A 57,184-nucleotide genomic window follows, 5' to 3' on the forward strand; every position below is an offset into this window, starting at 1 on the left:
CGCCGGAACTGGCTCAAGAGTGGAGAGCGCTGCGACTCGCATGCCTTCAAGCCCGGACGCCCGCTGACCTTGCCGCGCCTTCAGGCGCGCCTGCTCCTCGTGGCTCAATGCGTGCCAGTTTGCCTGGATGAAACAACTGAGCGGCGTGCCGGAGGACTCGGTGATGCCGTATACGTGCTCGACCTCGAATCCCAACTCGCTTATAGACTTCAACACGGTTGCTGGGGGCGGAGAGCCCGCCGTGCGTACGCGAACGGTTCGAGGCAACGCACTACGCGCGCTGGCAGGCGCGTCAGCCAACGCGGCCAGGACAATTGGCGCCGCACAAAAATGGTCGACGCCGTACTCGCGGATGGCGTTGAATATTCCTGCGGCATTGACTTTGCGCAGACAGACATGGGTGCCACCCGCCGCTGTGATTGCCCAGGCGAAGCACCAACCGTTGGCGTGAAACATCGGGAGGGTCCAAAGGTACACAGGCCCGCGTGGCACGCCCCAGTCAGTCAACTGGAGCATACTCATCAGGTGAGCCCCCCGGTGACTGGCCACGACACCTTTCGGATCGGAGGTCGTGCCGGACGTATAGTTCAAAGCAATCGCGTCCCATTCGTCCGCGGGCCATATGCCCTCGAAGTCTGCCTCTCCCTCGCTGAGCAATTGCTCATAGTCGAGCTCACCTATCGATGCCCCCTGCGGCGCCTCTGGATCGGCAATGTCAATCACGAGCGGCCCATCTGGAATGTCCTTGAGTGCATCCGCAGCAAGGGCGGAAAATTCGCGATCCACCAGGAGGATCTTGCATTCCCCGTGCAGCAGAATGAACCGGACTCCGTCGGCATCCAACCTGCAATTGATCGTATTGAGCACCGCTCCGCTTAGCGGTATCCCGAAATGAGCCTCCACCATCGCAGGCGTATTCGGCGCAATGATCGATACAGTGTCGCCCCGCTTGACACCACGCCGGACAAGCGCACTGGCCAGCCGGCGGCAACGGTTACGCGTCTCCCCCCAAGTCTGGCGCATCGCGCCATGCACGATAGCAATCCGCTCCGGAAACAATTCGGCGCATCGATCCAGTGAGTGAAGCGGTGTCAGCGGCACATAGTTGGCTTCGGCTCGGTGGAGTCCGTGTTCGTAGATTGAAGCGGTCATGGCATGTCTCCTCGCTTGAATATGAAAGGGTAGCTGGCACAAGCAGTTCGTAGGTGCAATATCTGCATGGGATCGCTCGCACCTTGCGACGTATTATTGAATATAAACGTCCGGCTGGACCGGGTCTGTCTCGAACATGACACTTGTTCGGTTTCTGCAAGACGATTGGTTATTGGATGTCGATTGTCATGTTCGAGACAGCACGGCCTGTCCCGTCCAGTTAATCTTGCACGCAAAGGCAATGCTGCCGTGCACGCGAGCCGCTCGGTTTCGCCGACCCTGGAGACAGATGGAGTGACAAATGCAGAGAAATGACACACCGCCGCTAACGGATGCAGATGAACTGCGCAAGACCATCGAATGGGCCATCCTGTCGCGTCGCAGCGTCAGGGCGTTTCTGCCTACGCCGGTTCCTCGAGAAACGCTGGAATCGATATTGGACGTAGCGCGCTTCGCCGCCACGGGCGTCAACATTCAGCCCTGGCGCGTACACGTCGTCACGGGGCCCGCCAAAGACCGTATCTGTGCCGCGATCCAGCGGGCTATCGACGATACGGCATTTGATCAGACATTCGCGGACGAGTGGGACTACTACCCGCGCGAGTGGATATCGCCATACCTTGAAAGAAGACGAACGGTGGGTTGGAATCTATATGGGTTGCTTGGAATCGAAAAAGGCGACAAGGAGCGGATGAAGGCCCAACACAGCAGAAACTACAAATTCTTCGACGCGCCCGTCGGCCTGTTCTTCACGATCGACCGTGTCATGCAAAAGGGTAGCCTGATCGACTACGGCATGTTCCTGCAGAACATCATGATCGCCGCCCGTGCCCATGGCTTGAGCACCTGCCCTCAAGCGGCATTTATGAAGTATCACAAGATCATTGCCAATCAACTTCAATTGCACCCTAGTGAGATGTTCCTCGTCGGTATGAGTCTTGGTTTCGCGGATCCTTCGTCCATCGAGAACAGCCTCGTGACGGAAAGAGCCGAGGTTAGCGCGTTCAGCACATTTCATTCGGAATAGCGGGCGCACAGATAGCGAATCCAGACGCCAGTCTGAAGCCTGCCTATCGAATGTACCAGCGAGGCGTCGCCGGGACGCTGTTTGACCGCCTGTCAGACCGTAGCGCGCAACGCGGACGAGATCCCAGGCCGATCGGCATACACGGCGCCCGCTCGATCGGCGGCTATTCAGGCGGCTCGCTGGATGAGCCGGGGCGGGTGGGTTCCCGGACCAACCCCAACCTCAAGATACATTGCTGCAAGTCAGCCTTGAGGTCACACAAATACCCGTCGAAGATCAGACGAAATGTGTTCGCGGAACCCATCCATCACCAACTAGTTCTACGGCCGTGCTGTATAAACTGTGCGCGGCCTGCCGATCACGAGCGCTCTGAGATCCTAACCGGGACGAATCCACCTTTCGGGCTGTACTTACGCCGATTTTCCGAAGAGACGCCAATATTTGATGTACAACCGCGTCGGGCTGGTCCTGCCCCTCGCATGACGTAGTAGGTCGGGAGCTTAGCCAATTCGACCGCAGTGAAAGATGCAAGGGGATAGGACTTATTCTTCGGCCAGTCCTGCACCACTGGTCTCTCACCGTGGCGAAGAGAAGCGGAGATGATGAGCGCATGCCTGCAAGCAACCTCCGCCGGGCGCGGCATCACAATCTGCACGGCTCGGTGGCAGCGTCCGAGGAAGAAGTGCGAGTGCGGCGGATTGCGCTGCAGCCGACAATGGAATGTCTGCGCAGCGCAACTCTTCCTAGCTCCGGCGAGTCGCCAGCGAGTCGCCAATACCTCGGGAACTCTTCAGCGAAACGCCGGCATGCAGCGTCAAACGGCTTCGATCGCGATGGCGGTTGCTTCACCGCCGCCAAGACACAGACTGGCGATGCCACGTTTGAGCCCGCGAGCACGCAATGCATGGAGCAGCGTAACAATGATCCGGGCTCCAGATGCGCCGATCGGATGCCCGAGCGCGCAGGCGCCGCCATTCACGTTGACCTTGTCGTGCGGCAGATCGAGATCACGCATCGCCGCCATCACGGCTACCGCGAACGCTTCGTTGAACTCGAACAGATCGACCTCCCGAAGATTCCAGCCAGTCTTCTCCGACAGCTTGCGCACCGCACCAATCGGGGCCGTGGCAAAGAGGCTGGGCTTGTCAGAAAATGTAGCGTGCCCGACGATCACGGCCTTCGGCGTCAAGCCGCGCCGGATGGCCTCTGAGCGGCGCATCAGTACCAGCGCTGCCGCACCGTCCGAAATCGACGACGAGTTCGCCGCCGTCACGGTGCCATTGTCCCGGAATGCCGGCTTGAGCATCGGAATCTTGTCGAGCTTCGCTTTGCCCGGCTGTTCGTCGATCGTGACAACCGTATCCGTCTTGCCCGCACGCACAGTTACCGGTGCAATCTCCTCCTTGAAGCTGCCGTCGGCGATCGCACGTTGCGCACGCGTGAGCGAGGCGATCGCGTACGCGTCCTGGGCCTCGCGCGTGAACTGGAAAACCTCCGCGCAATCCTCGGCGAACGCACCCATCAGACGGCCCTTCTCGTACGCGTCCTCAAGCCCGTCGAGGAACATGTGATCGAGCACCTGCCCATGGCCCATACGGTAGCCGCCGCGCGCTTTGGGCAGTAGATACGGGGCCTGCGTCATGCTCTCCATGCCGCCGGCGACCATCACGTTCGCAGAGCCCGCCAGCAGCAGATCGTGCGCCAGCATCACGGCCTTCATGCCCGAACCGCACATTTTGTTGACAGTCGTTGCGCCCGCCGACAACGGCAAGCCCGCCTTCAGCGCCGCCTGCCGCGCCGGTGCCTGGCCCTGGCCCGCCGGCAGCACGCAGCCGAAGATGATTTCGTCGACCTGCTCCGCCGGCACGCCAGCGCGCTCGACCGCGGCGCGAATCGATACCCCGCCGAGTTCGCTTGCGCTCACGGCCGCCAGGTCACCCTGAAACCCGCCCATCGGCGTGCGTGCCGCTCCAACGATAACAATCGGATCGTTTGTCGTCATAATTCCATTACCTCCAGTAAGTCAACGCGGAGCCATGCGCAACGCGCCATCGAGACGAATCACTTCGCCGTTTAACATCGGGTTCTCGGCGATGTGGCGTACCAGCGCCGCAAATTCCTCCGGCCGCCCGAGACGCGACGGGAACGGCACGCCCTTGCCGAGCGAATCCTGTACGTCCTGAGGCATCGCCGACATCATCGGTGTCGCGAAGATCCCCGGCGCGATAGTCACCACGCGGATACCGAAACGTGCCAGCTCACGCGCCACCGGCAGCGTCAGTCCAACCACGCCGCTTTTAGAAGCGGCATACGCGGCCTGCCCTATCTGTCCATCGAACGCCGCGATCGATGCGGTGTTGACGATCACGCCGCGTCCACCGTCCTCATCTACTGGCTGCTTCGACATGGCCTCGGCAGCGAGCCGGATCATGTTGAACGTGCCGACTAGATTGATCGAGACCGCACGTGCGAAGCTGGCAAGACCGTGCGGTCCCTCGCGGCCGACTACCTTTTCGCCCGGCGCAACGCCCGCGCAGTTGATAAGACCATCAATGCGGCCGAACGCCTCCAGCGCGGCGGCGACTGCGGCCTGACCATCGGTTTCGCTAGTTACATCTGCCGTCTGGAAGCGCGCACCAGCGCCAAGTTCACGCGCCAGCGCCCCAACCGATTCGGCGTTGACGTCAAGCAGCATCACTTTGCCGCGCTGTTCCACAACCATGCGTGCCACGGCAGCACCCAGGCCCGAACCCGCTCCAGTGACAAGAAATACCCGATTGGTGATGTTCATTCGCTCCGCCTTCTTAAGTGTTTGATTCTCTGTCGGTTTTCATCTTTCGCAGCAGGGTGCCGACGATTGCCGCCGGGGTCGTCGGCAAAAGGTCGACTAATTCGTGCGCTCGCGGATAGGCCCGCACCGAAAGCGTTCGTGTCCGCGTAGAGCTGAAGCTGCGATACTCGACCGATTTGTTGCCAATGATCGGCAGTTCGAACATTGCAATCAATGACAAATAGAACCTAGAATTTTGATTGAATTTGCCATATGAGGAGTCCAGCCAGGTGGAGCCGCAGATGATCTCGCCAGGGTTTGTCGATGACGCTCTCGCGTGTCTGCGTCGCCAAGGGTTTGCCGTGGAGGCGGTACTACGGGCAGCAGGCCTGCCGCCCACGGTGTATGAATCCGTCACGACGCAGGAGTATGGTCGGCTCTGGCTTGCGATCGCAGACGCATCCGATGATGAATTTTTCGGCTTGTCCGCGCGGCCGATGCGGCGCGGCAGCTTCACGCTGCTGGCCCAAGTGGTGCTTCACGCGGAAACGCTCCGCACAGCGTTACGCCGCGCGCTTCAATTCTTGCGCGTTGTGCTCGACGACCCACGTGGTGAACTCATTGTCACGGACGGTCAGGTACAGATCGTTCTAGCCGGAGAACGCACCCCGTACCCGGCCTTCGCCTATCGGACGTTCTGGCTGATTCTGCTGGGTCTGGCCTGCTGGCTGATTGGCCGGCGCATCCCGCTGCAACGCATCGACTTCGCGTGCCCGAGCCCCGCCCACCGTCCCGATTACCAGCAGTTCTTTGGTGTGCCCGTGCATTTTGATCAACCGCACAGCTGTCTTGCGTTCGACGCCGCCTATCTCGACCTGCCAACGATACGCTCCGAGCAGGCGCTGAAGACCTTTCTGCGCAGCGCCCCCGGCAATCTGCTCGTACGCTATAACCACGACACCAAGTGGGTGACGAAAATGCGCTCACACCTGAAGACCGTGCCTCCGGCGGAGTGGCCGGACTTCGACACATTGGCTGGACAATTGCATATGACGCCCGCCACGTTGCGTCGACGTCTGCGCAGCGAAGGCCAGAGCTTTGCCTCCATCAAGGAAGAGATGCGAAGCACGCTGGCGCAATCACTACTCCGGGAAAGCGGGCTCAGCGTGGCCGACATTGCGAGCGAAGTTGGCTTCACAGAACCGAGTGCGTTTCATCGGGCCTTTCGCAAATGGACGGGGAGCAGCCCGGGCGCATTTCGCCGCGACTTGTCCGACTCCAGGCCGGCGCGCCGCATCAAACAGAGCTGATCACCCGCCCAGACGCGGTAATCCAGCGCATGGATACTGCTCGACCAGGCAACCTGCAATGAGCACGATGGGGAGTCAGCCTGTTCAACTTCGTATCGCACACGCGCTGGGCGAGATTGATGCCAGCGGCGCAAGTGCTTGCCACCGTTCGCAGCACGCTGCAACGCAAGTAATACCGGCAGCGCGCCGTGACCGGCCCCTCCACGCGACAAGTCCCTAATTAATGGTCCACATTATGGCGCCATAGTTAACCCTTGTTACTCGCACACCACCCTTCAAATACGTCGTGGTTACAGTTAGCATTGGTTAACCTGATTTTCGTTAAACACAGTGGTCCGTTATATGGACCCCTATCCGGTAGATAAAGTTCGGATCCGGCGACTCCGGAACCTTCCAGAAGGAGACACATGTCTAGCGTCAAAGGAATTACCCATTCTGCAGAAACGGTGAGTCAAACCTCCGAAGCCGCGGCGTATTCGAAGGTCACGTGGCGAGTGATTCCGCTTTTGCTCATGTGCTACGTCGTCGCCTACCTGGATCGTGTAAACGTTGGGTTCGCCAAGCTTCAGATGCTTCACGACCTGCACTTCGACGAAACTGTGTACGGCTTGGGTGCCGGAATTTTCTTTATCGGCTACTTTCTATTCGAGGTCCCAAGCAACATCATCCTGCACAAGGTCGGCGCGCGCGTGTGGATTGCGCGGGTTATGGTCACGTGGGCGATCATTTCGGCTGCAACGATGTTTGTTACCACGCCGACCATGTTCTACCTGTTTCGCTTTGCCTTAGGCCTTGCCGAAGCGGGACTATTTCCAGGCGTAATCCTGTATCTCACGTACTGGTATCCATCGAAGCGTCGGTCGAAAATGATCTCGCTTTTCATGACCAGCATCCCCGTAGCGGGCGTAATCGGCGGCCCGTTGTCTGGCTGGATCATGCATTCGATGTCGGGCGTATACGGCTGGGCCGGCTGGCAGTGGCTCTTCCTGCTTGAGGCGTTGCCCTCAATCGTCATGGCAATTGCTGTTCTTGCTTACCTCGACGACCGAATCAGCGACGCGAAATGGCTCACGGACGATGAGCGAAGGTTGATCACCTTGGAAATCGCCAAGGACCAGGCTCAAACACAGTCCCACTCACTGCGCGACGGCTTCACTAATCCCCGCGTCTGGCTCATGTGCGGCATCTATTTCTTTCTGGCCGTGGAACTTTACGGCGTCGGATTCTTTCTCCCGACGCTGATCAAGAACTCCGGCGTCAAGGATCCGCTTGCAATCGGCATCTTGAGCATGGCGCCGTACGCGGCTGCAGTGATCGGAACGATCCTCGTTGGCCGTTCGTCAGACGCGACGCGCGAACGCCGCCTGCACATCACCATACCGGCGTTGTTCGGGGCGCTCGCCTGGCTCGTCGCCGTGCGGTTCAGTCACGACATCGTCATCGCAATGATCGCACTTACGGTCGTGACCTCCTGCGTGATTGTCGCAATTTCGCAGTTCTGGTGCTTGCCCACGGCCATTCTAAGTGGTGCCGCCGCGGCCGGGGGAATAGCGGTTGTGAATTCTGTCGGCAATCTTTCGGGCTTCGTGGGACCTTTCTTCATCGGGTGGGTCAACCAGAAGACGCATTCAACGGATATCGGACTTTACGTTCTGGCGACAGCACTCGCAATCGGCGGGCTGCTAGTGCTGCGAGTCCGGAAAGAACTAGTGAATCGATAGCAATATTTTTATGCGGAGTCTAGCGCCGCAATGGAGAAAACGGATGAAAAAAGTCGGCGTCATTGGGCTCGGTGCGATGGGGCAAGGCGTGGCCAAAAATCTCATCAAGGCTGGCTTCGAAGTATTTGGATGCGACGTTCGCGCAGAGTCAGTCGCGGCCTTCGTAGAGCACGGCGGAAAGGGTTGCGATACACCTGCGCAGCTTGGCGCTCAATGCGACGTGGTGATCACGCTAGTGGTCAATGCCGAGCAGACAGAGCATGTATTGTTCGGCGAAGCCGGCGCAGCGCAACACCTTCGTGCAGGCTGCGTTGTAGTGGCTGCGGCCACGGTACCGCCCGGATATGCGGCCCACTTGGGCAAGCACCTCGCCGAAAGGAACATCGACCTGATTGATTCGCCCGTGTCGGGTGGAGTGGTTGGTGCGGCAAATGGCACTTTGGTATTACTCAGTTCGGGTCCAGAGTCTGCCTATGCAGCCTGCGGCGACGTTCTCGACGCGATTTCGTCGAAAGTGTACCGACTGGGTAGCGAGCACGGAATCGGCTCCACAGTGAAGGTAATTAACCAGCTACTTGTCGGGGTCCAGATTGCAGCTGCCGCAGAAGCGATGGCATTGGGATTACGAGAGGGTGTTGACCCGCAGAAGCTCTATGACGTGATCAGCAATAGTGCAGGGAATTCATGGGCATTCACTGACCGTGTCCCTCACATACTGCGAGGAGATTTCACGCCCCCTCACACTGCACTGGACATTTTCGTCAAGGACCTGGGTCTTGTGCTTGACGCGGCACGATCGAGCAAGTTTCCGCTACCACTCGCGTCAGTCGCCCACCAGATGTTTACTACAGCATCCGCTGCCGGCTTCGGAAACGAGGACGACACAGCTGTCATCAAAATCTTTCCTGGCATCACCCTTCCCGGCGCTTAAATTCACTTTTCTCTCAGAGGTCAAAAAAATGCAACCTTCCATCATCGGCTGGAGCCATCTCCCCTTCGGCAAGCTCGACGCTCTCGAACCGGAGGAAATGATTTCCCGAGTCGCCGTTGAAGCCCTCCAGCACGCCGGGATCGACGCAAAAGCAGTTGACTCCGTCCACGTTGGTACTTTCAACGGTGGCTTCGTGTATCAGGATTTTCCGTCTGCACTCGTTTTCAATGCCATTCCCGAGCTCCGTTATACCTCGACGGTGCGCAGTGAGAACGCGTGTGCTACCGGGTCGGCCGCAATTTATTCGGCCCTGGACGCCATTCGCGCTGGTCGCTCAAAGTACGCGCTGGTAATCGGCTACGAAAAGATGACTAGCCTCCCGACGAAAGAGGTCGGCGAAGTACTTCAGAAATGCTCGTATGCGAAGGAAGAAGCCAACGTACCCGGTGGCTTCGCAGGGATTTTTGGATCGATCGCACAAGCGTATTTCGATCGCTATGGGGACCAATCCGACGCGCTGGCTGCGATCGCGGCAAAAAATCACCACAATGGCGTGTCGAACCCCTATGCACACATGCGGCGTGATCTAGGCTTTGATTTCTGCCGCACGCCTTCCGAAAAGAATCCCTTTGTTGCCGGACCCCTCAAGCGCACCGACTGCTCCATGATTTCCGATGGCGCAGCAGCCATGATCATTGCCGCGCCCGACGCGGCCCGTGATGCAAAGCGCGCAATCAGCTTCCGCTCGTCGGTTCAGATCAGCGACTTTCTTCCGTTGTCACGGCGCGATCGGACCGAATTTTCTGGAGCCCGCCTCGCATGGCAACGGGGATTGAGTTCGGCAAAACTGACGCTCGACGACCTTGCATTCGTCGAAACACATGACTGCTTCACCATCGCGGAACTGCTGGAATACGAGGCAATGGGTCTGGCCGAACCGGGGCAAGGCGCTCGCGTGATTCTCGATGGCGTAACGACGAAGGAAGGTCGATTGCCTGTCAATCCGTCTGGCGGCCTGAAGGCGAAGGGACATCCGATCGGGGCGACGGGCGTCTCGATGCACGTGATGGCGGCGATGCAGCTCTCAGGCGAAGCTGGAGACATGCAGATTCCAGACGCCAATATCGCCGGCGTCTTCAATATGGGGGGCGCTGCTGTCACCAACTACCTCAGCATTCTGGAACGTCGCGCCTGACGCTGCCGGCATAAAGATAAAGAGACTCGAAATGCTAACCACTGTCATGAACCTCGGCGACCTGTTGACCCAGGTCGCACGCCGCCATCCCGACCAACCCGGTTTTATTACCCCGGCGCGCACGCACAGCTGGGCCGAAATCAACCGGCGCGTCGATGCCGTATGCACTGCCCTGCGAGAGCTCGGCGTGAAAAAAGGCGACAAAATCCTCGTCCACTCCCGCAACAACCTTCCGCTATTTGAAAGCGCATATGTCGCGTTCAAGCTGGGGGCTGTGTGGGTCCCGACGAACTTTCGCATAGCGCCGCCCGAGGCGGCCTACCTCGGAAAGTCGAGCGGCGCGCGGATAATGATTTACGACTCAGGCTTCGAGAATTACGTCGACGCCGTGCGCGATGCGTCGCCAGCACTGGAGATAGTTGTTTCGCTGGGTAACCCCAGAAGTGGCGAGTACGCATACGAGGCTTTCGCCGAAAGACCCGCAGCGCGATTTCCGTCTGAGCAGGTCGACCGGGATGACCCGCTGTGGTTTTTCTACACGTCGGGCACTACCGGGCATCCCAAAGCGGGCACGCTGACGCACGGACAGATGGCCTTCGTTGTGACCAATCACCTCGCAGATCTAATGCCCGGCATCGACTATCGATCGCGCTCGCTGGTCGTCGCTCCCCTCTCGCACGGTGCCGGCATCCACGCAATTGTGAATACGGCCCGGGGCGCGGCGAGCGTTTTGCCGGGCTCAGAGCGGATGGAGCCGGAAGAAATCTGGGCACTAGTCGAAAAGCATCGAATCGACAACATGTTCACGGTGCCGACCATCGTCAAGATGCTCACCGAGCATGAATCGGTGGATCGATTCGATCACAGCTCGCTGAAGTTCGTGATCTATGCTGGCGCGCCCATGTATCGTGCGGACCAGAAGCACGCGCTAGGCAAACTCGGCCGCGTGCTGGTGCAGTATTACGGCCTCGGCGAAGTGACGGGAAACATCACCGTGCTGCCGCCGTCAATGCATGAAGAGAACGACGATGCACCGAACAGCCGGGTCGGTACGTGCGGCTACCCCCGGACCGGGATTGAAGTGGCCATCTGTGACGAGAAAGGTAAGCAACTCGAGTCCTACGAAACGGGCGAAGTCTGCGTTCGCGGCCCCGCGGTTATGCTTGGCTACGACAACAATCCCGAAGCCAACGACAAGGCGTTCAAGCACGGATTTTTCCACACCGGCGACCTCGGCCACCTCGATAGGGAAGGTTTTCTCTACATCACCGGCCGCTCATCGGACATGTATATCTCAGGTGGATCGAACGTCTATCCGCGAGAGGTAGAGGAGGCGTTGCTGATTCATGACAGTGTCCATGAAGTAGCGGTGCTCGGTATGCCCGACTCAAAATGGGGCGAGCTTGGCGTGGCCGTGATCGTTTGCAAGGCAGGATGCAAAGCTACGCCAGACGAGCTGATCGAGCATCTGGACGGCAAGCTTGCGCGCTACAAATGGCCGCGGCACGTCGTGTTCTGGGATGCGCTGCCGAAATCCGCATACGGCAAGATAACCAAAAAAGACGTTCGTGCCCTGCTCGCAAAGGAGTGGGAGCAGTTCTGTCTTGATCAGAAAGCGAGCGTTTGATATGGCCGTCTACCGAATAGGATCGCAACGGCCCGTAATCCATCACGGCGCGTACGTGTCCGAGGAAGCAGTGGTCATTGGGAACGTCGAGATAGAAGAAGGCGCGTCCATCTGGCCCGGAGCAGTGATTCGGGGCGACAACGAAAAGATCACAATCCGGCGCGACGCTAACGTGCAAGACGGTGCGGTCATTCATGGGGACCCTGGCTTTCCAGTAGTCATAGGTGAGGGTGTTTCCATCGGCCATCAAGCAATGCTGCACGGGTGCACGATCGGGCAAAACTGTCTCATCGGCATTCAGGCAGTTGTGTTGAACGGCGCGATGGTCGGCTCGGATTGCCTGGTCGGGGCTGGCGCTTTGATCGGGGAAGGAAAGTCCTTCCCCGCGCGAAGCCTGATTATCGGTGCACCCGCAAAGTTGCTGCGCGAGCTAACGGATGAGGTTATTGCAAAATTGCGCGCAAACGCCATCGACTACCGTGAACGCGGCGTGAACTATTCGAAAGACCTGGAACGAATCGACTAGGCCGCTCATCGCCTCGACGATTACTGACTACCTCGACACGGGATCCGCTGCCCTGCGGCCCGATGTCGATCGGTGACTAGAAACTCATACTTGATTACCGCCAAAACGCTAGACGAAGTCGATCGAGTCGGCTTTAACGTTTTGAGAGGAAAATTTGATGTCTGAAGTTTGCGTGCCACTGGCGGCTAGCCCTGCCGACGTGGCCGACGCGTTGATTGCGAACCTGTACGCTATCGTCGGCAAGAAGCACACCCTGACCGATGAGGCGGCGACCCGCCGCTACAGCAGTTACGCGACTCATATTCGCGCGATCGCGCTGTTCGGGTTGAAGAGCCGCTTTGATTCGTTGTTCGATCGCCTCGGGCTTTTCCCTTCGCATTTCACCGACCAACCCATAGAACGATCCGTAGTAACTCCACTGCCCTTCTGCCGTTCGATGGCATAACTGCGTGAGGTCCTCAAGCGTCGCCTGCGCCGGTCGGTGAAGGGGCTCGCTACGCACGGCCCGCCTCATCCGTTTGCGCCCGTCGGCACTCCCCGCCGGCGAGATACAGCCTGCACCCCAGCTACAGCCTCATCACGCCACCTCCGATTCTAATTTGTGGTCCATATTATGGCGCCATAGTTAACCCTGAATATTGCCAAATACGCTTCTCCTGCCGATCTCTCCAACCTAATATGAGTGCATCGCATCACGTAATCTTATATAAGGTCCATTATACGGACCATAATCAATGAGCCGGTACTGTGTCTGGCTAGAACGAACCCGGCGAGTGAATGGAGGTGACGTGTAGCTCCAAAGTTGTTGCCCACTCAGAAATGACGGTTTCATCCCGGGGCTCGCCGACAACAGATTGAACCAGGAGCACGCCACGGCCCATCGCGGCAGCAGACAGAACATGGACAGATGGATTGGCTTCATCGGGATCAATGCGATGAGACAGGGTGTGGCAAGAAATCTCATTAAGGTGGGCTTCGAAGTATGTGGATGCGACGTTCGCGCGGTGTCAGTCGCGGCCTTCGTAGAGCACGGCGGTAAGGGTTGCGATGCACCTGCGCAGTTCAGCGCTCAATACGACGTGGCGATCAAGCTGGTGGACCTCGGTGACTCTGGAGGCGTCACCTCCAATGGCCTGTTCGCTGGCCATTGGAACTGCCAGGCGAAATCGCAGCACGATCTCCATGGCTGTGTGCTTTACATTCCGGGCAAGCTCGATCCAGGCCGTTACCGTCAATTGAAGGTTTGAGCTGCACTTCACGGCACGCGGAACTTGTTGGCCAAAATCAACAGATGAAAGGAGACGAAATTGAATACCGAACAGGCATCAAATAACCCGCAATCAGTCGGACTTCCCCACGCCATCATTCGGGGCAGAAGTGCTAAGTCGTTCAAGATAATTTTCGCCTCGGCCCTCGGCAATGCGCTCGAGTTTTACGATTTCATCGTCTACGGAACAATTTCCGCGCTCGTGTTTAACAAGGTGTTCTTTCCCTCGAGCTCGTCCGGCACCGGCCTGTTGCTCGCCCTGGGGACGTTTGCCGCAGGATTTCTCGCTCGACCAGTCGGCGCAGCTATCTTTGGTCACGTCGGCGATCGTCTGGGCCGTAAAATCACCTTACAGATCACGCTAACGTTGATGGGTATGTCAACGGTTGGCATTGCGCTGTTGCCAACTTATCGACAAATCGGCGCGATGGCGCCTATTATTCTCGTCCTGCTTAGGCTCGTCCAAGGTATCGCGGTCGGAGGCGAATGGGGAGGCGCTGTGCTTCTGATCGGAGAACACTCTGCCAATAATCGACGCGGCTATTCTTCGAGCTTTGCTCAGCTCGGCTCGCCGGCGGGCACGCTACTCGCGAACGCAGTCGTACTTGTCACTGTCGCCTCGATGTCAACAGACGACTTTCTAGCTTGGGGCTGGCGACTGCCTTTTGCAGTCGGTGCTCTCCTGCTCGCAATCGGATGGTATATGCGAAGAGGAGTGGAGGAGACGCCTGTTTTTGAGGAGTTGAAGCGTAAGCGCAAAGTCGCTAACTCCCCGGTTTACGAGACCTTCAAGAATCACCGGACGCGCCTGCTTCTTGCAATCGGAACAACGTCGGTAATTTTTGGTGGCTACTACCTATTTACGACAATTTGTCTTGCGTTCGTTGCTACGCAGCACCTTACCGCATCTGCCGGTCTTTGTGGGACGATCATCGGATCCGCTGTTGCGCTGCCTATCCTGTTGTGCTCAGGCCGTCTTTCCGACAGGTTCGGTCGCCGACCAATGTACGTGATCGCTTCCATCGGTATGGGGGTGTGGTCCATGGTCGTTTTTCCCCTGATCAGCACTGGCTCGTCATTCTGGACTGTCGTTGCCATCAGTGTCGGGCTTGCGTTTTGGGCGGTAGCTTATGGTGTGCAGGGCGCTTTTCTACCGGAACTCTTCCCACCCGAAGTACGGTATAGCGCTGCTTCGCTTGCGTACCAGGTGACGGGCGCTATTGGCGGACTATTGCCGCTAGCCGCCGCTTCCTTGATGCAATCTTTCGGAGGTCCATTTGCCGTCTCGTGCATGATTCTGGCGACGGCGCTGCTTACGCTTGCTTCAGTATTTTTCTGTCCCGAAACGTCGGGGAATTGACGAGGTTACAAGAGGTAACAATGGAACAAATCGAACACCATACTGCAGACTTATCAAACGCCCGATTGCATTTCGTGACGGCCGGCGAAGGAGAGCCCTTAGTTTTACTGCACGGTTGGCCACAAACATGGTACTGCTGGCGACGGCTGATCCCCTTGCTAGCGAACAGGTACCGTATAGTCGCACCCGATTTAACGGGGCTCGGTGCTTCACTTTCAAAGACTGAGCGCTACGACAAGCGCTCAGTCGCGGCAGACATCGTTGAACTGACCCATGGGCACCTTGGGCTAGGCAAGTTTAATCTGGTCGGCCATGATTGGGGTGGTGGCGTTGCGTGGGCCGTTGCCGCACATCACCCAGGGCACGCAAAAACGTTGACGCTCGTGGACATTGCGATTCCGGGTGACGGTAGTCCGAACATCAGTCAGGGCGGGGCAAGATGGCATCACGCTTTTCACAATACGATCGACCTTCCGGAAGAGTTGATAGCCGGTAGGGAGGAAATCTATCTTCGCTGGTTCTACAGGAACTATGGCGCCAGAAAAGACGCGATTGGTAGCGAGGAAATCGAGGAATACCTTCGTTCGTATCGCAGGGCCTCAGTTTTGCACGCAGGGTTTGAGTACTATCGTGCGGTGGGCCAGGACGTTGAAGATAACTCGTCCCGCGCGTTGCACTATCGCCCGGATATCCCCGTCCTGGCGATTGGCGGTGGGAAGTCTTGGGGTCGCGGCGCGCAGGTGGCCGAGTCCGCGCGGAGGATGGCGGACAACGTTACAGGCGCAATCATAGAAGACGCAGGGCACTGGATACCGGAGGAGCAGCCGGCGGAACTTGCACACTTGATCGACGGGTTTTGTCAAGTGACCACCGAGCGGGAGTCGGAAATCTCACGAGAACATCTCACCTGATTTATCGTCAAGTGCCCTTGCGGCGCTATACCTTCGGAGAGGCACGACGGGTCGGATCCAGTCCCGTCAAGCTAATATCCACTTCGGACGCCCGACCGATGAAGTGTGGCACTCTTCGATCGGGGTAGCAGCTTGCAAAGGACACGTACAAGCTGTCAAGTCGCCGCCCTGCGTATTTGCGTACTGCTGAAGTCGCAGACCAAAATCAGTTGCCTGCGTTTTTTTCTGCAACGGCGTCCGCAACGGCGGTAAGAAGCGGGGGCACGTCAAACACGGGCAAATGTACTTCTACGATCGTGAAGCAGTTTGCTGCCGCCGCTTGCTCCAGAGCCGTGACCAGTTCACCGCTTGTTGCTGCTTGGAGCGCCAACGATTCCTTGCCTCGGCCCATCGCCTTCGCAATGAGCTGCCAGTCCCACGTGGCAATGTCGTTGTATTTCTGAGTCGCACCGTGGAGCGCACGCTCAACGGTATAGCCACTGTTGTTGAGCAAGATGATGATCGGCTTCAAGTCATATCGCAGCATGGGGCCCAGTTCCCGCACTGTCAGCAACACGGATCCGTCACGGACCAGCAAGAGCGTACGCCGCTCGGGCACTGCCAGTTGCGCGCCAAAGGTAGCGCGAATCGTGTAGCCGATTGACGCCCACAGCGGTTGCGCTATGAACTTGACATCCGTGGGCAGTGCAACCGGAGCCGCGCCAAAGTATGACGTACCCTGCTCCGCAACAATGAGGTCTCCGGTACGAATGAACGCTTGAACAACCGGCTAGAAGTTGGTCTGGGTCAGTGGTTCATCAGCGCCTACGGATACTGGTGTTTTCCTGCCCACAGCCGGGAACGACGTCGGTCGGGTGTCAAGGTGGCGAATCTCTTCGATCACACACTCGAGTGCACACGCCATGGGCACGTCCGGGTAACGGACGCCAGCAACGCTCGCACTGAACGGCTGGATGTCAATGAATCGTCTGGGGTCGATCTTGTGGCTGAACCCCGCGGTCCCCAAATCGAAAAAGAAGGTCCCGACAGCGATGAGCGCGTCAGCCGACTCGACGGCTTCGCGCACACCGGGTTCGCTCGCCGCACCTGCATATGTACCCAGAAATCCCGGCAGCGTCTCGTCGATCACGCTCTTGCCGGACATCATGATGGCGCTGGGAAGGCCTCCAATGTGAATCAGCTGCTCGATTTTAGATCCGCACTCCCATCGTGCCGCACGAAAGTCTGCCAGAACGACCCTCTTCTTCGCGTCGCGCAGATGCCGCGCTATATGCTGCGCCCTCCTTTCGCGCGAGCTCGATGATCGACGCACGCGGGCTCTGTAAGGTTGATGGTGAGGCGGCAGTAGAATGAAGTGATGAAGAAGACAAAAGCGCTTTATCACGGACGCCGCTTCCCTGCCGACGTCATCAGTTGCACGGTTCGATGGTATGTTCGGTTCAGCCTGAGCCTGCGCGACGTCGAGAAGTTGTTGCTCGAGCGAGGTGTCGTGGTCACGCACGAAACGATCCGTTGCTGGTGCGACAAATTCGGCGCTGGATTCACCCGGTGCGCCCAAACGGCGCGGCCCAAGCTGGGCAGCACATGGCATCTGGACGAGATGTTCGTGACGTTGCGCGGCGAGCCGTATCTGTTGTAGCGAGCGGTTGACGAGCACGGTGTTGAACTTGACAAACTGGTGCAAAAGCGGCGCGATAAGGCCACGGCAAAGCGCTTCTTCCGGAGGGTCCTGCGTTCAAACCCGGTGTCGCGCAAGATCGTTACCGACCAGCTGCGCAGCTATCCGGCGGCTGAGGCCGATACTCCCCTGCTCGCTCATGTGAAGCACGTCGTCGTCAAAGCGGCTGCACGCGTAAACAACCGCGCCGAGAACACCCACCAGCCGACACGCAGGCGCGAACGCCGGATGTGCGGTTTTCGTAATGCGCGTCGAACGCATGCGCTTCTCTCATGCTTCGGCCCCATCCGGCAGCACTTCGCGTTTCCCAGACATCAAATGAACGCGGCATGTCATCGTGCCGCACTCCGGGAACGCTTCGCCACATGGAATGGCTGAACTTTCACTGCCGCATCCGAGAAAGTTATCTATTAAGGATAACTATTATTTTTCAGAACACTGATGCGCAACCTCGGCGTCGCGATAGCTATCGCTGTCGCGAGCACGATGCCCAGCGATCGTCCGAACCTCCATTACGATTAGCTTGCCGAACACACGTGACAGTAGGACGTCCGCTTATCAAGCCGTTGCTATACGCACGGACCGCACGCCTGGCGCCGGTTGCGGGCGACACCCTGGACCCGGCCGGAGCTGGCTTGGAGATGCTGCATGCATCTGATGATGCGTGAAGCGCTTGTGATGACTTTCTCCGACGCGTTACACGTGCTCGCGTTACGCTTCGCGGTGGGTCTGTGCAGTATCATTCCGTTATTTGAAGAAATTGCACTAGGCGGGTGTCGACGTGCGAGTTTCCGTGCGCCCCCGTTCTCGTCTCAATCAGAGATCCATTCTTGCAGCGATGCTTCAATCGTTATGAACGAAAGATTCGCACCTCGTCTGAAGCGTCCGGCGAACATCTGTCCTTTGGTGTCAGCGACGACTCCGCTCAGTACGGTATTCGGGGAACCCCGGTCCCTCAAATCGATTTCGCCAAATACGCTCAAGATCTCGACCCCCGGCCCAGAAATCGGCTGCTCGCAGGTTGTATTTCCATATCCGCGCTCCAAGGATGCGTCAATGAGACTTCCCACGACACCACGGATGATTGCTCGACCAATCCCATGCTCAAGGCATTTGTTTTCGAGCGATTCAATCAGATCCTCATTGGGTTTAAGACGCGCAACCACAAGTCGTCCATAATGTCCAGACTCAACAACGACATCGGTATCCATAGTAGATTTCACCGTACCTTAATTGGAAGTAAAAGATCAAAGGTCGTCTCGTGATCGGGTGAGGCAACGAGATCCACCTGTTCGAATAGGCAGAGCCTCACGATCATTGGACTGTCTGCCACGACTGTCTCATCGAGAATGATGTGACCGCCGTGCTGATTGCCACTGCTGTCGAGGAAGCCGCCGTGGCAATGTAGGATGCGCGTTCCATCACCGCGATGGCCGATGGTGATGGCCGCGGTGATCAATGTGCATTCATCCGCACAAACGATCGGGGCCCCATAGACGAAAGGCTTGACGCCTTGTGTCGCCTTCGTCATGACGTGGTACTGGATCGTGCTACACAGGCCATAGACGATTCTGCCGCAACCACCCCTTTGCGGATAAGCGTCAAGGACGCGGTGCAAGGCTGGTCCCACACTCGCTAGTGCCGGGAGCGAGATACGAAGGTCGCGCATTCCCGTTGTCGTCGTCACGTCGACAACGCGGGGGTCGCAAGCTGTTCCGGGGTGTGTGAATCGCTTGGCCCGAGCGCGCGTCGCGGAAACTCGCTCAGACTTGTGTGCCGCTTGATGCATGATTCCTGCCTCGAGATTGTAGTCTCCGTCAAGACGCAAGAAGAATGCCAATCTGCAGTACGTCCCTATCCACGCGGGCCCGCGCCGGTCTGCGGTCGCTGTCGCCACGACTTTCTCTTGTGCCCACGCGCCTCGCAGTGCGACATGTGTCGCTCGCGGATGGACAACTGTCGCTTATCCGGCTGCGTTTGCGAGTTCATTCGATATCTGATTTGCGACTGCGACAAAGGTCTCAATGCAAGGGTTGTGATTCTCCTGATTCCAACTGACATTCAGGTCGACGATCGGGGGATTGGCGAGCGTCCTGAACTTCACGTTCGACGGGCGAGCGCTCTTCATTGACCGATGAACCAGCGCGACTCCGAGTCCTTGCCCGACGAGGTTCACGATGGTTTGCTGATAGTTGGTTTCGAGTCGTATCTTGGGTGCGAACCCGCATTGCTTGCAATGTGAGACGATCGCGTCATAGATGTAGGGGGCCGCGCGGCGCGGCGATATGAGAAAAGACTCCCTGCGCAACTCAGAGGCCTCAATGGTGGGGTGGCGGGACAGGGGGTGATCGGCCGGAAGGGCTACCACAAGCGGTTCCCGAAAGACCGTTCGGGTTTCTAGCCCTTCGGTGTCTTCGGGCGGGTACATGATTCCGACGTCGGAATTGCTTGCCCTGATATCTTCGACCAGCAGGGCAGGTATCGACTCCGTGAGCTGTAGATCTACCTCAGGGTAGGTGGAGGTGTAGGCGCGCGTAATGGCCGGGACAACGCTATAGGTGGCGGAAAACATAAAGCCAACGGACAACGTGCCGATGTGTCCAAGGCTCGCTGTCAAGGCATTGCGCTTTGCCCGTTGCACAGAGGTAAGAATCTCCTTCGCATCAAGAAAAAATCTCTCCCCCGCTGCAGACAGTCGGACGCTGCGGCGTGTTCTATCGAAGAGTACGACACCCAACTCCTCTTCCAGCAACGCAATCTGCCTGGACAGAGGCGGCTGCGAGATGTGCAGAAGCTCCGCTGCACGACCGAAATGAAGCGTCTCGGCCAAGACGACGAAGTACTGGAGATGGCGCAATTCCATATTTATACCTTCATGGTATTACAGTGTGACTATTATTGTATTGGAAAATATCAGTGGGCGACATTAACCTGTATTCACAGCGGCACCACCCGCACGCGGTCACAAGCCGTTGACGGCTCCGGTTCACTGCCAGTCGCGGCGGCCCGACGTTCGAAAAATATTCGATGGAGATAGACGTGAGCGCTCATCTAGCAACTCACTGTGATTCGAGCATGCGGAATAATCCTTATCCGCGACTCGAAGAGCTCAACGTCAACGACGCGGTCACGATCGAGGTTATCGAGAGAGGAAAACGTTTCGTAGATCGGGGCATTCCGGTACTTATCCTCGGCGAAACCGGAACCGGGAAGGAATTGTTGGCGCGAGCGCTACATGCTTACAGCACTCGACGCGATGCAGCCTTCGTAGCGCTAAATTGTGCGTCGATTCCTGATACCTTGATTGAAAGTGAGCTGTTCGGTTATACGCGAGGGGCCTTTTCCGGCGCGCTGACTGCTGGTATGAAAGGGAAGCTGATTCAAGCGAACGGCGGCACGCTGCTTCTCGACGAGATTGGCGATATGCCTGCGGCGCAGCAAACACGGTTGCTGAGAGCGTTATCCGAACGCGAGGTCACACCGCTCGGTGCTGCATCGCCAACTGCGATCAATTTCCAACTGATCTGTGCAACGCATCAAGACCTCAGCCTTCTTGTGGAGGACGGTCGTTTCCGGGCCGATTTATTTTATCGGATCGCGGTGGGCGTCCTGCGCCTGCCCGCACTTCGGGAACGTAGTGACCTAGTGAAACTGATTGAGCGCATCACTAACGAGGAAGCGGACGACCACGTCGACCAAGTGACCTTCGAGGACGATGCTCTCGGCGTTCTGATGTCATGCGAGTGGCCCGGCAATCTTAGGCAGCTCCGAGCCGCCCTTCGCTACGCGTGTGCGGTCATGAAGGATTCGACAATCCGCGTCGAAGATCTCCCCCGCGAGTTGATGAACGTGCGCGCATTCTCGGCCACACGGCAACGCATAGGACAGACCCTTTCCCAGATCGACGATTGCGTTAAGCCAGACCAACGCGACCGGGTTCTTGAGGTTCTGGCTAACAAGCGCTGGAACATCTCCGCAGCAGCGAAAGACCTTGGAATCTGTCGATCGTCACTGTATCGGCAATTGAAATCGCTTGGTATCCCGCACGTGCGCGACGCCGGGCACGACTTACTGAACGCGCGGGAAAATCGCGCTTTGTCAATTTGGGGGGGACCCGCCATCGCAAGCTGAACTTCGCGTCATTCCGAGCACCTCGATTTAACGGCCACCTCAATTTAGAAAAAGCCGGAACACCGGCCGGTCTCAGGAGACAATCATGCATCAGATGAGCAGACGTTCCTTCCTGCAAGGGATTTCACTTGCGGCAGCCGCACCTGCGCTGTCATTGATTTCAACGCGAGCCAGTGCCGCGGAATTTACCCTTAGATACGCCAATAACCTGCCGGCGACGCATCCAATGAACGTGCGTGCGAAAGAAATGGCATCACGCGTCCTTGCCGAATCAAAGGGGCGCGTCGATATTCAGGTATTTCCAAGTAATCAACTCGGCAGTGACACTGATACGCTTTCTCAACTTCGCTCAGGAGCCGTCGATTTCTTCACACTGTCACCACTGATCCTCGGCACTTTTGTACCAGCGGCGCAGATCAGCGGCATCGGCTTCGCCTTCAAAAACTATGATGAGGTGTGGAAGGCCCTCGACGGTGACCTCGGCGCACATGTGAGAGCGAAGATCGGAACTACGTCGATTTTCGCGTTCGAGAAGATCTGGAACGGCGGATTCAGGCAGATCACCACATCGAGGCGCCCGGTCGACCAGCCCAAGGATCTGCAAGGCCTGAAGCTAAGAGTTCCGCCGAGCCCCTTGTGGACCTCAATGTTCAAAGATCTGGGGACGTCCCCGGCAAGTGTCAATTTCGCCGAGGTCTATTCCGCATTGCAAACTCACGTCGTGGAGGGGCAAGAAAATCCTCTATCGATTATTTACACGGCGAAGCTTTACGAGGTTCAGAAATTCTGCGCGTTGAGCAACCACATGTGGGATGGGTTTTGGTTCCTTGCTAATAAAGACTCATTCTCACGTCTGCCAAATGAGCTTCAAAAAATCGTTGCCGACGCGATCAATGACGCGGGCGTCAAGCAACGACAAGACGTCCAGCAGCTTGATAAAACACTCCGGGCCAAACTCGACTCCGCTGGACTAAGGTTTAATGAAATCGATACGGATGCATTTCGCAAACAGCTGAAATTGTCTGGGTTCTATACGGATTGGCGTAGCAAGTTTGGCGCTGAAACGTGGGATCTACTCGAAAGGTACACCGGAACGCTGGGGTGAGATATGCAAACCGTTCGACATCTATCTGCGCACGCGACGCTTTCCGAGCATCGTCACTCCTTTAGCGCTGCACGCACCGCAGTACGTCTCATCGAGGTTCTCGCAGTAGTGTTTCTGGCAGCCGAAGTTTTGATCCTGCTTTGCGGGGTGGTCTGGCGTTATGCCTTGAACTCCCCACTGATCTGGTCAGATGAACTTGCTTCGTGTCTGTTCAGCTGGCTAGCAATGATCGGCAGTGTTTTAGCGCTCATTCGCGGCGAGCACATGAAAATGACAGCTGTCGTCAAGCGATGGAGCCCGGCCGTGCAGGATTGGGCAGAGAGCGTCTCGTCACTAATTGTCTGCGTCTTTGTAGCGATGGTCATGCTCCCTGCAGGACAGCACGCGGTAGGGCAAATGGAGATCACCACACCTGCGCTAAATATACCTGACGGACTTCGAGCTTTCGCGTTGCCTTTCGGGGCAGCATTGATGTTTCTGCTGGCGGTGGCAAAGGCGTTCAGCTTGGGAAGTTTTCGACGTACGGCATGGGCAATCGTGACAGTGGCTATTGTCGCAGCGATCCTTTGGGTGTCCGCGCCTGCGTTGATCGCGATGGGCAACCTAAATCTGCTGGTGTTCTTTGTTGCCTTGGTCGGCGGCGCGATTGTACTTGGCACACCGATCGCCTTCGCTTTTGGGATCGCTACAGTTAGCTACTTGGCACTTGTTACCCATGCGCCGCTTGCGATCGTCGTGAGCAGAATGGACGAAGGGATGGCGAACCTAGTTCTGCTGGCCGTTCCGGTGTTCGTGCTGCTGGGAGCGATGCTCGAACTTAGTGGTATGGCTCGAGCACTGATCAATTTCATGTGCTCACTCCTTGGCCACGTCCGCGGTGGGCTGCAGTACGTCCTGCTAGGAGCAATCTTCCTTGTCTCCGGCATCTCGGGTTCCAAGGCCGCGGATATGGCTGCGGTTGCTCCCGCACTGTTCCCTGAGATGCGGAAGCGTGGATCCGACCCGGAGGAACTGGCGGCGCTCCTCAGTGTTTCTGGCGCGATGACAGAGACTATCCCCCCAAGCCTTGTTCTGATCACCATTGGAGCGGTGTGTGGCGTTTCCATCAACGCTCTGTTTGTCGGAGGACTCATGCCGGCGGTTGTCGCCACTGTGACGATTGCCTTGGTTTGCTGGTTACGGGCACGTCATGAGCAGCCGACGCACGATCAGCGGGCACCTGTCAAACAGATTCTTCGTACGTTTGCTATCGCATTGCCCGCTCTGCTGCTCCCCATCCTGATCCGCGTGGCAGTGATCGAAGGTATCGCAACCGCGACGGAGGTGTCGACAATTGGCGTCGCGTACACGTTGGTCGCCGCAGTCATTGCTCGCTTGTGCGGCAAGCCGGTTGAATTACGCCGGCTCTACGGGATGTGTGTGGATGCGGCCGCGCTTTCAGGCGCCATCTTGCTAATCATCGGTCTAGCCACGTCTATGGCGTGGGCGCTCACGCGTTCTGGGTTTTCGTCGCAACTCGTTTCCCTCATGCAATCCGTCCCTGGAGGAACGATCGGTTTCTTGCTCGTGACGATCGCTTGCTTTGCGATTCTTGGCAGCGTTCTGGAAGGTATTCCGGCGATCGTGCTCTTTGGACCGCTTCTTTTTCCGGTGGCCAGAGCAATGCAGATTAGTGACGTGCATTACGCGATGGTTGTGATCCTCGCCATGGGCGTGGGCCTCTTCGCCCCGCCCTTTGGCGTCGGCTTCTATGCCGCTTGTGCAATCGGCAAGGTATCTCCTGATGGCGTAAGCAGACGTGTATGGCCTTACATGCTTGCGCTTCTCGTTGCACTCGTGCTTGTTACCTTCATTCCATGGATTTCCACCGGCTTTCTTGGTGCCACACCAAACTATTAATCGATAACGGAGCATTTGATGAATGACACCACTTGCGTTGATCTGCCCGTGGTAGCTCATGCGCCCCAACGGAGCAACGGTAGGGTCGCCCTCGTAACCGGAGGCGCGATGGGGATTGGCGCTGCCATTGTTGAGCGGCTCGCAACCGACGGTTTTACAGTCGTCGTAGCTGATCGAGACGTGCCTGCGGCGGAGGAGACGGCTCGAAAGTGCCGTAGCACGGGGTTGCGAGCGTTGGCGATGAGTGTGGACGTCGGGAGCAGCTCGTCCATCGCATCGCTGTTCGAGAGCATTGCCGCCGAGCTCGGTCGCTGCGATGTGCTTGTGAACAACGCCGGTATCGCAAAGACGTATGCCTTTTGCGAGTACCCGATCGATCATTGGCGTGCGGTAATGGAGATCAACGTCAACGGACCGATGTTTTTGACTCAGGAAGCAGCACAGCATATGAAGAAGGAGCGCTGGGGCCGCGTCATTAACATTGCGTCTGTGAGCGGGTTGCGTGCAAGCGCCGGTCGTGCGGCTTACGGCACCTCGAAGTCGGCGGTGATAGGCCTTACGCGGCAGGCGGCGATCGAGCTCGCTGAGTTTGGGATTACAGCCAATGCAATCGCGCCCGGACCGATTGAAACGCCCATGGTTGCGACGCTGCACTCACAAGTCACACGCGACAACTATCTTCGGGCTGTGCCTATGGGCCGGTACGGTGCTCCGGCCGAGATCGCCAGCGTTGTTTCGTTTCTTGCATCAGAGGATGCATCTTACGTTACGGGTCAAACGCTGGCCGTCGATGGCGGATTCATTGCAGCCGGCGTACTTGAAATTTGAACAGGGCCTGTTCGTCGTTTTAGTGCGGTAAGACAATTGAAGGGAACGCAGATGGATTCTGCAAGAATGTCTTTGCAATGCCTATGCGCTGGTCAGCATATCGACGACCGCCATTTCGGTTCTTCATCCGCAAATACTTCATCATTGCGTGTGAGATCGACCTGCCTGCGATGCAGGCAGTCGTTACGTCACGCCAACCGCGATCAGCTGGGTTTGCTCTCTTACCCACTGGGTGGCAGCAGATTCCGGAGCAGGCGAAAGCGCTCAGCATTCCTGAAGCTCCAGTCGGAAATCCGCGGGCGGCAAATGTACCGCCGCTTCGGACATAGCCCGGACGATCATTAACTTGACCAGATTTGAACAGGCCGCACCGACCGGACCATCGATTGTAGTCAGTGACGGCTGGTTAATGTAGCAAGGAGCCGAAGCTGCGACGCAACTGACCTTGCCCCGGTTTGACGAATCCCATAACCGAGGATGTTATGCGGCCTTGCCTTGCTGTGCTGCGAACCAGTTCTGCTCGAAAGTCATTGGGCTAACGTAGTTGAGCGTCGAGTGTAACCGGCGTGCATTGTAAAAGCCCAGCCAGTCAATTACCTCGTCCATTGCGGCACGCCGCGTGGCAAAGTGCCTGCCGTGCATACGTGCTACCTTGAGCGAACCCCACAGACTTTCGGTAGGCGCGTTATCCCAACAATCGCCGCGCCGGCTCATCGACGAACGCATGCCATAGGCCTTCAACGTGTCCTGAAACAGGCCGCTGCAATACTGGCTGCCCCGGTCGCTATGCACAATTACACCGGCTGTGAACGGCTGTGAGAAACCGACACTAAACGGCGGCGTCAATCAGAGATACGGAATGGTCCAGCTCTGCTGAGCGGTTTGGGAATGGTTGGCGCGAAGAGCAGGAAGCGGTACCGGGTGCGTCGGAAGGAGCCCGTAGGGCGAGTGCAGACGCACCCGACGCGGCTCGTTTCAGGAAGTGGTGACGCTCAGGTCGAGATGCGGTAGAAGAAGGGATACCGCCGAAGAAACAGGCCCGACACCGGCTCAAACCGCCAAGTTCACTCCGATGTCGAGCCCCACACGCGCATGGGGCACGGGTGCCGGTCCAGTATGGCACGGTCCATTAGTCCCGTCGATAGCGTTTCGGCATTGACGGGGATTGCCGATGCCGGCCACCGGCCGCCTGTTTGTGTGCGCCCGCTGCCGGGCGCAGGTCATCGTTTGCCGCCGTTGCGACCGCGGCCAGATCTACTGCGACGGTGACTGTTCTGAGCTCGCCCGTCAGGCCAGCATGCGCGTGGCCGGCCAGCGCTATCAGCGAAGTCGTCACGGCCGCTTCGCGCATGCCGAACGGATGCGCCGCTATCGCAGCCGCCAGAATAAAGTGACGCATCAGGGTTCCGCTGTACCTGCCGCCGATGCTCTACTGGCAACGACTTCGACGACGTCGGCGGCAACAGCGGCGGTGTCCGCCACCGCCCCAGTTGTGCCTGAGCGTTGCCATTTCTGCCACTGCGTCTGTCCGGACTTCGTGCGCCTCGGGCCACTACGCCGTCGGGTCTTCCGTGATGTTCGTACTACTACCTACTACACAGGAAGTGACCCATGACCATTGGAGTTGAACTCGAGGCGCAAATCCTGCGCTACTACCACGTCGAGAAGTGGCGCTGCGGCACCATCGCACGGCAGTTGCACGTGCACCGTGGCACGGTCCAGCGCGTGCTGGCGCAGGCCGGTCTGCCCCGCGTCGGCGGGATGCTCAGACCTTCGCAGATCGATGCCTACCTGCCGTTTATCCATGACACGCTCAAGAGGTTTCCGTCGCTCACGGCCAGCCGGCTGTACGCGATGGTCACCGAGCGCGGCTACCGTGGCAACCTTCATCATTTCCGGCATCTGATCGCGTTACACCGCCCGCGTCCTGCACCAGAGGCTTATCTGCGGCTGCGCACCTTGCCCGGAGAGCAAGGCCAGGTTGACTTGGGCCCATTTCGATCACCTGCAGATCGGGCGTGCGCGCCGGCCGCTGATGGCCTTCGTCATGGTCCTGTCGTGGTCGCGGCAGATCTATCTGCGCTTCTTCCTCGATGCCCGCATGGACAGCTTCCTGGCGGGCCACGCCGGCGCGTTTGCGGCGTGGTCGGGATTGCCAAGGATCCTCCTCTACGACAATCTCAGGAGCGCTGTGCTCGAGCGTCAGGGTGATGCGATCCGCTTCAACCCGACGCTTCTGGCGTTCGCCGCTCATCATCGCTTCGAGCCCCGTCCCGTGGCAGTGGCCAGAGGAAACGAGTATGGTGTGGTAAAAAAAATGTGCTGGTCGATAACCAACGAGGCCAAGGCAGCGTCTTTGCGGAAATCGAACAGCACATATTATTCGGCTACAGGGTGCGGAGGAAGGCCATCAGGTCGGGCTGATCACGCCATTGTTTTTGTACTTCGGCATTGCCTTGCACTTCGCATGTCGCCAGCGCCCGCGCCTTTGTTTCCAGGTTGATCTCGGCATAGATGTTGGTCGTCTCCAACGACACGTGCCCAAGCCAGCCGCGTATCGTATTGATGTCGACACCGGCCTGCAGTAGTAGCGAAGCGGTTGTATGCCGAATCACATGTGGGTGCACATTCTTGCCGGCGAGTGACGGCGCGCTGGCTGCAGCACGAATAGCGCAGCGCTTCACCAGAGCATGAATGCCGGAGCGCGTCATCGTCTGGTGGAACCGGTTGAGGAACACAGGTTCGGCGGCGGCCCTGCCTTCAGTCTGTGAGCGCAACGCCTCGATTGTGGATTTCCAGAGCGGGCAGCGGCGATGTTTGTTCCCCTTGCCGACGATGCTGGCCGAACGCGTGTGCCAGTCAATGTCGCCAATCCTGAGCTGCGCGGCTTCGCTTGCACGCGCTCCTGAATTAAACATGAAGAGCAGTAACGCATGTTCGCGCTGCCCCTGTGCTGTATTCATGTCAGAGGCTGCGAGCAGGGCGTCCATTTCCTGCCTGCTAAGGTAGCTGATCTCCGGCCGACTGGTTCTCTTGACGGGAATCAGATGAATCTGTGCCCACCATTCGACGTATTCCGGTGCATGTTCGCCGATGAAACGAGCCAGCGCATGGATGCCGCCGAGCCGCTGATTTCGTGTGCTGACCATACAGTGGCGCTGTTCTTCCATGTGCGTCAGGAACAGGCGGACCATTTGCGCGGAGAGATCATCAACGCTCAGGCGGTCGATCCGTTTGTCGACCTTGGCGGCCAGATACGGAAGCAACAGCATGAGCATGTCGCGGTAACTTTTTTGCGTATTGATGGCAAGGTTACGTTCGCCCACCAGATACTCGATCAGGAACCGCCGGATCCACGGACCCAGCAGAGATGAGTTATTCATGATGCACCTCAAGGAAGTAAGTTTCAAAGCGCGTGCCCGCTTCATTCAGCAACTCGGGCGTCAGAGTGAGGTAGCGCTGGGTGCTCGCGAGATCGATGTGGCCGAGATAGGTGGCCAGTTGCGGTAACAACAGTTGCAACTCCACGCCACCGCGATACCAGGCGATTAGCCGGTGCACTGCGCCTGAGTGCCGCAAATCATGCAGCCTCGGCTGGCAGGACGCACAGCCTTCGCGTTGGATGTTTGCCAGGGCGCGCTGTCGCTGAAAGGCCTTGCACACAGCTTTCTGGGTCACAGGGCGACCATCGCGGAAACAGAAGAACGGCGCAGCCGGTGCCTGCCCAAATCTCTGGTTGCGTTGCCGGGCATAGGTTCGCATCGCACTATTCAGATCTGCGCCTAGCGGAACCAGCCTCGATTTATAGAATTTGCTCTCGTGCACATGCAGGACGGCTTCGTCGAGATTGACGTCCTGCATGGTTAGCCGCAAGGCTTCGCCATGGCGCAGGCAAGCGCCATACAGAATCAGAATGAGTGCACGCAAAACATATGCATCCAGCAGACCGTATGGACTGCATGCCGCCGGAGCCACGTCGAGCAGGTGCTTTAATTCCTGCTGCGAATAGATATAGGGTATCAGCGGTGGCGGCAATTCCGGACTGTAGGGAGAAAGTGGAGAAGCCGAGACATGCCCACGCGAGAGGGCAAAACGAAACAGGCAGTCAAGTACCGACCTTCTCTTGCGCCAATGGTTAGTCAGCGGCCTGTTGCCAGTCAGGAAGTCATGTACATGCCTGAGCGTGACCGACGTCACATCAATGTTGCCATCAACCCGGCGGCAGAATGAGGCAAGCGTGGCCGCTTCGGAATCAAAGCGCATGCCCAACGCCCGTTTGTGGCTCACGTATTGGGCGACAACTTCGGAGAGCGTCATAGCAAACTCCCCAGATCGATTTCGGCCACACGCCTCAGTCCGCTCAGGTCAACCTTCGCATAGGTTCTCGTCGACGAAGCGCTGCGATGGCCGAGATGATCGCCGATCTCCTTCAGGGCAAAACCAGCATCGAGTAAGTGCCGGGCATTGGCATGCCTCAGGCAATGTGCGCCACGCCGCGGGATGTCGATGCCAAGCACTGCGAGACGCGATCGGACAATGTCGCTTACGCGCGCAGGTGACAACGGTCGGATCGGCGCCTCAACCGACAGGAACAGCTCACGATGAGCGCTTCGTGGACGCGCCTCCTTCAAGTAACGCAGAATGGCATTCCCAACTGTTGCCACCAGCGGATATTGCTGTGTGCAACGCTGCTTGGGACGATGGACATGAAGGATCTCGCCGCACCAGTCTATATCCTCCAGACGGAGCAGTACCACCTCGCCGCGCCTCAGTCCGTAGACAACCAGCAGCATGATCATCGCACGGTTGCGTAGATCGATCGCACTGTCGCCGACAAAACTGGCGACGAATCTTTGCACGTCATCCCAATCTGGCCCGAGCGGCAAACCCTCCTCCCTATACACCACGGGTGCTTCAATGCCGCACGCAACGTTGGTGGCCCAGCCTTGTCCTTCTGCATACCGGAAGAAATTGCGCAGCGTGCTCGCAAGCGCGTGCAATGACACTCTGGACCAGCCATGGTTGCCCTGGTACGCGAGGTAGGTGTCGACGTCGTGGATAGTGAGAGCATCAATTGCCCTGTCAGGGCGGCAGACCATCGCCAGAAAATGACCGATCTCATCACGACAGTTTGAAATCGTAGCAGGAGAGAGTCCTCGCTGGTCGCGCATGAAATCGACGTAGTGTTCGACATAGCAAACAAATGGTTCTCTCGTGGGATGCCGTTCCTCCAGACGCCCCAGAAAACACAGCCAGGCCGTGGCGGTATGGATGAACAGAAGCCGCGAGCTGCGGGACTCGTTCGTGCGCTCACTTCGAACGAGACGAATCCGGTGGTCAACCGCAAACGCGATTTCCTCGTGCGTTATTAACCGCGGGCGGGACAGATCCATGCTCTGCGAAAAAACCAGCAGGACCCACGCGATCTTGCGGATCGACTTAGGCGGATAACCCAGTTCCTGACAATGTACGAGGAAGCGTTTCCTGGATTCCACGCAGGGTGCGAGCGTGTGGGCAGCAAGAACATGCGGACGCGTAAAGAGAGTCTCAAACATGATATTCCCCCAATGTTGATCAGTGGAATATCAGTATCAGCCTGAAATTATGTCGCCATAGACGCGTCAACCTGACAGGCAATACAGGGTCATTAAGAGGCACCGCGACATTTTTTTTACCACACCATACTCGTGATTATGGGCTCGAGCCCATAAAAACGAGAAGGGACGCGTCGAAAGAGCTATCAGATATGTACGCGAGAGTTTCTTTGCCGCGCGCAAGTTCGCCGATCTCGACGATCTGAACATCCAGGCCGCGCAATGGTGCGCGGGCATGGCGGCCGATCGTCCCTGCCGGGAAGAGCCCACGATCACGGTGCGCGAAGCCTTCGCCCGCGAGCAGCCCAGCCTGCTTACGTTACCGGAGAATCCGTACCCCTGCGAACTGCAACTGGCCGTGAAGGTCGGCAAGCAGCCGTATGTACGCTTCGACCTGAATGACTACACGATCCCGCATACCCACGTGCGGCGCGTGCTTACGGTCCGGGCCGATCCCCGGCAGGTGCGCATTCTCGAGGGCGCCGATTTGCTTGCGACTCATGTGCGTAGCTACGATCGCGGCGCGCAGATCGAGATTGCCGCGCACATCGACGCCCTCGTTGCACGCAAACGTGAAGCCCGTCACCATCGCGGCCTCGATCATCTCGCCCGCGCAGCGCCGGCCAGTCACACACTCATGCTGCGCGCGGCTGAACGCGGCGCCAATCTCGGCAATATCACTGCCCACCTGCTGCGGCTGCTTGACCGTTATGGTGCAGCCGAACTGCAGGCGGCGATCGAGGAAACGCTCGCCAGCGATGCCGCGCCTCACCAGAATCCGGTGCGTCTGGCGCTGGAGCGTCGGCGCGAGTCGCGCCAGGTACCGCCGCCAGTGGCGGTGAACCTGCCCGAGCACGTGCGTAGCAAGGACACGCTGGTGACCCCTCACCGGCTCGACATCTACGACCAGATAACGGGAGGTACTGATGAGCTCGCCTGAGAACCTGCAGGAGCGCGCGAACGCCCTGCGCCTGTACGGGCTGCTGGCGCATTGGCCGGATCTCACTGACGCCAGCTGGGTTGCGCCGCTGCTGCAGTGGGAAGAAGACGAGCGTGCCCGCCGTTCGCTCGAGCGACGCATCCGCGACGCCCATCTGGGCAGCTTCAAGCCGCTGTGCGACTTTGACTGGGCCTGGCCCACGCGCTGCGACCGGGGCGCCGTCGAAGAACTGATGTCGCTCGAGTTCGTCAGGGACACCGCCAACGTCGTACTGATCGGCCCGAACGGCGTGGGCAAGTCGACCCTGGCGCTGAACCTCGCCTACCAGGCGCTCGTCAACGGGCACACGGCGCTGTTCACAACTGCTGGCCAGATGCTCGGTGAGCTCGCCGCGCTTGACAGTGACTCAGCGTTACGCCGGCGGCTGCACCGGTATGCCACGCCTGACGTGCTCGTAATTGACGAGGTCGGATACCTGTCCTACTCGAATCGCCACGCCGACCTGCTGTTCGAGCTGATCAGCCGCCGGTATGGCGCAGCGAGCACCGTGGTCACCACAAACCGGCCGTTCGCAGAATGGTCGGAGGTGTTTCCGAACGCCGCCTGCGTCGTCTCGCTGGTTGACCGGCTGGTGCATCGCGCCGAAGTCGTCGCGATCGAAGGCGAGTCCTACCGGGTGAAGGAGGCACGTGAACGGGCCGAGCAGCGCGCAAAGAAACGCAGCGCGGCACGCATGGAGAAGAAATCATGAAGCGCCTTCACCTGCCTTCGGGCAACACTCACGGGCTCGACTTCCTGATCCCGGACAACTGGTCCGCCGATCAGGCGCTCGCCGTCGTCGAACTCATCGACGATCTACGCGAGCGTATCGCCGCGCACTACCAGATTCCGCTCAATGACCTGCTGCACGACCAGCGCGCGCCTCCCGAGAATCCCCACCCTCGCAACATCGACGATCCATTCTGACGACCATCACCCAACAACAGCGGGCCATAACCGCTCCCTATTGTTGACGCTTTTACTCAACCTTGCGCCGCCATCTAGTGGCGCTTTTACGCCGCCGCTAACACCGGCTTCAGGGCGGCGCCGGAACCACGCCATGCGCAATGCGTCCGTGACCAGTTCAGCCTTCATGTGCGGCTGCATCGACCAGCCCACCACCTGCCTGCTAAACAGGTCGATGATGACCGCGAGGTACACCCAGCCTTCGGCTGTCGCCAGATACGTGATGTCGGTCGTCCAGACCTGGTTCGGTGCGTTAGCGGTGAAGTTGCGCTCCAACAGATTCGGCGCCACTGGCAAATCGTGGTTTGAGTTCGTCGTCGCGATGTACTTGCGCTTGTGGCGGGCTCGAATGCCATGCCGCGCCATCAGCTTGCGAACCCGCTCTTTGCCCACGCCCACGCCATGCGTGAGCAGTTCCTTCCACATGCGAGGCCAGCCGTACTCGCCCTTGACCTGCGTGTGAATCGCCTTGATGTGCGCAAGCAGTGCGTCGTCACTCAGGCGGCCTCGGTGCGGCTTGGCCTGTGCGGTGCGTTGCCGACGCTGATGATATCCGCTGGGACTGACTTCCAGCACTTCGCATAGCACCGAGACAGGCCAGTGGCGTCGATTGCACCCGATGAACGCGTACTTCACATCGACTCCCTGGCGAAGTACGCGGCCGCTTTTTTTAAAATATCCCGCTCCATCTTCAGCCGAGCCACTTCGGCACGCAGCCGCGCCAGTTCCATCTGTTCCGGGCTCACAGGCCTCGCGCCTGCTCCCGCCAGTTTGCCTTCCCGGTCAGCCTTTACCCAGTTGTACAGCGTCTGTTCGACCACACCGAGTGTCGCCGCCACCGCTGCCATGCTTTGCCCGGCCTTGACCAGCCGCGCCGCTTCCAGCTTGAACTCGAGCGTGTACTGCGCTCGCTTTGCCTTGCTCGTCATCGTTCATCTCCTTGCTTGAGTTTACCTGCTCAGCAAGGGATTCGTTTTTCGGGGGCAAGCTCAGTGCTACTGAATGCTGTGACAGCAAAAGGTACGTTCGAACTACTTGGAACGGCCCCGTCGAAAACCGGACACGAGGTAACGCTTAAAATTTAAGGTAGTCTTCCGCCTATGTTTAAGCCTAACTCCAATGTAGAGCCCATTGAGGTTCTGACCCAGCCGGAACAGCGCCGGCGCCGCTCTGTCGAGGAGAAACTCGCGATAGTGCGCGAGACCTTCGAACCCGGGGCGAGCGTTTCCGGAGTAGCTCGTCGCCATCAGGTGAATGCGAACCAGGTGTTTGCCTGGCGCAAGCTTTATCAGGATGGAAGCCTTTCAGCGGTGAGTGCCGGAGAACAGGTGGTGCCAGCTTCCGACCTTGTCGAAGCGATGAAGCAGATTCGCGAACTCCAGCGGCTGCTGGGCAAGAAGACGATGGAGGTGGAAATCCTTCGCGAAGCAGTGGAGTACGGCCGGGCAAAAAAATTGATTGCGCGCTCACCATTGCTGCCGGGGGACGACCGTTGAAGACGGTCTGTGAAGTCCTGGGTGTGTCGCGCTCTAATCTTGCGGTCAAATCGAAGCGCCCCGCTGAGTGGGTTGACCAGCGCAGGATGCCGGTTCTGGACGACATGCCGCTGGTCACCGAGCTTCGAGGACTGGTCACCGACTTGCCCACCTACGGTTACCGGCGTGTGTGGGCACTGTTGCGACGAAACCGGGAGACGCAGGCTCAACCTCGCGTTAATGCAAAGCGGGTTTATCGGGTCATGCGCACGCACGGCCTGCTGCTGGAGGGCCGACCTCGTCATCCACAGTCAGGGCGCCGGCACGAGGGCAAGGTCGCGGTGGAGCGAAGCAACGCGCGCTGGTGCTCGGATGGCTTTGAATTCCGTTGCGATGACGGCTCGCCATTGCGCGTCGTATTTGCCTTGGACTGCTGCGACCGCGAGGCCATGAGCTGGGTGGCAAGCACCGGGGGCTACACCGGTGACATGGTGCGTGACGTGATGCTTCAGGCCGTCGAGAGCCGCTTCCATGGAGCGCTAAAAACCGATAGCGAAATCGAGTGGCTTAGCGACAACGGTTCCTGCTACATTGCCGACGAGACGCTGACGTTCTCGCGGGCAATCGGCCTGAAACCCATCACGACACCTGTCCGAAGTCCGCAGAGCAACGGAATGGCCGAGAGCTTTGTCAAAACGATGAAGCGCGACTACGTTTCGTGGATGCCCAAGCCTGACGCGACGACGGCGCTGCAGAACCTGGCCATCGCGTTCGGCCACTACAATGAATTGCATCCGCACAGCGCCCTGAAATACCGCTCGCCACGCGAATTCCGCCAGCAAGCAAACTCACCAACCTAAGCGTGACCACGTGTCCGGTTATGCAGGGGCAAGTCCACTACTTTCGCGGTTGAGCGTGGCGAGACGTGCAGACATAAGCCTGCTGGAAAAGGCTGCGCCGCAAGAATCCAGCCCTCAGTTGTGGCAGAAAACCCGTTGCGAGACCGACCTGCCCTGCTTCCATCGCGTCCCTGAGATTCACTGCGCTGTTGCGCAGCTTGCTCACAGAAACCCCGCGTGTGAGGGCTAGCAGTGGGTTTCAGCTTGAATGGTTCTTCAAACATCCTGGATGCCGGCAGAATCCTAACGGCATCCATCGCGAATGAAATGAGTCATTCTCGATTAACCAAGCCGCTGCAATTTCGTAATCGGTATAACGTCCCGGCCAAGTTGACTCGCGAACTTGCCGATTTCATCTCCAAAATGCGCCGCCTTGCGCTAGATTTGTCGTTGCTCTCCCGCAACAAAACCGCTCGAATCGAATCGCATATTTGCTGCCGTGCAGGTAATTGCACCGTAATAGACCTCACGTTCAGGCTTCAAACGCGACGACTCCTAAGACTAAAAAACTAGGGCTACTCCGCGCCGGCCGAGCCTGTTGCCGCGCGGCGGGATGCGGCTCGCAAGTGAATACTTTCAGTCAGCCTTCATTGATGCAAAAAAATGAAAACAGCGTTGTTCTTCCTGCGATAGGTTTACATATTTTGTCCGCGTCCAATACATCGAAGTAGCTGCAATACAAGCGGTCTGCTAGCGGCCTCAGTAAATTGCCTCCCGCCGATTTCGCGTGTTTGTCCGGCCGTCGGTTGTGGTCGCATGTCACGAAAGCGCAACTGTTTTTGCAGTCCGTTTGCGGTTCTATCCGTTTTTATCGTGGATCTGCCTTACATTCCTGGAGATTAGAATGAAACTCAGCAAGCCCTATCTGATTTCGCTGACCGCATTAGCTGCGGCCGGTAGCGCCCACGCTCAGAGCAGCGTCACTCTGTACGGAACGATCGACACTTCCTTAACGTTTGTCCATAACGCTACCGCGACTGGTAAAAATCTGTGGTCCCTTGGAAACAGTAGTGGTGGTGACCTTTCCGGCACGCGCTGGGGCCTCAAGGGACAAGAGGATCTCGGCGCCGGACTGAAGGCTATTTTCCAGCTGGAGAACGGTTTCAACCCTACGACGGGCGCACTCGCGCAGGGTGGTCGCGAATTCGGTCGCCAGGCGTTCGTCGGACTGGCAAGCGACCAGTACGGCACATTCACGCTCGGTCGTCAGTACGACCCGCTCGTCGACCTAGTTCAAGGCATTACCGAAGACAACTACTTGGGGAGTGCCTTTGCGACCGTCGGCGACGTAGACAACTATGACAACAGTTCGCGCACCAGCAATGCAATCAAGTATGTGTCCCCGGCATATGCAGGCCTGCAGGTAGAAGGCATGTACGCATTAGGCGGCGTTGCTGGCCAGACTGGTTCCGGTCAAACGTGGTCAGTAGCGGCAGCGTATAACAATGGCCCGGTCTCTGTCGCCGCTGGCTATTTTGTAGCGGACAACGCGGCAGGGACAGCCGCACAACGAACAACTTGGGGTGGCACCTCAGACGGCACCTTCGACGGCTCGCTGGTTAATCTCGGCTACCAAAGCGCGAAGTCGATCAACATCGCCAGAGTTGCCGCTCAATACGTTGCCGGTCCGTTCACATTCGGTGCCGGATATAGCAACGCACAATACAAGTCGGACTCGCAATCGGTGTTCGCTTCTACCGAGAAGTTCAACACGGGACAAGGTTTCGTGAACTACCAGGCGACGCCTGCCCTGCTTGTCGGCGTTGGCTATAGCTATACGAAGTCAAGCGGCGACACAGGCGCGACGTATCATCAGGTCTCGCTGGGTGCGGACTTCAACTTGTCTAAACGTACGGACGTTTATCTGGTCGGTGCATGGCAGCACGCCAGTGGCCAAACACTTAACGCCGACGGTACCGGCGTAGTCAGTGCGCAGGCTTCGATCGGTTCGTACGGCTATCCGGGCACCAACACGCAAGAGCTTGTTAGCCTCGGACTGCGTCACAAGTTCTAATTTTTGTCTGCCGTAGGAAAAGCGCTAGTGCGCTTTTCGCATGTTCTTTCGAGGCCCGTCCCGCGCGACGGGCTTTTCTTTATCCGAATTCTGTCGCTGGCTGCGATCAGATCAACTGCGCAATCAGGACAATCGAGCACTCTGCCTTGTGCTTATTTCAACTCGTTGTCGCCCTCGCAATAGGCCGTCGTTACAACTGGGAAATCCGCACTCGCCATTGCACCTCCAGGCGGCAACCCGTGAGAGTCTGTTTTGAGGAAAGTACGGGAACCTCAGGGGTGCGCCGCAACCGTCCGCCTACGACCGTCCGTGAAAGCGTGTTGATATCGAACAGCTAAAGGCAGCGCGTTGAGTTCAGGCGGTGTCGACGTAGATCAGGTCGGCAACGACCCATGGCTGAAATTCGTCAACGTGGTTGATTTCCGCCCGCTTAGGGTTTTGTCCCCTTCTCAGATTACCTACACAGAAGATCCAAAATCGAAACAGAAATTTCATTACTGAAATACCAAAACCGCTTCGCCACTCCTGACAGTCATTATAAAACAATGACTTAGACTACTTTCTTAAAAGTGGCCCGGTATTTGCGGTTGTCCAATGGTCACATTCGGAGCCAGGAGGTCGCGCCGGGTCGCGCTGCGAACGCAGCGGCATTGAACCTTCGCGATACGACTATGCGCAATGGCACGCGCAGAGACGCCCTTCCGACGGTACAGACGCGCACCGCTCTCAACAATACTCGTGGCGATCACGTGTCCGACACCGACTTCTGTGCGCTGCTCGCCGCAAATCAGTAACGATCAAACCGGAGATGAGTGGATCATGAGCCAGGCAGAAAGCAAAACGCCCGCTAACGGGACATTTAAACCCAAAAAGTCGGTTGCGCTGTCGGGAGTAACTGCCGGCAACACGGCGCTGTGCACAGTGGGACGTACAGGTAACGATCTGCACTATCGCGGCTATAACATTCTTGACCTCGCGCGCGCATGCGAGTTCGAAGAAATCGCGTACCTGTTGGTGCACGAGAAGCTGCCGACACAGTCGGAGCTCGTCGCATACAAGACGAAGCTCAAATCACTGCGCGGCCTGCCTGCGAACGTCATGGCCATACTCGAGTGCTTGCCGGCCGCGGCGCATCCGATGGATGTTATGCGCACGGGCGTTTCGGCGCTCGGCACGGTTCTACCCGAGAAGGATGACCACAACATCTCGGGCTCGAAGGATATCGCAGACCGCCTGATGGCTTCTCTCGGGTCGATGTTGCTGTACTGGTATCACTATTCGCACAGTGGCCAACGCATCGAGGTCTTAACCGATGACGATTCAATCGGCGGGCACTTCTTACATCTGCTACACGGTGCGGAGCCGTCAAAGTCGTGGGTGGATGCGATGCACGTTTCGCTGAACTTGTACGCGGAGCACGAATTCAACGCATCAACGTTCACAAGCCGCGTGATCGCGGGCACTGGCGCGGACTTCTACTCGGCGATCACGGGTGCAATCGGCGCGCTGCGAGGGCCGAAACATGGTGGCGCAAACGAAGCAGCTTTCGAAATCCAGTCGCGCTATCAAACCCCGGATGAGGCCGAAGCCGATGTCAAGAGGCGTGTCGCGGCCAAGGAGGTAGTTATTGGGTTCGGGCACCCCGTGTATACGATCTCCGATCCGCGCAACGTTGTTATCAAGAACGTTGCGAAAGAACTGTCGGTGGAAGCGTCAAACATGAGAATGTTCGACATCGCCGAGCGCCTTGAACAAGTCATGTGGGAAGCAAAGAACATGTTCCCCAACCTCGACTGGTTCAGCGCCGTGTCGTATCACATGATGGGCGTACCGACGGCGATGTTCACGCCACTATTTGTGATCTCGCGTACCGCAGGTTGGGCCGCGCATATCGTCGAACAGCGTACCGACAACAAGATCATTCGTCCGAGCGCAAATTATATCGGCCCCGATGACCTTCCTTTTGTCCCGATCTCCAAGCGTTAGTCGTGAGAGAGGAATAGGTGACTGTATCCGGGCAACTGTCCCTGATGGTCATTATCCCTCCCCCACGGCTTGAGCACACAGTTCGCCATCCTTTGAACGCCACAGGATATAAAGATTCAAGGTGCCGTTCACAAGTCATGCAGGATTGTCGTAGCAGCCAATTGAGACTGTTCATTTTTAGAGGATATTACGATGACTGAAAACTCCGTTCTGGGAAACGCGAACGATAGCACGCTGGATCAAAACATCGACGCACTACCGAGCAGCGCCAAAGCGCAAAGACCGCCTCTGATCCAGGAGCGTGCATGCTGGAGTTGGTCTTCGGGGCATTTCGACTGGATGGATAATAGCCGCCCCTTCGTGCTGACGGATACTGCGTCGTATTGAGGTCAGCGGCAATGCATGTTTGCCGGAGGAAATGATCGCCTCGCAGGCTGCGCAAGCGGTGTTGCAGCGATCGGTGGCGCTCCGGTGTACGAAGTTTCCCCTAACAGTTCAAGGTAACGGTATGCGAATGATCCTCTTAGGCGCACCAGGTGCAGGCAAGGGCACACAGGCAAACTTTATCAGACAAAAATTCGGCATTCCGCAGATCTCCACAGGTGACATGTTGCGTGCGGCGGTTGCCGCCGGCTCGCATCTCGGCGTCGAAGCGAAGCGATATATGGATGCCGGCGAGCTGGTTCCAGACGCGCTCATTCTCAATCTTGTGAAAGAACGACTGTTGCAGCCTGACTGCGCGAGCGGTTATCTGTTCGACGGTTTTCCTCGCACCTTGCCGCAGGCTGAAGCGATGAAGCAGGCAAACGTTGCAATCGACTACGTTTTGGAGATCGACGTCCCATTCGATGAAATCATCACGCGCATGAGTGGTCGCCGTGTGCATCCAACATCCGGCCGCACGTATCACATCACGTTCAACCCACCTACGAACAGTATGTTCGACGATGTCACTGGTGAGCCACTCATCCAACGCGACGACGACAAGGAAGAAACCGTGAAAAAGCGCCTTGATGTCTACGTTGCGCAGACGAAGCCGCTGATCCAGTACTACCAGGAATGGGCTCAAAGTGGCGAGTGCAACAGGCTGAAGCCGCCGGAGTACCGAAAAATCCTCGGCCTCGGCAGTATAGACGGGATCAGCGAAGCAATCGCTCGCTCGCTGAAAGAATAGCCCGCCGGCCCAGTAAGACGTTAAAACGCCGTGTTCGCCGCAATTCGAACCAGTCGGTATGCCAGAGACACGATCCGCCTGGCATACGACGCTGCCGCCTTGCCTCAGATAAGTGCGTTGCCCGCATTGGCCTACCCTCAGACCGTTGTAGTCTCGTATCTGAGGTGGCGAACGGTCTTCGAGCAGGGTGTTGAACTCGAAGTGCTGGCGCAAAAACCGGAGAAACCGGTACGCTCCCCGGCGCGTATGCGCAATCCACTCAGCGAGCACAGCGTTGCGCCGGCTCAAATCAGCGTGTTACCGGCAACGTTTCGCATCAGTCTGTGATGTGGGGACGTCAGTTTCGTGCGGTGCGCTTCAATTTGTGCTCCGGGCGCATGGAAGCGGCAGCTGCGAGATGTTTCTCAAGGCGCCCCGCTTCATCTTGCAACTGTCGCCCGATCTCCTGTTGACGGTCTCGCTGCAGTCGCGACTCAACCGCGGCGATTGTAAGGGCTCCCACGACATCTCCGGACGGCGAGCGAACCGCAGCAGCGACTCCCCAAGAGCCGCTAACAACCTGCCCCTCGTTGACCGAATATCCCCTCTCCCGTGTGAGCGCAACTTCCCTCCGTAGCATTGGCACAGAAAACTTCGGATATGCCGTCCTCAGCTGCTCGGCGTTTATCAGAAGGCAGCGTTCAACTTCAGCGTCGTCCATAGCGGCGAGCATAGCAAGGCTGCCTGCGCCGACCCCGAGCGGGTGTCTGGTTCCAGGTTGTAGGACATGCGTCTTGAGCGGGAAGTCTCCGTCTTCTCGCAGAACACAAACGGCAAACACGTCGCTGCGAATCGAGAAGAAGGCCGAGTCTCCCGATGAGCGTGCGAGGCGCGCCACAGCGTCAGCCGCTTCGCGACCTAACCCGAAGCGTTCGTTCGCGATGCTGCCCAAGACATAGCATTCTCGTCCGACGAAATATCGCAACGATCCCGGATCCTGCTCGACCATTCCTTCAGCGATCAGCGCAAGCACCAACCGATGGACGGTAGGCTTGTTAAGATTTGTATCGCGCACTAGTTGCGCGAGATTGATGCCAGCGCTTCTCGTCCTCGCGACCGCTCGCAAAACACGCAGGGCGCGAGACACCGCCTGCGCTCCAGGCACAGCTTCCATCACGTCACCTCCAGTTCTTGGCTCGATCCATATTATGGCACCATGATTAACCAAATATACGGATTTCAGGCCATGATTTAGCGGGATTGCCTGCCTACAACCAACAAATCGCACAGGTCGCGGCGACCATAGGTCCATTATACGAACCCATACAAAAATCAACCAATGAATCGCTCACCCGGTGTCGTAAGTTAGAACTTTGTTTCATTGATTCGCCGCTCCTTCTAAATGGCGAAGTGCTGGTAGAGGTATTGTCAAGTTGTCAAACGGCACGCAGCCGAACACATAGCAAACAAGAGTGACCGATCGAAGTAGGGATGCGCTCGGGCATCGGAGCGCGCGTCCCCCTTTCAATGCCTCGAAAGCCTGCGTGCGAATCGCCCAATTCTACTGAGTCCGTCCTGAACAATCTTTGAAGCCTTGCGGTGTGGGGCTTTTAGCCAGAAATTCGGTTGTGGGAATTGCAGGAACCTGGCACATTAACGCTTGAATCCTGCATTTTTCGACGAGGTGCAGATGGGTCCGAAGACGCCTGTGGCGGAACAAGATTTCTTCCGCCATCCGTTGCGCGAACAGATCAACCTGAAGCATCCGTTAGTGCGGTTGGCCGACTTGATCAATTGGGATCGGCTGGGCATGTCGATGAGCGAGAGCTTCGTTTCGGGCAAAGGTCGACCGGCGAGCTCGCCGCGCCTGATTGCGGGGCTGCTGTATTTGCAACATGCGTTCGATCTGTCCGACGAAGAGGTTGTCTGGCAATGGGTGGAGAACCCGTACTGGCAGGTGTTCACCGGTGAGACCTATTTGCAGACCGAAGCGCCGATCGACCCGTCGAGCCTTACGCGCTGGCGCAAACGACTGGGTGAAGCCGGCGTTGAAGAGTTGCTGGCCGAGACGATCGAAGCAGCGAAACGTGCCGGTGTAATCAAGGCCGCGAGCGTGAAGCGCGTGATTGTAGACACGACGGTCATGGAGAAGGCGATCGCCCATCCAACCGATTCGCGATTGCTCGAGCGGTGTCGCGAACATCTGGTGAAGGCAGCGGCTCGCAACGGACTGAAGCTGCGGCAGAATTACAACCGCGAGGCACCGCGCCTGGCGTTGCAGATTGGCCGCTACGCTCACGCGAAGCAGTACAGGCGGATGAGGAAGGCATTGCGCACGCTGCGCTCGCGCGTTGGGCGGGTGATGCGTGATGTGGAGCGACAGCTCGGCCCGGTAACAGACTCAGGCCGTGTAGCCTTGCAGGAGTTGCTTGACCGCACGAAGCGGATCCTGTCGCAGAAGCCGAAAGACAAGAACAAGCTCTACGCGCTGCACGCACCTGAAGTTGAATGTCTGGCGAAGGGCAAAGCCCGCATACCCTACGAATTCGGCGTGAAGGTGTCGATCACGACGACCCACAAGGAAGGACTGGTCGTCGGCATGCGTTCGATGCCTGGCAATCCGTACGACGGTCATACGCTGGCTGAAGCGCTGGAACAGGCTGCGATCCTGAGTGACACCACGCCAGAGATAGCAATCGTGGATCGCGGCTACAAGGGTGTTGTCATCGACGGCGTGAAGATCTACCACCCGGGCATGCGGCGGGGCATCACACGCGGACTCCGCGCGATGATCAGACGGCGAAGTGCAATCGAGCCAGCCATCGGCCACATGAAGTCAGACGGAAAACTCGATCGCAACTGGCTCAAAGGCGCACTCGGTGATGCGATGCACGCGGTGCTGTGCGGCGCCGGCCACAACCTGCGGATGATCCTCCGGAAGCTGCGGCTTCTTTGTGCCTTCGTTCTTGCTGCTTTGCTCAACCGCTGCATCGCCGCCGACGTGATGGCGTAACGCTGGCGCAACGAGAAATGAATTATTCAGGACCGACTACTGAGCGCCGGTGTGATATCCGCAACGCGGGCACAGATTACGCTCAGATCGAACTGGGTGGCTCGTCACTCCCCTGCGGCCGGCCGCAGCCCCCAACTGCGCGAGCAGCTATGACCTTGACGCCGTCGCGTTTCCCGTTGTTGCCGGCCAACTCGACCACGCGTTCGTCGGTCTACGTGCCTGCAACGATCTGCATCGACCGGTGAAAGGTTTCAAAAATCAGCGAGATAGAACAAATTCTGCATTGTTACCAACATTGGTGTGAATCTCTTGGCAACCTCGGTATGTCCTCGAATCTTGCACGTCCGTACACTTAATTCTTCTAGACGGAAGCCGCCTTCCACTGCTGATGGCTAAACAGTCACAGTCGGTCGAATCGGCAACAACGACCATGTGTTCAGACACCAACACAAAGCAACTTGCCGCCAGCGCAGCCCTGACAACGGCGGCGCGGCGGTGGCGTTACATCAAGAGACAATGCCTCAGTTCACTGCCGCTCACGGAGGGGTGTGCAGAGCCGTTAATGCTCCTGAAGAAACTTGCCGAACCGGTTCATCAGTCGACGTTGGCCCAATTGGCTAGCCTGAAAGGTCCATCCCTTAGCCGGTTAATTGACCAACTCGCCCGCGCGGGCCTTGTGGAACGTTTGAGTTATCCCGGCGACCGCCGGGCCAATTCCGTCCTCTTGACCGAGAAGGGTTTTGAAGTGGCGAATGTTGCCGAGGTGCGACTTGCAGAGTTGCGCGCCCGAGCCCTCGCGAAAATTTCAGACGATGATCTGGACACAACGATCAAGGTGCTCCAAGCATTCTTGAACGCTGAACGGGGGCAAGTGTGATAGCTATGCTGAAGGGCACGGGGTTCCGCTTCCCGTCTCGATTCGAATGGCTCTTTTCTCTCAAGACGTTCATTGCGTCGATGATCGCGCTCTACATCGCGCTCAAACTGGAACTACCGCGACCATACTGGGCAATGGCCAGCGTGTACGTGGTGGCGAACCCATTTGTTGGAGCAACCCGCTCCAAAGCCGTCTATCGAGCCGTCGGAACAGCCATTGGTGCAGCCGCAGCCGCTCTGCTACTTCCTCGCTTCGTTGAAGAACCGTTGATCTTTTCCGCCGTCGTTGCACTATGGAGCGGTCTGCTCCTTTTTGCATCTATGCATGACCGAAGCGCACGCAGTTACTTGTTTGTTCTCGCTGGATACACCATGCCGCTGGTCGCGCTGAGCGCCGTAGATTCGCCATACACCGTGTTCGACATAGCGGTCTCCCGGACCGAGGAGATTACGGTTGGAATTATTTGTGCGAGTGTCGTCGGAAGCATTCTTTTTCCAGTAAAGCTCAGTTCCTCTCTCGCAGACAGAGCAAGCGGTTGGTTTGCCGACGCCACCAAGTTTGGCCAGATATGCCTCTCGGGCAAAGACCAGAAAGCTGAGGTGCCGACACTGCGCAGGCGACTTGTTACTTTGTCGAATTCGCTTGAGGTCGTGGTGAGTCAATTGGCCTACGATCACGTGACGCCATTGGCTATAAAACAGGCCCAGCAGCTAATTTCCCGGATGCAACTCTTTGTGGTGATCGGGTCGGCAATTATCGACTCTTTGTCTCAATTGGAGCGCGGGAGCAGAGCCGTTCCTGCGGAATTGCAAAAAGCAATCGATTTGGTCACGCAACGACTCCTAAAAGGCGATTCCTCCAGAAATTCCTTACGCCATCTACGGCATGACGTGGCGACCCTGGCACGAGAGTCCTCGGCTGCTCACGCTCCTGACGCTGCCAACTTCCAAAGCGTCTTCCGCCGCTTGAGACAATTCATGGACGTTTGGGAAGACTGCCGCACTCTTGAGGCTGCCCTTCGCGAGCCCAATCCATCTTGGCGAGGGGCGCTCCGCCACTGGCGGGTGACTACCCCAAAGCCATATCGTGACACGCCCGTGCTTGTGTTTTCGGCGGTTTCTGCCGTTCTTGCGATATTCGTCGCTTGTTGCTTGTGGATTTATTCGGGATGGACCGACGGTGCGCTAGGAGTAACGCTTGCAGCCGTTTCCTGCTGCTTCTTTGCGACAGCCGACGACCCGGCCGCACAGATAGCCCAGTACTTTGTCGCTGTCTGTTGCAGCCTCGTCATCGCCGGCATCTATGTGATTGCTGTAATACCGCACGCTCACGACTTCGCAATGCTGATAATCATATTTTGCGTGCCGTTTGTCCTAATAGGTACCGTGCTTCCCAGACCTCGATTCGCCGTCGCCACAGCGCTAACCGCAGTACACACAGCAACATTTCTGAGTATTCAAGGTATTTACGACATCAACTTTGATTCGTTCCTCAATCTCAACATTGCCGGTGTCGTTGGACTACTGTTTGCAATTATCTGGATGCGTCTGACGAAGCCATTCGGGTCTGATCTACTCATAGCACGGCATACACGCCAGTCCTGGTCGGACATCGCAACGGCGGCGTCGCTTCGACCAATTGCGGACCAACGCCTGTTCGCTGCGCGCGTCCTCGACCGCCTGATGCAATCGCTGCAAAGGCAAACTTCCAGCGGCGGCAATGAAAGCCATCCTTCGTCCGAGAGCCTAAGGGAAGCACGAATCGTTTTCAGTGTCCTTGACCTTAGGAGAAAGCAGAGGCGTGTAACCCAGGACGTACAGACGACGCTCGAGGGTGTCTTTCGAAACGTTGCGTCGTACTTCGATACGTGTGTTCGACATCGGCATCGGAAGCCGGTCCCAAGCGCCCTGCTGATATCTATCGACAACGCCATGAGTGAGGTTTCTTCCCCTCACAGCGGTGTTCCCTCCGGCGGACGAGAGCAAGCTAAGACTCGAGGTGACATCGCCTCCCATTTGTCAGACTTGCGCATCGCTCTCATCCGGGGCGACAACGGAGAAGTCAATTGATAGAAGACGTGAATATCGTAGGCATTTTCGCTCCGGCAATCGTTCTCCTGATGCTGGTCGCCTGGATGCTAAATCTTGCTGTGAAACGGGTACTGGAAGAGGTCGGATTTTATCGCCTTGTTTGGCATCGTCATCTTTTCGATCTATCCATGTACGTCGTGATACTTGGAATTCTTGTTCTCTTTACTGTGCCGAGAAAGTGAAAAACATCATGTTGGTAAGCGGCCGCGTCCTGCTTACGCTCATTGCAGCATCGGTTGCCGGATATATTCTCTGGAAGCTCGTTGGATATTATTCCTTCGCACCATGGACAAGAGACGGACACGTTCGGGCGGATGTCGTTCAAATTGCGCCCGATGTCTCAGGGCTCATCACCGAAGTACCGGTTCACGACAACGAACGTGTCACGAAGGGGCAACTTCTCTACGAGATTGACAGGGAGCGATACACGCTTGCGCTCAGCGACGCCATGGCGGTGGCAAGTCAGAGACGAGTCGAACTGGACGAAGCACGACGGGAAAGCGGCAGAAATGCCGCGCTCGGAGAACTCGTTTCGGCCGAAACTAGCGAACAGGGTCGAACTCGCGTCGAGGCTGCTCAGGCGCAACTCGACGCGGCGAATGTTGCGGTGGGCGTAGCTCGGGTCAACCTCCAAAGGACCCGGGTATACAGCCCTGTCGATGGCTACCTGAACGACCAGGCTCCACGGGTCGGCGAGTTCGCGACGAGCGGCAAGTCTGTATTGTCGATTGTCGACCTTAATTCGTTTCGCGTTGACGGCTATTTTGAAGAAACGAGACTGAGAGGCATCAACATTGGAGCACCTGTTGATATCAAGGTGATGGGAGAACCAATCCTCCTGCATGGCCATGTCGAAAGCTTTGCGGCGGGCATCGAGGACCGCAACCGGACACAGGGTTCCAGTCTTCTGCCAAACATCAACCCCGCTTTTAGCTGGGTCCGTCTCGCTGAGCGTATTCCGGTTCAGATAGCGTTCGACAACGTTCCGGTCGATTTCCGGCTCATCGCCGGCCGTACCGCTACGGTGTCGGTCCGACAATCGGGCGGCGTAACTATAGGGAGCGCTCAATGAAAAAGGCTGTGGCGATGGTCGCCCTCTCGACCATCCTTACAGGATGTGTGGTCGGTCCGAATTATCGGCTGCCATCTGAGGCCGCAATAAATCAGGACGTGGCCAAGCAGCCGCTGCTCGATGCAAAGGGGTACACGACGGATTCGCAATCTCCTCCGCCAAACTGGTGGAAGCTGTACGATGACCCCGTTCTGAACGACATGATCCAAAGGGCATTGCAGCAGAACACAGACCTCAGGGTAGCGATGGCGAATCTGGAGCGCGCACGCGCTGGTGTCCAATTTGCTGACGAGCAGGGAGGTTTCTCAGGGAGTGTCTCGGCCCTGCAGGAACGCACACAGGAGGCGGGAGAACAATACCTTCTGCCCGAGAAGGTGCCAGTAGCAAATGCGAGCAACTTCGGCATCAACGTCACGTACGAAATCGATCTATTCGGAACGCTTAAACGGGGGGTAGAAGCCGCAACGGCAGATAGCGACGCAGCTTTTGCGGCAAAAGACGTTGCACGTGTCACCGTCGTGTCGGACGTCGTGCACGCTTACGTTGAGGACTGTGGCGCTGGAGCGGAGTTGAGTGTCGCTCGTCAGGCCGTCGCCGAACAGCAGTCTCGGGGACAGCTCATTGCACGACTGCACGCACTAGGCCGAGCGGACGTATCTGAGACCTCTCGACAAGACACTGCCATTCGGGAAATAGAAGCTACCATACCAAAGTACAGCGCACGTCAACACATTGCACAGTACCGTTTGGCGGCTTTACTTGCAGAAAGCCCAGCAGATCTTCCGGAAGCTGTCCGCGAGTGTATCCAATTACCGCAGATCGCATCAAAGATACCTATCGGAGACGGCACAGCACTATTAAAGCGGCGCCCGGACGTTCGGGAGTCGGAGCGAAAGCTTGCGGCCGCGACCGCGCGCATTGGCGTGTCAATCGGCGCCCTGTACCCCAATGTGATTCTTGGTGCGTCTACCGGCCTAACCGGCGTAACCGGCGACTTGGGGATGGGAAGCACTGCGCGCTGGTCCGTCGGCCCTATGATTAGTTGGACTTTCCCCGCGAACGGTGCGCGCGCACGTGTTTCCGAAGCCCGTGCCGAGCAGCGCGCAGCGTTGGCTTCGTTCGATGGTGTCGTCTTACAAGCACTGAAGGAGGTTCAGTCGAGTCTTGCAGGCTATGAAGGAAGTATGGACCAACTCAACTCACTTGAACTTGCACACGCCTCGGCTGTAGAGTCCGCGTCCGATGTACATCGGATGTTCGTTGGCGGTAGGGCAACTTATCTTGACGACCTGGATGCGAGTCGTACCTTGACAGCAAACGAACTCAGGTTGACCGAAAGCAAAGTCGATGTGGCAATGAGCCAGGTGGACCTGTTCAAATCACTCGGCGGGGGATGGGAAACAAGTAGCGATATGATTACTCCGGCAACCGCCTCGCGTTAATCAAGACAACAGGGAGCAGCATGGACATGTTCAATCAGATGCGTGTATTTGTGCGTGTCGCTGAATGCGGTAAGTTTACAGCCGCTGCCGAGATATTGAATACGAGCCCCGGCGCCATCTCTAGAGCCGTGAACGAACTCGAAGTGAGATTGCGTACACGGTTGTTCCATCGTTCAACCCGAAAGGTTGCGTTGACACCCGCGGGCGAGGTTTATCTCGATAGATGCAAGCAAATTCTTGCGGATGTCGAAAGAGCTGATGAGGAAGCAAGCGGTGCGCAGCAGCGCCCCACTGGGAAATTGCGCATTCACAGCTTCGTGGGATTTGGTCAGTACTATATTGTGCCGGCAGTCAAAGAGTACCGGACTCGATATCCCCATGTCTCCGTTGAGCTTACGCTATCACAACGGCTCCCCGAGCTTTACGAGGGGAGCACCGATGTCGCGATCGTAGCAACCTCCGCGGCGCTTCCGGACTCCGACCTTGTTTCTCACCTGCTCGGCTCCTCGTTCAGCGTGTTGTGCGCATCTCCCGACTACGTGCGCGACCGTGGTATGCCTCTCAGCCCAAGCCAACTCGAGCAGCACGAATGTCTCATCTTGCACACTCCCGCGTTTCCAGCATATGAGTGGTTGCTGGAAGGTGACAAAGGTATCGAATCGATGAAAGTGTCCGGCTCGGTAGAGTTGAACACAACAGAGTCCATGGGGACGGCGGTACGTTCAAGCATGGGAATTGGCGTGTTGCCTGTATATTCCGCGCTCGTCGGCTTGGCGAACGGAAGTCTGGTTCGAGTTTTGCCCCAATATACGTTGCAAAGGATGAACATCTACGCGTTGCATCCGTCGCGACGATATACCGATGCGAGGATACGGACTTGGATAGAGTTCTTGCGTCAGTTCATACCCACCGTGATCGCGCGCGACGCGCAGTTGATCGAGGAGTACGGTGCTTCTGCTGGAAAGCAAAGGTAAATCGCGCGTCCTTGGGGTTCTTTTGGTGCCGCCATTGAAAAGTCTGGCTATACTTTTGATTGCGCGGGCAGCCATGGCTTTCGAGCATGGTGCTTGCAGCGCCCCCGCACCGCTTAGAACTTGTGCATCACGCCGCCCCGGCGAGCTCACAGGTGGGACCGCCGGCCATAGCACGCGAGCCGATTGAGGAGGCTGCATCAAACTTAAAGTAAGCCGAAAATACACCGCGTAGGGACAGGACAATCCAGCACGGCGCCACTATTACGGCAAGCACGGCTTCAGCGCACCTCACCCGTGCGAAATTCATATCGACGCCCGAATCGGCGATAGATCATCTGCTCCCTCCTTACACGGCCTCAAAAAATCAGGGGTTGGTGCAATGGGTAGACTATTGACGGCCTTCGCCATACGTCATCCACATAGGATGCAGGATTCAGCGTGATTTCAGTTGATCCGCCTCGTTCGAGGCGGCCTCGTCGCCCGAGGCGAGGCCGCGGCAGTGGCCCAGCGACATGCCGATAAAGCGCCGGAATACGTGCCTTAACGCGTTATGATCCTTATAGCCGACTGACCGCGCGCCCCACTCGATTGGGCGCCGGGTGAACTGAAGCAGCTCTTGCGCCTTCTCGATACGCAGATGGTGTATGTATTGCGTGGGTTTCATGCCGGTACAACGAAGAACGAGCTGTTGACGCTCAGGTTCATGACCTTGTGCCACGCGTCGTCCGGGTCATCCCCAGCGTGCATCTCCAGCGACGCACCTGCGTTGTTCACGAGAATTTCAATCTGGTTGTAGGCTTTTAGCACCTCGTCGACCAGCGGAGCGACCTGGCTCGGATGCTGCAGATCACTCACGACGGTCATCGCTTCGATGCCGCGCGTTTGCAGATGCGCTGCAGCCTGCTGCAGCTCGCCGGCGTTTGGCGCAGCGACGACAACCCGCGCCCCCATTTCCCCAACTGCCTCTGCTATCTGCAAACCGAGTTCGCTCGATCCTTCCGTAACGAGTGATACCTGACTCTTCAAGTCGAACAGGTTTTTTAACGTGCACGCTTGCGTCTCTCGAATGATCGCCGCCGCCGATTCTAGCCGTGGTCCCAAGCGGCGCAAACACGGAAAAGCGTGAACGCTCACAAATTCCGAAGTGAGTATGCTGAACACCATGGGCTGCACGACCTCATCGCCCATTATATGGCATGCATCATATGATCCTTGCCCGAGTGTGGCAACGTACTGCCGTTGAAGGCCCTTTAAATTCGAGCGGCTCAACGGCCGTAGAACTTTCTTCAACTGAGGTGGGCCTTGAGCAACCAGAAAATTACCGAACGCGAAATATCCGTTCGGCACGTGACTGTAGAAGTACAGCGGACCTTTGATGACGCGAAAAGAGCCCTTGAGAAGGCTGCGCCGGCTTTGAATCTCCACTTCCTTGGTCACTTGCAGAGTGGGGATTTCGAAAAGACGCAGCAGGCGCTCGAGCTTCTCCCCGCCCTGTCGATCTTCACTAGCCGGGATCACGGCGGATTGCTCGCCTTTGCTGGGAAAGCGCGGAAGGCCATCCAATACGAAATCGGCAACCCTCTCACGGCGTCGCTGATGACACGAGATGTTCTGTCCGCAGCGCTCTATGCCCCACTTAGAGTTCTGCTTCGGGAAGCAGCGGATGGACAGGTTGCATTCGAGTACGACCAACCATCGACGCTGTTCGGGCAGTTCGGCAATGAAGAAGTAACGAAGGTAGGCCTCGGGCTAGATGTGTCGTTGAGCAAGCTGATTCAGACTGTTGCAGACAGGGCGGAGTGATTGCCAAGGCACGCGGGAAAGTGGCTCCTGAACCGACTACACAACGCCAGGCAGCGCGGCCGAGTTCGAGTTCATAAGCAAACCTATTGCGACGATCCATGGCCGCCCATGCGGAAAGCGGCTGTCGAACACGTTTCTCGGCGATGGGTCTCTGGTCGGATGCCATCGCCTCACAAGATTGCTCGCGGGCGGCGACTTCGGCCTGTGTCACGTGCTTGACGGCATTGCCGACGGCGTTTTCTCGCGCTACTATTCTGCTCGTAGCCAGCCCGCCGTCCCTGCATGCCGAGGCAGGAGCAGTTGCTGCGCCGCGAGAAATGAGCATTTTCACGCCTCGCGATTAGTTCGCCATTTCGCGAAGCGCTGCACCGTCCGAATTACTCTGCATTCTTCGCCACCGGCCAACGTGGCCGGCGCAACTTGGCCCATCACCCATTTCAAAGCGCGTGCACCTATTTAATCTGGTGCCCAAGTAACTCTTTAGCCAAAAAGGCTACAACAAGCGAGACCACGCCGGGATCTCGAAGAATACAACGATGACCAAGTCCGGACGTCAACTCAATGGATGCCCCCGGTAAGAGCCCAAAGAGTGGCTTACCAACCCTTCCGGCGGCCCTATTTCGTTCGCCACGGAGATGAGAGCCCGGCCAAACGACACGACACTAGCGGTACCTCCCGGCGAATCGCCGTGGGCCGGGGCGTCGTATGCGATCACCGAAAATCCTGCCGCGATTAGAGGCTGGATGAACGCCCCTAGATGCGATGCCCTGCTTTCCCTGCCGTGACAGAGGAGCACTGGCTTTCCCTCGCCCCCACTTCCCGGCCACGAGAGGGACTCCATCATGATCTATCTCCCAGCGCCGTCCGGCGGTAAGCAGAGCTCTTTCCTGCTCCGTTGCGTCCGCCCGTTTCGTGGCGGAGGAACAAGCGGACAAATCCCGCGGAAAGGTCCGCGGGATTTGGTTCAATCTCAAGCATCGAGATCTCCGCGTGTATCATCAGTCCGTGATATGATATTCGTCATATAAACTGAGGCAAATACCACTTCGCCAAAGTTAAGATAATTTGAAGGGGAGTTGCGAGATGCGATACGACGCGCACAGAAAGGATCAGACACGCCAACAGATAGTCGAGGCAGCAGCAAGGCGCTTTCGAGGGGAAGGAATTAAGTCCGTTGGCATCGCTAGTTTGATGAGCACCGTCGGTCTAACGCACGGAGGCTTCTACGCGCATTTCCAATCGAAGGAAGATCTGGTCGTAGAGGCTTGCCTTGCTGCCTTCGAAGAGACCCTATCCTGGCTAACCGCGGTGATCGAGGCAGCCCCCCCCGGGGAAAAGGTCCGAGCGATGATGGAGGTGTATCTGTCTCAACTTCATCGCGACCACATGGATCGAGGGTGCTTTGCCGCCGCACTTGCCCCCGAGGTGACCCGAATGACCGATCCCGTGCGCCAAACGATGAGCGATTGCCTCGCCGCGCTCGAGCAGCTTGCATCGCAAGCCATACAGGCAGACGGGTCAGATTTGTCTCCCAAGGCCGTGTTGGCAATGATGGTCGGCGCGTTGAGTATCGCTCGCGTCGTCCCGAACGGGCGGAAATCCGAGGACTACCTGGGAGCAGTTCGTAATTTGATCGCAGCAAACATCTGGAAACAGCCATGAATGCGAGGGTCTGCTGGAGCATTGCCATCGCAATGACCTCGGCTTACGGCGATTCCACTGCGAGCGCGATACCCTGACCACCGCCGAGGCACAAAGCTACGATTCCGTGCCTGATTCCATTGCGACGCATGGAATGTGCGAGACGTGTCGCAAGTACCGCACCGATAGCGCCCATTGCGTGCCCGCGAGCAATCGCCCCACCTTCGACGTTGATCAACTCCGGTCAATTCCGAGTTCTCGCGCAACGCCCCTGGACACGGTGGCGAACGCTTCGTTGATCTAAGGCCAGCGGCGAACATCCCGGTTCTGTTCCAGCGCGTAGCGACATGGCTCGTGGTAACGCCCGCAAGACTGGACGTGCCAGTTGCAAAACCATGCTGAAATGACCACAGATCAGCGTGACGGCTTTGGGATCATGATCGACGACGCCGTCGCGCCTGGCCAGGAACGGCTCCAACGGCCATGTTCGTCGAGTGTCCAGGCCGGCCCCGATCCGATAACGAGCTACCGTACCCGACCCTCGACTCAATGGAGATGTTGATTCAGAAAGCGCTCTCAGAGATCGCCAATATTTTTCCCAAGGTTCATTTCAAATTCCCCTGGTTGGCCAATGCCACGCTTGACGAGCTTGGGTAGTCGCGCCACAAAACCGTCCCATTTGAATGTCTGGAAGAATGTATCTTGAGTCTCTTGCAGTTAACGGGATTTGGCAGACCAGTATTGTTGATGGTTGACTTTGAAACTCCGAGCACGCGCTTGTCAAACGAGCATACACGTCTCACAAAATTCGCGACGAAGTCGTCAAGGTCCGCGTCAGGAATAGCACGATTGATCCAACCGTACCGTTCGGCGGTCTCTGCGTCGAAATCCTCGCCGCCCAGGACGATTTCCAGCGCGCGAGCACGACCGACGAGAAGCGGGAGGCGCTGCAAGGCACCGCCTCCCGGGATCAGCCCGGTACCGACTTCAGGTTGGCCGAATATCGCTTTCTCGCGACTGCCGAATCGAATATCGCAACCGAGAGCGAATTCGCTTCCGCCCCCACGAACTCTGCCGCGAATAACGGCAATACTCAAGACATGACTGGCCGCCAACCGCTGTGCAGTCTCGATCCAGCGTGGCACCCCAAAACGGCTACGAGGCTCGGCGGAGCTATAGTGCGCGATAAAGAAATCCGGATTGGCGCTCTCGAAGGTGACCACCTTCAGATTTGCATCGGCCTCAATCTCGCCAACCAGGTCGTAGAGATCGTCATAAACACTGTCGTCGATCAGATTGATCGGCGGATTATCCAGGGTGATCTTCCAATACCCTTCGGTGGTTTTGTCGACGATCAACTTGTTCTTCATTGTGCTCACATGTTTCCCCTTGAATTTGTGAACCCTGCCTACCAAATCCAATGCCCGGCTTCAGTCATGAAGCGGCACGCATGGTCGCTACCAGGATGACTATTTCAGCCCACGTGCTTTGGCCTCCAGCGCTGCAAATTCCTCACGTCCAAAGGCCGTTCCTGCAATGCCCCATCCGCCTTCGGCCGCCTCTGTCAACAATACCCACGTACGTGCCGCCTGGCTCGAATCACCGGAAATACGCGTGACGATTTCGGTCGCATCCTTGACCAGCTGCTTCTGGCCCTCACGGGACAGCACTGCCGGAGGCGTTATGACCTGAATGCGGACCGTCCGGGATTTCGCGCTGGCCGCGGTTTGGACTGTTGATGCATCCATGCGGTGGAGGTAGAAACCTGTGTTGCTCAGATGTAAAGGTCCAGGTGAGACCACCCCTTCGGCCCGAAGCAGCGCCAATGTCAATTCCTCACCGAGCTGGCGTTCGCTGCCGACCCGGAAGATATCCGCTGCTGCGTAAACGTCGATCATAGGCATTGCACGCTCCCTTACGATTTAGATTGAATGGCACGGGTACAAGGTTTGTACCTAAACGCAAGGATTTGATCCTCATGTAGATGACGAACATCATCCTCAAAGTGAAGGATGATGGATATAATCTTAGCTGTCAAGTTAACCGATCCAGCAGCCTAGAATGGGCAAATCACAGAAGGACAAGGCGGAAAGCCACGATCGCATTGTGCAAGTCGCTGCCGCCCGCTTCCGCGAGACGGGTATCGACGGCATAGGTGTGGCCGATTTGATGAAAGACGCAGGTATGACTCATGGGGGTTTCTATCGGCACTTTGCCTCCCGTGACGAGTTGGTGACCGAAGGCGTAGAGCAGGCGCTTTCCGATGGTAGCCGGGTCATCGAGACGTTGGTAAATGGCGATCAAGCGAGCTTAAAAATACTCGTGGACGGCTATCTCAGCACGATGCATCGGGATAATTTAGCCTCAAGCTGTGCCGTCACGACATTGGTTAGCGATGTCGCCCGAAGTAGCGACCGCACCCGCTCCGCCTATACACGGCAAGTTGGCCTGTATGTCGCGTTGCTTACCAAATTGATCGCTAGCGAGAAACAAAAATCGAAGAGAACAAAAGCGATCTCAGCACTTGCCACATTGGTCGGGGCCCTATCAATGGCTCGTGCCGTGAACGACGAAACGCTATCCCGAGAGATACTCAAGTCGGCAGCGGATGAGTTGAAGACGCAATTGGGTTGACGCTGTTCCGAATACGCGAGGGCTTCTCTGCACTCTCCGGTGCCAAACATGGCCTGAGAGCCTCGGCGCAAAGCCATGGCACGCGAACTGGGTCCTGAATGCATTCGCGTAGGACATGCGGTAACCGACGGCTCGATCGACACCGAGTTCATCCGGACACTCTTTCCGGAACGCTACAAACAGAAAGGCGTTCCTGCTCATTGTGAGCTTATGAGCGTGAGCGCCTGTGCAACATAAGCTCACGGGCAACCTTGCAATTCGTGTCGCTTCGAAACCGGGGATTCGACTGACCGCTCCCACGTGGATTCTGTTGAAAAAGTCGCCGTTGATGCGGAATGTTGAGTATCCTGGAAGACATCAAACGACGGGAGTGAATCGTCATGATGGGTCAACTGGGCAGCGGACAGGACAAACTCTTCTACTCGTTCAACCTCGATAATCACGTCCCTCGCGAGCACCTGTTGAGAGGCATCGATCACTTCCTGGATCTGAGTGATCTACGCCGGCATCTCGCGCCGTACAACAGTCCGATGGGACGGCCATCGATTGATCCGGATCTCATGATCCGCATGTTGATCGTCGGCCACTGTTTCGGCATTCGGTCAGAGCGCAGGCTATGCGAAGTGGTGCATCTGAGTCTGGCGTATCGATGGTTCTGCCGCCTGGGCCTGGAGGACGCCGTACCCGAACACTCGACATTCTCCAAGAACCGCCACGGTCGCTTCAGCGATAGCGATGTGCTACGCCATGTGTTCGAGTCGGTCTTGTGTCGGTGCATGAGCGAGGGGCTCGTAAAGAGCGAAGGCTTCGCGATTGACGCGAGCATCATCAGGGCCGATGCGAGCCCTGCACGCGGTGTTCCGGGCACTGGGCCTATCGATTGGGGGTGCGTCAAGGGACAAAGCCGCGCGGTGCGGGAATATCTGGAAGCATTGGAGAAAGCGAACCCGGCCGGCACAGACGCCGCCGAGGAGGCAGAGACATCGACACCTCCAAAGAAGATATCCCTGACGTATCCCGCCGCGAGCTGGACAGGCGCGAAGGGCGGCTTGCCGTTCTTAGCCTACTCGACTAATTATCTTATTGACCTGCAGGCCGGGATCATCGTGGACGTCGAGGCGACGCCCCCGAACC

At 57.6% G+C, this 57,184-nt stretch carries 52 protein-coding genes and 6 pseudogenes (2 of these 58 only partly in view); 37 read left to right on the top strand and 21 right to left on the bottom strand.

Annotated elements, in window-relative coordinates; translation table 11 throughout:
* Positions 1-1,152: the 5' portion of an AMP-binding protein gene (locus tag PQR27_RS38675; protein WP_408528902.1), read on the bottom strand. The gene continues 504 nt to the left of window position 1, outside the view; the window shows 1,152 of its 1,656 coding nt (coding positions 1-1,152); its start codon is at positions 1,150-1,152; its stop codon lies beyond the left edge, outside the window.
* A gap of 301 nt (positions 1,153-1,453) precedes the next feature.
* Between PQR27_RS38675 and PQR27_RS38680 the strand changes: the two genes are divergently transcribed.
* Entirely contained in the window at positions 1,454-2,179 is a 726-nt protein-coding gene (locus tag PQR27_RS38680; protein ID WP_408528903.1) for a nitroreductase, read from the top strand.
* A gap of 814 nt (positions 2,180-2,993) precedes the next feature.
* Here PQR27_RS38680 and PQR27_RS38685 read toward each other — a convergent pair.
* Positions 2,994-4,181 (bottom strand): acetyl-CoA C-acyltransferase, encoded by a 1,188-nt coding sequence (locus PQR27_RS38685; RefSeq protein WP_408528904.1) that lies wholly within the window; start codon positions 4,179-4,181, stop codon positions 2,994-2,996.
* A gap of 21 nt (positions 4,182-4,202) precedes the next feature.
* Entirely contained in the window at positions 4,203-4,970 is a 768-nt protein-coding gene (locus PQR27_RS38690; protein ID WP_159002595.1) for a 3-hydroxyacyl-CoA dehydrogenase, read from the bottom strand.
* A 269-nt stretch (positions 4,971-5,239) separates the two neighbouring features.
* Between PQR27_RS38690 and PQR27_RS38695 the strand changes: the two genes are divergently transcribed.
* The 10 genes from PQR27_RS38695 to PQR27_RS38740 all read left to right on the top strand — a co-directional run bounded on the left by PQR27_RS38695 (position 5,240) and on the right by PQR27_RS38740 (position 15,797).
* Complete coding sequence (locus PQR27_RS38695) at positions 5,240-6,259, top strand: AraC family transcriptional regulator (RefSeq protein ID WP_408528986.1); 1,020 nt, start codon at positions 5,240-5,242, stop codon at positions 6,257-6,259.
* Positions 6,260-6,666: 407 nt separating this feature from the next.
* On the top strand, positions 6,667-7,980 hold the full coding sequence (locus PQR27_RS38700; protein WP_408528905.1) for an MFS transporter: 1,314 nt from the start codon (positions 6,667-6,669) through the stop codon (positions 7,978-7,980).
* A gap of 43 nt (positions 7,981-8,023) precedes the next feature.
* On the top strand, positions 8,024-8,911 hold the full coding sequence (ltnD, locus tag PQR27_RS38705) for an L-threonate dehydrogenase (protein ID WP_408528906.1): 888 nt from the start codon (positions 8,024-8,026) through the stop codon (positions 8,909-8,911).
* A 28-nt stretch (positions 8,912-8,939) separates the two neighbouring features.
* Positions 8,940-10,106 (top strand): acetyl-CoA acetyltransferase, encoded by a 1,167-nt coding sequence (locus PQR27_RS38710; protein ID WP_408528907.1) that lies wholly within the window; start codon positions 8,940-8,942, stop codon positions 10,104-10,106.
* Positions 10,107-10,137: 31 nt separating this feature from the next.
* The gene (locus tag PQR27_RS38715) at positions 10,138-11,733 is read left to right on the top strand and encodes an acyl-CoA synthetase (protein WP_408528908.1); all 1,596 of its coding nucleotides are present in this window, start codon (positions 10,138-10,140) and stop codon (positions 11,731-11,733) included.
* 1 nt (position 11,734) lies between these two features.
* A complete protein-coding gene (locus PQR27_RS38720) occupies positions 11,735-12,259 on the top strand; it encodes a gamma carbonic anhydrase family protein (RefSeq protein ID WP_408528909.1) in 525 nt (174 codons plus the stop codon).
* Positions 12,260-12,416: 157 nt separating this feature from the next.
* Entirely contained in the window at positions 12,417-12,704 is a 288-nt protein-coding gene (locus PQR27_RS38725; RefSeq protein ID WP_408528910.1) for a hypothetical protein, read from the top strand.
* Positions 12,705-13,158: 454 nt separating this feature from the next.
* A complete protein-coding gene (locus PQR27_RS38730; protein WP_408528911.1) occupies positions 13,159-13,506 on the top strand; it encodes an NAD(P)-binding domain-containing protein in 348 nt (115 codons plus the stop codon).
* A 60-nt stretch (positions 13,507-13,566) separates the two neighbouring features.
* On the top strand, positions 13,567-14,886 hold the full coding sequence (locus PQR27_RS38735) for an MFS transporter (RefSeq protein WP_408528912.1): 1,320 nt from the start codon (positions 13,567-13,569) through the stop codon (positions 14,884-14,886).
* A gap of 20 nt (positions 14,887-14,906) precedes the next feature.
* The gene (locus tag PQR27_RS38740; RefSeq protein WP_408528913.1) at positions 14,907-15,797 is read left to right on the top strand and encodes an alpha/beta fold hydrolase; all 891 of its coding nucleotides are present in this window, start codon (positions 14,907-14,909) and stop codon (positions 15,795-15,797) included.
* A gap of 205 nt (positions 15,798-16,002) precedes the next feature.
* Here PQR27_RS38740 and PQR27_RS38745 read toward each other — a convergent pair whose 3' ends face one another.
* Both PQR27_RS38745 and PQR27_RS38750 read right to left on the bottom strand, forming a co-directional pair.
* On the bottom strand, positions 16,003-16,548 hold the full coding sequence (locus PQR27_RS38745) for a thiamine pyrophosphate-dependent enzyme (protein ID WP_408528987.1): 546 nt from the start codon (positions 16,546-16,548) through the stop codon (positions 16,003-16,005).
* An 18-nt stretch (positions 16,549-16,566) separates the two neighbouring features.
* Positions 16,567-17,181 (bottom strand): hypothetical protein, encoded by a 615-nt coding sequence (locus PQR27_RS38750; protein WP_408528914.1) that lies wholly within the window; start codon positions 17,179-17,181, stop codon positions 16,567-16,569.
* On the opposite strand from PQR27_RS38750, the pseudogene PQR27_RS38755 reads away from it, so the two are divergent.
* Positions 17,155-17,853, top strand: a pseudogene (locus PQR27_RS38755) (IS6 family transposase). The gene PQR27_RS38750 and the pseudogene PQR27_RS38755 sit on opposite strands and share 27 nt — an antisense overlap.
* Before the next feature lie 434 nt (positions 17,854-18,287).
* Here the strand turns inward: PQR27_RS38755 and PQR27_RS38760 are convergent.
* The 3 genes from PQR27_RS38760 to PQR27_RS38770 all read right to left on the bottom strand — a co-directional run bounded on the left by PQR27_RS38760 (position 18,288) and on the right by PQR27_RS38770 (position 20,338).
* Positions 18,288-18,686: a PPC domain-containing DNA-binding protein gene (locus PQR27_RS38760; RefSeq protein ID WP_408528915.1), complete on the bottom strand. Its 399-nt coding sequence runs from the start codon at positions 18,684-18,686 to the stop codon at positions 18,288-18,290.
* Positions 18,687-18,694: 8 nt separating this feature from the next.
* Entirely contained in the window at positions 18,695-19,006 is a 312-nt protein-coding gene (locus PQR27_RS38765) for a PPC domain-containing DNA-binding protein (RefSeq protein ID WP_408528916.1), read from the bottom strand.
* 432 nt (positions 19,007-19,438) lie between these two features.
* Positions 19,439-20,338, bottom strand: a complete 900-nt coding sequence (locus PQR27_RS38770) for a LysR family transcriptional regulator (RefSeq protein ID WP_408528917.1) — start codon at positions 20,336-20,338, stop codon at positions 19,439-19,441.
* A 176-nt stretch (positions 20,339-20,514) separates the two neighbouring features.
* Between PQR27_RS38770 and PQR27_RS38775 the strand changes: the two genes are divergently transcribed.
* The 4 genes from PQR27_RS38775 (at position 20,515) to PQR27_RS38790 (ending at position 25,438) form a co-directional block, all read left to right on the top strand.
* On the top strand, positions 20,515-21,606 hold the full coding sequence (locus PQR27_RS38775) for a sigma-54-dependent Fis family transcriptional regulator (protein ID WP_408528918.1): 1,092 nt from the start codon (positions 20,515-20,517) through the stop codon (positions 21,604-21,606).
* An 85-nt stretch (positions 21,607-21,691) separates the two neighbouring features.
* Positions 21,692-22,711, top strand: coding sequence for a TRAP transporter substrate-binding protein (locus tag PQR27_RS38780; protein WP_408528919.1), 1,020 nt, complete (start codon positions 21,692-21,694; stop codon positions 22,709-22,711).
* A 3-nt stretch (positions 22,712-22,714) separates the two neighbouring features.
* Entirely contained in the window at positions 22,715-24,610 is a 1,896-nt protein-coding gene (locus PQR27_RS38785; RefSeq protein WP_408528920.1) for a TRAP transporter large permease, read from the top strand.
* Positions 24,611-24,628: 18 nt separating this feature from the next.
* A complete protein-coding gene (locus PQR27_RS38790; RefSeq protein WP_408528921.1) occupies positions 24,629-25,438 on the top strand; it encodes an SDR family NAD(P)-dependent oxidoreductase in 810 nt (269 codons plus the stop codon).
* Between the two features lie 480 nt (positions 25,439-25,918).
* On the opposite strand, the pseudogene PQR27_RS38795 reads toward PQR27_RS38790, so the two are convergent.
* Together PQR27_RS38795 and PQR27_RS38800 are read right to left on the bottom strand one after the other, a co-directional pair.
* Positions 25,919-26,242, bottom strand: a pseudogene (locus PQR27_RS38795) (integrase core domain-containing protein); the annotation flags it as partial.
* Between the two features lie 325 nt (positions 26,243-26,567).
* Positions 26,568-26,837 carry a hypothetical protein gene (locus PQR27_RS38800; protein WP_168788274.1) on the bottom strand — a complete coding sequence of 90 codons (270 nt, stop codon included), beginning with the start codon at positions 26,835-26,837 and terminating at the stop codon, positions 26,568-26,570.
* A gap of 212 nt (positions 26,838-27,049) precedes the next feature.
* Between PQR27_RS38800 and PQR27_RS38805 the strand changes: the two genes are divergently transcribed.
* Complete coding sequence (locus PQR27_RS38805) at positions 27,050-27,649, top strand: hypothetical protein (protein WP_459251669.1); 600 nt, start codon at positions 27,050-27,052, stop codon at positions 27,647-27,649.
* A 176-nt stretch (positions 27,650-27,825) separates the two neighbouring features.
* Here PQR27_RS38805 and PQR27_RS38810 read toward each other — a convergent pair whose 3' ends face one another.
* The 3 genes from PQR27_RS38810 to PQR27_RS38820 are packed head-to-tail and all read right to left on the bottom strand — an operon-like array spanning position 27,826 to position 30,993.
* Positions 27,826-28,821, bottom strand: a complete 996-nt coding sequence (locus tag PQR27_RS38810; protein ID WP_063500947.1) for a tyrosine-type recombinase/integrase — start codon at positions 28,819-28,821, stop codon at positions 27,826-27,828.
* Positions 28,814-29,755: a tyrosine-type recombinase/integrase gene (locus tag PQR27_RS38815; RefSeq protein ID WP_408522924.1), complete on the bottom strand. Its 942-nt coding sequence runs from the start codon at positions 29,753-29,755 to the stop codon at positions 28,814-28,816. Before PQR27_RS38815 ends, PQR27_RS38810 begins: the two co-directional genes overlap by 8 nt.
* Positions 29,752-30,993, bottom strand: coding sequence for a tyrosine-type recombinase/integrase (locus PQR27_RS38820; protein ID WP_046564875.1), 1,242 nt, complete (start codon positions 30,991-30,993; stop codon positions 29,752-29,754). Before PQR27_RS38820 ends, PQR27_RS38815 begins: the two co-directional genes overlap by 4 nt.
* Before the next feature lie 274 nt (positions 30,994-31,267).
* Here PQR27_RS38820 and PQR27_RS38825 point away from each other — a divergent pair, with 274 nt between their 5' ends.
* From PQR27_RS38825 to PQR27_RS38835, 3 genes are read left to right on the top strand one after another with little or no spacing between them, the layout of a single operon-like run.
* Positions 31,268-31,972: a Mu transposase domain-containing protein gene (locus PQR27_RS38825; protein WP_408528922.1), complete on the top strand. Its 705-nt coding sequence runs from the start codon at positions 31,268-31,270 to the stop codon at positions 31,970-31,972.
* Positions 31,959-32,723: an IS21-like element helper ATPase IstB gene (istB, locus tag PQR27_RS38830; RefSeq protein ID WP_168788269.1), complete on the top strand. Its 765-nt coding sequence runs from the start codon at positions 31,959-31,961 to the stop codon at positions 32,721-32,723. Before PQR27_RS38825 ends, istB begins: the two co-directional genes overlap by 14 nt.
* The gene (locus PQR27_RS38835; protein ID WP_168788268.1) at positions 32,720-32,938 is read left to right on the top strand and encodes a hypothetical protein; all 219 of its coding nucleotides are present in this window, start codon (positions 32,720-32,722) and stop codon (positions 32,936-32,938) included. The genes istB and PQR27_RS38835 overlap by 4 nt, the downstream gene beginning before the upstream one ends.
* 99 nt (positions 32,939-33,037) lie before the next feature.
* Here PQR27_RS38835 and PQR27_RS38840 read toward each other — a convergent pair.
* Positions 33,038-33,906 (bottom strand): annotated as a pseudogene (locus PQR27_RS38840) (IS3 family transposase); the annotation flags it as partial.
* Between the two features lie 201 nt (positions 33,907-34,107).
* Here PQR27_RS38840 and PQR27_RS38845 point away from each other — a divergent pair.
* From PQR27_RS38845 to adk, 5 genes are all read left to right on the top strand, one after another.
* A protein-coding gene (locus PQR27_RS38845) for an IS3 family transposase (protein WP_408528311.1) occupies positions 34,108-35,312 on the top strand; the annotation gives its coding sequence in 2 pieces (ribosomal slippage) (positions 34,108-34,432 and positions 34,432-35,312; 1,206 coding nt in all).
* Between the two features lie 883 nt (positions 35,313-36,195).
* Positions 36,196-37,365, top strand: a complete 1,170-nt coding sequence (locus PQR27_RS38850) for a porin (protein WP_408528923.1) — start codon at positions 36,196-36,198, stop codon at positions 37,363-37,365.
* 819 nt (positions 37,366-38,184) lie between these two features.
* On the top strand, positions 38,185-39,351 hold the full coding sequence (gene prpC, locus PQR27_RS38855) for a bifunctional 2-methylcitrate synthase/citrate synthase (protein ID WP_408528924.1): 1,167 nt from the start codon (positions 38,185-38,187) through the stop codon (positions 39,349-39,351).
* A 192-nt stretch (positions 39,352-39,543) separates the two neighbouring features.
* Positions 39,544-39,738 (top strand): hypothetical protein, encoded by a 195-nt coding sequence (locus tag PQR27_RS38860; protein ID WP_408528925.1) that lies wholly within the window; start codon positions 39,544-39,546, stop codon positions 39,736-39,738.
* Between the two features lie 121 nt (positions 39,739-39,859).
* Complete coding sequence (gene adk, locus PQR27_RS38865; RefSeq protein WP_408528988.1) at positions 39,860-40,525, top strand: adenylate kinase; 666 nt, start codon at positions 39,860-39,862, stop codon at positions 40,523-40,525.
* 337 nt (positions 40,526-40,862) lie between these two features.
* Here the strand turns inward: adk and PQR27_RS38870 are convergent, their stop codons facing one another.
* Positions 40,863-41,678, bottom strand: coding sequence for an IclR family transcriptional regulator (locus PQR27_RS38870; protein WP_408528926.1), 816 nt, complete (start codon positions 41,676-41,678; stop codon positions 40,863-40,865).
* A 516-nt stretch (positions 41,679-42,194) separates the two neighbouring features.
* On the opposite strand from PQR27_RS38870, the gene PQR27_RS38875 reads away from it, so the two are divergent.
* The 7 genes from PQR27_RS38875 (at position 42,195) to PQR27_RS38905 (ending at position 49,972) form a co-directional block, all read left to right on the top strand.
* On the top strand, positions 42,195-43,517 hold the full coding sequence (locus PQR27_RS38875; RefSeq protein ID WP_408528989.1) for an IS5 family transposase: 1,323 nt from the start codon (positions 42,195-42,197) through the stop codon (positions 43,515-43,517).
* 562 nt (positions 43,518-44,079) lie between these two features.
* Positions 44,080-44,394, top strand: coding sequence for a MarR family winged helix-turn-helix transcriptional regulator (locus tag PQR27_RS38880; protein WP_408528927.1), 315 nt, complete (start codon positions 44,080-44,082; stop codon positions 44,392-44,394).
* Between the two features lie 5 nt (positions 44,395-44,399).
* Positions 44,400-46,463: an FUSC family protein gene (locus PQR27_RS38885; RefSeq protein WP_408528928.1), complete on the top strand. Its 2,064-nt coding sequence runs from the start codon at positions 44,400-44,402 to the stop codon at positions 46,461-46,463.
* 8 nt (positions 46,464-46,471) lie between these two features.
* The gene (locus tag PQR27_RS38890) at positions 46,472-46,666 is read left to right on the top strand and encodes a DUF1656 domain-containing protein (protein ID WP_408528990.1); all 195 of its coding nucleotides are present in this window, start codon (positions 46,472-46,474) and stop codon (positions 46,664-46,666) included.
* Between the two features lie 8 nt (positions 46,667-46,674).
* On the top strand, positions 46,675-47,556 hold the full coding sequence (locus tag PQR27_RS38895; protein WP_408528991.1) for an efflux RND transporter periplasmic adaptor subunit: 882 nt from the start codon (positions 46,675-46,677) through the stop codon (positions 47,554-47,556).
* Positions 47,553-48,998, top strand: coding sequence for an efflux transporter outer membrane subunit (locus PQR27_RS38900; protein WP_408528929.1), 1,446 nt, complete (start codon positions 47,553-47,555; stop codon positions 48,996-48,998). The genes PQR27_RS38895 and PQR27_RS38900 overlap by 4 nt, the downstream gene beginning before the upstream one ends.
* Before the next feature lie 20 nt (positions 48,999-49,018).
* The gene (locus PQR27_RS38905; protein ID WP_408528930.1) at positions 49,019-49,972 is read left to right on the top strand and encodes a LysR family transcriptional regulator; all 954 of its coding nucleotides are present in this window, start codon (positions 49,019-49,021) and stop codon (positions 49,970-49,972) included.
* 433 nt (positions 49,973-50,405) lie between these two features.
* On the opposite strand, the gene PQR27_RS38910 is transcribed toward PQR27_RS38905, so the two are convergent.
* Together PQR27_RS38910 and PQR27_RS38915 are read right to left on the bottom strand one after the other, a co-directional pair.
* Positions 50,406-50,636, bottom strand: a complete 231-nt coding sequence (locus PQR27_RS38910; protein WP_408528931.1) for a helix-turn-helix domain-containing protein — start codon at positions 50,634-50,636, stop codon at positions 50,406-50,408.
* On the bottom strand, positions 50,633-51,535 hold the full coding sequence (locus PQR27_RS38915; RefSeq protein ID WP_408528932.1) for an SDR family NAD(P)-dependent oxidoreductase: 903 nt from the start codon (positions 51,533-51,535) through the stop codon (positions 50,633-50,635). The genes PQR27_RS38910 and PQR27_RS38915 overlap by 4 nt, the downstream gene beginning before the upstream one ends.
* Here PQR27_RS38915 and PQR27_RS38920 point away from each other — a divergent pair.
* A complete protein-coding gene (locus tag PQR27_RS38920) occupies positions 51,497-51,775 on the top strand; it encodes a DUF302 domain-containing protein (protein ID WP_408528933.1) in 279 nt (92 codons plus the stop codon). The two genes, PQR27_RS38915 and PQR27_RS38920, sit on opposite strands and share 39 nt — an antisense overlap.
* Positions 51,776-52,328: 553 nt before the next feature.
* Here PQR27_RS38920 and PQR27_RS38925 read toward each other — a convergent pair.
* Positions 52,329-52,619 carry an alpha/beta hydrolase gene (locus PQR27_RS38925; RefSeq protein WP_408528934.1) on the bottom strand — a complete coding sequence of 97 codons (291 nt, stop codon included), beginning with the start codon at positions 52,617-52,619 and terminating at the stop codon, positions 52,329-52,331.
* 239 nt (positions 52,620-52,858) lie between these two features.
* Between PQR27_RS38925 and PQR27_RS38930 the strand changes: the two genes are divergently transcribed.
* The gene (locus PQR27_RS38930; RefSeq protein ID WP_408528935.1) at positions 52,859-53,437 is read left to right on the top strand and encodes a TetR/AcrR family transcriptional regulator; all 579 of its coding nucleotides are present in this window, start codon (positions 52,859-52,861) and stop codon (positions 53,435-53,437) included.
* A 43-nt stretch (positions 53,438-53,480) separates the two neighbouring features.
* Here the strand turns inward: PQR27_RS38930 and PQR27_RS38935 are convergent.
* From PQR27_RS38935 to PQR27_RS38945, 3 genes and pseudogenes are all read right to left on the bottom strand, one after another.
* Positions 53,481-53,716 (bottom strand): annotated as a pseudogene (locus tag PQR27_RS38935) (acetyl-CoA C-acyltransferase); the annotation flags it as partial.
* A 305-nt stretch (positions 53,717-54,021) separates the two neighbouring features.
* Entirely contained in the window at positions 54,022-54,786 is a 765-nt protein-coding gene (locus PQR27_RS38940) for an enoyl-CoA hydratase/isomerase family protein (RefSeq protein ID WP_408528936.1), read from the bottom strand.
* Positions 54,787-54,885: 99 nt separating this feature from the next.
* On the bottom strand, positions 54,886-55,320 hold the full coding sequence (locus PQR27_RS38945; RefSeq protein WP_408528937.1) for a tautomerase family protein: 435 nt from the start codon (positions 55,318-55,320) through the stop codon (positions 54,886-54,888).
* A 157-nt stretch (positions 55,321-55,477) separates the two neighbouring features.
* On the opposite strand from PQR27_RS38945, the gene PQR27_RS38950 reads away from it, so the two are divergent.
* The 3 genes and pseudogenes from PQR27_RS38950 to PQR27_RS38960 all read left to right on the top strand — a co-directional run.
* Positions 55,478-56,050 (top strand): TetR/AcrR family transcriptional regulator, encoded by a 573-nt coding sequence (locus PQR27_RS38950; protein WP_408528938.1) that lies wholly within the window; start codon positions 55,478-55,480, stop codon positions 56,048-56,050.
* Between the two features lie 8 nt (positions 56,051-56,058).
* Positions 56,059-56,236: pseudogene (locus PQR27_RS38955) on the top strand (short-chain dehydrogenase); the annotation flags it as partial.
* 194 nt (positions 56,237-56,430) lie between these two features.
* Positions 56,431-57,184, top strand: a pseudogene (locus tag PQR27_RS38960) (IS1182 family transposase) (its annotated part continues 182 nt past the right edge of the window); the annotation flags it as partial.

The sequence above is a fragment of the Paraburkholderia fungorum genome, assembly GCF_046027215.1.
GTDB lineage: Bacteria > Pseudomonadota > Gammaproteobacteria > Burkholderiales > Burkholderiaceae > Paraburkholderia > Paraburkholderia fungorum_D.

What these genes read in the sequence shown, in the direction of transcription:
- PQR27_RS38945 (WP_408528937.1), bottom strand. Translation starts at nt 55,320, where the DNA reads ATGCCTATGATCGACGTTTACGCAGCAGCGGATATCTTCCGGGTCGGC.
- PQR27_RS38720 (WP_408528909.1), top strand. Translation starts at nt 11,735, where the DNA reads ATGGCCGTCTACCGAATAGGATCGCAACGGCCCGTAATCCATCACGGC.
- PQR27_RS38790 (WP_408528921.1), top strand. Translation starts at nt 24,629, where the DNA reads ATGAATGACACCACTTGCGTTGATCTGCCCGTGGTAGCTCATGCGCCC.
- PQR27_RS38835 (WP_168788268.1), top strand. Translation starts at nt 32,720, where the DNA reads ATGAAGCGCCTTCACCTGCCTTCGGGCAACACTCACGGGCTCGACTTC.
- PQR27_RS38770 (WP_408528917.1), bottom strand. Translation starts at nt 20,338, where the DNA reads ATGGAATTGCGCCATCTCCAGTACTTCGTCGTCTTGGCCGAGACGCTT.
- PQR27_RS38880 (WP_408528927.1), top strand. Translation starts at nt 44,080, where the DNA reads ATGCTCCTGAAGAAACTTGCCGAACCGGTTCATCAGTCGACGTTGGCC.
- PQR27_RS38785 (WP_408528920.1), top strand. Translation starts at nt 22,715, where the DNA reads ATGCAAACCGTTCGACATCTATCTGCGCACGCGACGCTTTCCGAGCAT.
- PQR27_RS38870 (WP_408528926.1), bottom strand. Translation starts at nt 41,678, where the DNA reads ATGGAAGCTGTGCCTGGAGCGCAGGCGGTGTCTCGCGCCCTGCGTGTT.
- PQR27_RS38710 (WP_408528907.1), top strand. Translation starts at nt 8,940, where the DNA reads ATGCAACCTTCCATCATCGGCTGGAGCCATCTCCCCTTCGGCAAGCTC.
- PQR27_RS38925 (WP_408528934.1), bottom strand. Translation starts at nt 52,619, where the DNA reads ATGATGGAGTCCCTCTCGTGGCCGGGAAGTGGGGGCGAGGGAAAGCCA.
- PQR27_RS38715 (WP_408528908.1), top strand. Translation starts at nt 10,138, where the DNA reads ATGCTAACCACTGTCATGAACCTCGGCGACCTGTTGACCCAGGTCGCA.
- istB (WP_168788269.1), top strand. Translation starts at nt 31,959, where the DNA reads ATGAGCTCGCCTGAGAACCTGCAGGAGCGCGCGAACGCCCTGCGCCTG.
- PQR27_RS38825 (WP_408528922.1), top strand. Translation starts at nt 31,268, where the DNA reads ATGGCGGCCGATCGTCCCTGCCGGGAAGAGCCCACGATCACGGTGCGC.
- PQR27_RS38930 (WP_408528935.1), top strand. Translation starts at nt 52,859, where the DNA reads ATGCGATACGACGCGCACAGAAAGGATCAGACACGCCAACAGATAGTC.
- PQR27_RS38910 (WP_408528931.1), bottom strand. Translation starts at nt 50,636, where the DNA reads ATGAAACCCACGCAATACATACACCATCTGCGTATCGAGAAGGCGCAA.
- PQR27_RS38860 (WP_408528925.1), top strand. Translation starts at nt 39,544, where the DNA reads ATGACTGAAAACTCCGTTCTGGGAAACGCGAACGATAGCACGCTGGAT.
- PQR27_RS38760 (WP_408528915.1), bottom strand. Translation starts at nt 18,686, where the DNA reads ATGGATACCGATGTCGTTGTTGAGTCTGGACATTATGGACGACTTGTG.
- PQR27_RS38730 (WP_408528911.1), top strand. Translation starts at nt 13,159, where the DNA reads ATGGACAGATGGATTGGCTTCATCGGGATCAATGCGATGAGACAGGGT.
- ltnD (WP_408528906.1), top strand. Translation starts at nt 8,024, where the DNA reads ATGAAAAAAGTCGGCGTCATTGGGCTCGGTGCGATGGGGCAAGGCGTG.
- PQR27_RS38815 (WP_408522924.1), bottom strand. Translation starts at nt 29,755, where the DNA reads ATGACGCTCTCCGAAGTTGTCGCCCAATACGTGAGCCACAAACGGGCG.
- PQR27_RS38700 (WP_408528905.1), top strand. Translation starts at nt 6,667, where the DNA reads ATGTCTAGCGTCAAAGGAATTACCCATTCTGCAGAAACGGTGAGTCAA.
- PQR27_RS38850 (WP_408528923.1), top strand. Translation starts at nt 36,196, where the DNA reads ATGAAACTCAGCAAGCCCTATCTGATTTCGCTGACCGCATTAGCTGCG.
- PQR27_RS38820 (WP_046564875.1), bottom strand. Translation starts at nt 30,993, where the DNA reads ATGTTTGAGACTCTCTTTACGCGTCCGCATGTTCTTGCTGCCCACACG.
- PQR27_RS38690 (WP_159002595.1), bottom strand. Translation starts at nt 4,970, where the DNA reads ATGAACATCACCAATCGGGTATTTCTTGTCACTGGAGCGGGTTCGGGC.
- adk (WP_408528988.1), top strand. Translation starts at nt 39,860, where the DNA reads ATGCGAATGATCCTCTTAGGCGCACCAGGTGCAGGCAAGGGCACACAG.
- PQR27_RS38905 (WP_408528930.1), top strand. Translation starts at nt 49,019, where the DNA reads ATGGACATGTTCAATCAGATGCGTGTATTTGTGCGTGTCGCTGAATGC.
- PQR27_RS38680 (WP_408528903.1), top strand. Translation starts at nt 1,454, where the DNA reads ATGCAGAGAAATGACACACCGCCGCTAACGGATGCAGATGAACTGCGC.
- PQR27_RS38805 (WP_459251669.1), top strand. Translation starts at nt 27,050, where the DNA reads ATGACCATTGGAGTTGAACTCGAGGCGCAAATCCTGCGCTACTACCAC.
- PQR27_RS38725 (WP_408528910.1), top strand. Translation starts at nt 12,417, where the DNA reads ATGTCTGAAGTTTGCGTGCCACTGGCGGCTAGCCCTGCCGACGTGGCC.
- prpC (WP_408528924.1), top strand. Translation starts at nt 38,185, where the DNA reads ATGAGCCAGGCAGAAAGCAAAACGCCCGCTAACGGGACATTTAAACCC.
- PQR27_RS38780 (WP_408528919.1), top strand. Translation starts at nt 21,692, where the DNA reads ATGCATCAGATGAGCAGACGTTCCTTCCTGCAAGGGATTTCACTTGCG.
- PQR27_RS38765 (WP_408528916.1), bottom strand. Translation starts at nt 19,006, where the DNA reads ATGACGAAGGCGACACAAGGCGTCAAGCCTTTCGTCTATGGGGCCCCG.
- PQR27_RS38950 (WP_408528938.1), top strand. Translation starts at nt 55,478, where the DNA reads ATGGGCAAATCACAGAAGGACAAGGCGGAAAGCCACGATCGCATTGTG.
- PQR27_RS38900 (WP_408528929.1), top strand. Translation starts at nt 47,553, where the DNA reads ATGAAAAAGGCTGTGGCGATGGTCGCCCTCTCGACCATCCTTACAGGA.
- PQR27_RS38875 (WP_408528989.1), top strand. Translation starts at nt 42,195, where the DNA reads ATGGGTCCGAAGACGCCTGTGGCGGAACAAGATTTCTTCCGCCATCCG.
- PQR27_RS38800 (WP_168788274.1), bottom strand. Translation starts at nt 26,837, where the DNA reads ATGCGTCACTTTATTCTGGCGGCTGCGATAGCGGCGCATCCGTTCGGC.
- PQR27_RS38895 (WP_408528991.1), top strand. Translation starts at nt 46,675, where the DNA reads ATGTTGGTAAGCGGCCGCGTCCTGCTTACGCTCATTGCAGCATCGGTT.
- PQR27_RS38810 (WP_063500947.1), bottom strand. Translation starts at nt 28,821, where the DNA reads ATGAATAACTCATCTCTGCTGGGTCCGTGGATCCGGCGGTTCCTGATC.
- PQR27_RS38940 (WP_408528936.1), bottom strand. Translation starts at nt 54,786, where the DNA reads ATGAAGAACAAGTTGATCGTCGACAAAACCACCGAAGGGTATTGGAAG.
- PQR27_RS38740 (WP_408528913.1), top strand. Translation starts at nt 14,907, where the DNA reads ATGGAACAAATCGAACACCATACTGCAGACTTATCAAACGCCCGATTG.
- PQR27_RS38685 (WP_408528904.1), bottom strand. Translation starts at nt 4,181, where the DNA reads ATGACGACAAACGATCCGATTGTTATCGTTGGAGCGGCACGCACGCCG.
- PQR27_RS38885 (WP_408528928.1), top strand. Translation starts at nt 44,400, where the DNA reads ATGCTGAAGGGCACGGGGTTCCGCTTCCCGTCTCGATTCGAATGGCTC.